The 57,671-nt window shown below is 71.4% G+C and carries 44 protein-coding genes and 1 pseudogene (2 of these 45 running past the window's edge); 25 read left to right on the top strand and 20 right to left on the bottom strand.

The window, feature by feature from the left end; all coding sequences use genetic code 11:
• On the top strand, positions 1-2,136 hold the 3' portion of the coding sequence (locus tag ABZ855_RS29200; protein ID WP_360811823.1) for an AAA family ATPase. It extends 852 nt beyond the left edge of the window; only the last 2,136 of its 2,988 coding nucleotides appear in the window; its start codon lies beyond the left edge, outside the window; its stop codon occupies positions 2,134-2,136.
• Here ABZ855_RS29200 and ABZ855_RS29195 read toward each other — a convergent pair.
• Positions 2,093-3,292, bottom strand: a complete 1,200-nt coding sequence (locus ABZ855_RS29195) for an ROK family transcriptional regulator (RefSeq protein ID WP_360811821.1) — start codon at positions 3,290-3,292, stop codon at positions 2,093-2,095. The two genes, ABZ855_RS29200 and ABZ855_RS29195, sit on opposite strands and share 44 nt — an antisense overlap.
• A gap of 176 nt (positions 3,293-3,468) precedes the next feature.
• Between ABZ855_RS29195 and ABZ855_RS29190 the strand changes: the two genes are divergently transcribed.
• Positions 3,469-5,598, top strand: a complete 2,130-nt coding sequence (locus ABZ855_RS29190) for an alpha-galactosidase (protein ID WP_360811819.1) — start codon at positions 3,469-3,471, stop codon at positions 5,596-5,598.
• Positions 5,599-5,711: 113 nt separating this feature from the next.
• Entirely contained in the window at positions 5,712-7,217 is a 1,506-nt protein-coding gene (locus ABZ855_RS29185; protein WP_360811817.1) for a CAP domain-containing protein, read from the top strand.
• 36 nt (positions 7,218-7,253) lie between these two features.
• On the opposite strand, the gene ABZ855_RS29180 is transcribed toward ABZ855_RS29185, so the two are convergent.
• A complete protein-coding gene (locus ABZ855_RS29180; protein WP_360811815.1) occupies positions 7,254-8,069 on the bottom strand; it encodes an SAM-dependent methyltransferase in 816 nt (271 codons plus the stop codon).
• 177 nt (positions 8,070-8,246) lie between these two features.
• Between ABZ855_RS29180 and ABZ855_RS29175 the strand changes: the two genes are divergently transcribed.
• The 4 genes from ABZ855_RS29175 to ABZ855_RS29160 all read left to right on the top strand — a co-directional run bounded on the left by ABZ855_RS29175 (position 8,247) and on the right by ABZ855_RS29160 (position 12,904).
• On the top strand, positions 8,247-8,921 hold the full coding sequence (locus ABZ855_RS29175) for an AIM24 family protein (protein WP_360811813.1): 675 nt from the start codon (positions 8,247-8,249) through the stop codon (positions 8,919-8,921).
• Positions 8,922-9,139: 218 nt separating this feature from the next.
• A complete protein-coding gene (locus ABZ855_RS29170) occupies positions 9,140-10,822 on the top strand; it encodes a serine/threonine-protein kinase (protein WP_360811846.1) in 1,683 nt (560 codons plus the stop codon).
• Positions 10,823-11,129: 307 nt separating this feature from the next.
• Positions 11,130-12,134 (top strand): hypothetical protein, encoded by a 1,005-nt coding sequence (locus ABZ855_RS29165; RefSeq protein ID WP_360811844.1) that lies wholly within the window; start codon positions 11,130-11,132, stop codon positions 12,132-12,134.
• 98 nt (positions 12,135-12,232) lie between these two features.
• Entirely contained in the window at positions 12,233-12,904 is a 672-nt protein-coding gene (locus tag ABZ855_RS29160) for a DUF2238 domain-containing protein (RefSeq protein ID WP_360811811.1), read from the top strand.
• Here the strand turns inward: ABZ855_RS29160 and ABZ855_RS29155 are convergent.
• Positions 12,889-13,389 (bottom strand): DUF6328 family protein, encoded by a 501-nt coding sequence (locus ABZ855_RS29155; protein WP_360811809.1) that lies wholly within the window; start codon positions 13,387-13,389, stop codon positions 12,889-12,891. The two genes, ABZ855_RS29160 and ABZ855_RS29155, sit on opposite strands and share 16 nt — an antisense overlap.
• A gap of 159 nt (positions 13,390-13,548) precedes the next feature.
• On the opposite strand from ABZ855_RS29155, the gene ABZ855_RS29150 reads away from it, so the two are divergent.
• Complete coding sequence (locus ABZ855_RS29150; RefSeq protein WP_360811807.1) at positions 13,549-13,896, top strand: hypothetical protein; 348 nt, start codon at positions 13,549-13,551, stop codon at positions 13,894-13,896.
• Positions 13,897-13,918: 22 nt separating this feature from the next.
• Here ABZ855_RS29150 and ABZ855_RS29145 read toward each other — a convergent pair whose 3' ends face one another.
• Positions 13,919-14,902, bottom strand: coding sequence for an aldo/keto reductase (locus tag ABZ855_RS29145; RefSeq protein WP_360811805.1), 984 nt, complete (start codon positions 14,900-14,902; stop codon positions 13,919-13,921).
• A gap of 115 nt (positions 14,903-15,017) precedes the next feature.
• On the opposite strand from ABZ855_RS29145, the gene ABZ855_RS29140 reads away from it, so the two are divergent.
• The gene (locus tag ABZ855_RS29140; protein WP_360811803.1) at positions 15,018-16,715 is read left to right on the top strand and encodes a cholesterol oxidase substrate-binding domain-containing protein; all 1,698 of its coding nucleotides are present in this window, start codon (positions 15,018-15,020) and stop codon (positions 16,713-16,715) included.
• Between the two features lie 7 nt (positions 16,716-16,722).
• On the opposite strand, the gene ABZ855_RS29135 is transcribed toward ABZ855_RS29140, so the two are convergent.
• From ABZ855_RS29135 to ABZ855_RS29115, 5 genes are all read right to left on the bottom strand, one after another.
• The gene (locus ABZ855_RS29135; RefSeq protein ID WP_360811801.1) at positions 16,723-17,355 is read right to left on the bottom strand and encodes a TetR family transcriptional regulator; all 633 of its coding nucleotides are present in this window, start codon (positions 17,353-17,355) and stop codon (positions 16,723-16,725) included.
• Positions 17,352-18,836 carry an MFS transporter gene (locus ABZ855_RS29130; protein ID WP_360811799.1) on the bottom strand — a complete coding sequence of 495 codons (1,485 nt, stop codon included), beginning with the start codon at positions 18,834-18,836 and terminating at the stop codon, positions 17,352-17,354. Before ABZ855_RS29130 ends, ABZ855_RS29135 begins: the two co-directional genes overlap by 4 nt.
• Before the next feature lie 106 nt (positions 18,837-18,942).
• A complete protein-coding gene (locus tag ABZ855_RS29125; protein ID WP_360811797.1) occupies positions 18,943-20,187 on the bottom strand; it encodes an FAD-dependent monooxygenase in 1,245 nt (414 codons plus the stop codon).
• A 255-nt stretch (positions 20,188-20,442) separates the two neighbouring features.
• Positions 20,443-21,144, bottom strand: a complete 702-nt coding sequence (locus ABZ855_RS29120) for a ribonuclease H (RefSeq protein WP_360811795.1) — start codon at positions 21,142-21,144, stop codon at positions 20,443-20,445.
• A 46-nt stretch (positions 21,145-21,190) separates the two neighbouring features.
• Positions 21,191-21,991, bottom strand: a complete 801-nt coding sequence (locus ABZ855_RS29115; RefSeq protein WP_360811793.1) for a VOC family protein — start codon at positions 21,989-21,991, stop codon at positions 21,191-21,193.
• A gap of 216 nt (positions 21,992-22,207) precedes the next feature.
• Between ABZ855_RS29115 and ABZ855_RS29110 the strand changes: the two genes are divergently transcribed.
• Positions 22,208-22,597 carry a hypothetical protein gene (locus ABZ855_RS29110; protein WP_360811791.1) on the top strand — a complete coding sequence of 130 codons (390 nt, stop codon included), beginning with the start codon at positions 22,208-22,210 and terminating at the stop codon, positions 22,595-22,597.
• 125 nt (positions 22,598-22,722) lie between these two features.
• Entirely contained in the window at positions 22,723-23,358 is a 636-nt protein-coding gene (locus ABZ855_RS29105; protein ID WP_360811789.1) for a DUF3105 domain-containing protein, read from the top strand.
• Positions 23,359-23,432: 74 nt separating this feature from the next.
• Here ABZ855_RS29105 and ABZ855_RS29100 read toward each other — a convergent pair whose 3' ends face one another.
• The 3 genes from ABZ855_RS29100 to ABZ855_RS29090 form a co-directional block, all read right to left on the bottom strand.
• A complete protein-coding gene (locus ABZ855_RS29100) occupies positions 23,433-23,915 on the bottom strand; it encodes a VOC family protein (protein ID WP_360811787.1) in 483 nt (160 codons plus the stop codon).
• A 160-nt stretch (positions 23,916-24,075) separates the two neighbouring features.
• The gene (locus ABZ855_RS29095; RefSeq protein ID WP_360811785.1) at positions 24,076-24,687 is read right to left on the bottom strand and encodes a DinB family protein; all 612 of its coding nucleotides are present in this window, start codon (positions 24,685-24,687) and stop codon (positions 24,076-24,078) included.
• A gap of 39 nt (positions 24,688-24,726) precedes the next feature.
• Positions 24,727-25,302, bottom strand: coding sequence for an SMI1/KNR4 family protein (locus tag ABZ855_RS29090; RefSeq protein ID WP_360811783.1), 576 nt, complete (start codon positions 25,300-25,302; stop codon positions 24,727-24,729).
• A 190-nt stretch (positions 25,303-25,492) separates the two neighbouring features.
• On the opposite strand from ABZ855_RS29090, the gene ABZ855_RS29085 reads away from it, so the two are divergent.
• Genes ABZ855_RS29085 through meaB form a run of 3 tightly spaced genes read left to right on the top strand, consistent with a single transcriptional unit; the run spans position 25,493 to position 30,449 of the window.
• Complete coding sequence (locus ABZ855_RS29085; protein WP_360811781.1) at positions 25,493-27,301, top strand: methylmalonyl-CoA mutase family protein; 1,809 nt, start codon at positions 25,493-25,495, stop codon at positions 27,299-27,301.
• Positions 27,301-29,475 carry a methylmalonyl-CoA mutase gene (scpA, locus tag ABZ855_RS29080; RefSeq protein WP_360811779.1) on the top strand — a complete coding sequence of 725 codons (2,175 nt, stop codon included), beginning with the start codon at positions 27,301-27,303 and terminating at the stop codon, positions 29,473-29,475. The genes ABZ855_RS29085 and scpA overlap by 1 nt, the downstream gene beginning before the upstream one ends.
• Positions 29,472-30,449, top strand: a complete 978-nt coding sequence (gene meaB, locus ABZ855_RS29075) for a methylmalonyl Co-A mutase-associated GTPase MeaB (RefSeq protein WP_360811777.1) — start codon at positions 29,472-29,474, stop codon at positions 30,447-30,449. Before scpA ends, meaB begins: the two co-directional genes overlap by 4 nt.
• Before the next feature lie 58 nt (positions 30,450-30,507).
• Here the strand turns inward: meaB and ABZ855_RS29070 are convergent.
• Positions 30,508-30,699: pseudogene (locus tag ABZ855_RS29070) on the bottom strand (hypothetical protein); the annotation flags it as partial.
• Between the two features lie 191 nt (positions 30,700-30,890).
• On the opposite strand from ABZ855_RS29070, the gene ABZ855_RS29065 reads away from it, so the two are divergent.
• Positions 30,891-31,547: a hypothetical protein gene (locus ABZ855_RS29065; RefSeq protein WP_360811775.1), complete on the top strand. Its 657-nt coding sequence runs from the start codon at positions 30,891-30,893 to the stop codon at positions 31,545-31,547.
• Positions 31,548-31,619: 72 nt separating this feature from the next.
• Positions 31,620-32,378, top strand: coding sequence for a DUF1775 domain-containing protein (locus tag ABZ855_RS29060; protein WP_360811773.1), 759 nt, complete (start codon positions 31,620-31,622; stop codon positions 32,376-32,378).
• A 68-nt stretch (positions 32,379-32,446) separates the two neighbouring features.
• On the opposite strand, the gene ABZ855_RS29055 is transcribed toward ABZ855_RS29060, so the two are convergent.
• Entirely contained in the window at positions 32,447-32,806 is a 360-nt protein-coding gene (locus ABZ855_RS29055) for a metalloregulator ArsR/SmtB family transcription factor (protein WP_319210451.1), read from the bottom strand.
• A gap of 147 nt (positions 32,807-32,953) precedes the next feature.
• Between ABZ855_RS29055 and ABZ855_RS29050 the strand changes: the two genes are divergently transcribed.
• The 4 genes from ABZ855_RS29050 to ABZ855_RS29035 all read left to right on the top strand — a co-directional run bounded on the left by ABZ855_RS29050 (position 32,954) and on the right by ABZ855_RS29035 (position 38,549).
• Positions 32,954-34,294, top strand: a complete 1,341-nt coding sequence (locus tag ABZ855_RS29050) for an MFS transporter (RefSeq protein WP_360811771.1) — start codon at positions 32,954-32,956, stop codon at positions 34,292-34,294.
• A 165-nt stretch (positions 34,295-34,459) separates the two neighbouring features.
• Positions 34,460-35,728: a MalY/PatB family protein gene (locus ABZ855_RS29045; RefSeq protein ID WP_360811769.1), complete on the top strand. Its 1,269-nt coding sequence runs from the start codon at positions 34,460-34,462 to the stop codon at positions 35,726-35,728.
• A gap of 119 nt (positions 35,729-35,847) precedes the next feature.
• Positions 35,848-38,055: a molybdopterin cofactor-binding domain-containing protein gene (locus ABZ855_RS29040; protein ID WP_360811767.1), complete on the top strand. Its 2,208-nt coding sequence runs from the start codon at positions 35,848-35,850 to the stop codon at positions 38,053-38,055.
• 35 nt (positions 38,056-38,090) lie between these two features.
• Positions 38,091-38,549 carry a (2Fe-2S)-binding protein gene (locus ABZ855_RS29035; RefSeq protein ID WP_360811765.1) on the top strand — a complete coding sequence of 153 codons (459 nt, stop codon included), beginning with the start codon at positions 38,091-38,093 and terminating at the stop codon, positions 38,547-38,549.
• Positions 38,550-38,567: 18 nt separating this feature from the next.
• Here ABZ855_RS29035 and ABZ855_RS29030 read toward each other — a convergent pair whose 3' ends face one another.
• On the bottom strand, positions 38,568-40,274 hold the full coding sequence (locus tag ABZ855_RS29030; RefSeq protein ID WP_360811763.1) for a hypothetical protein: 1,707 nt from the start codon (positions 40,272-40,274) through the stop codon (positions 38,568-38,570).
• Between the two features lie 201 nt (positions 40,275-40,475).
• On the opposite strand from ABZ855_RS29030, the gene ABZ855_RS29025 reads away from it, so the two are divergent.
• From ABZ855_RS29025 to tgmB, 4 genes are all read left to right on the top strand, one after another.
• On the top strand, positions 40,476-41,288 hold the full coding sequence (locus ABZ855_RS29025) for an SAM-dependent methyltransferase (protein WP_360811761.1): 813 nt from the start codon (positions 40,476-40,478) through the stop codon (positions 41,286-41,288).
• Positions 41,289-41,417: 129 nt separating this feature from the next.
• Positions 41,418-41,789, top strand: a complete 372-nt coding sequence (locus tag ABZ855_RS29020; RefSeq protein ID WP_319210444.1) for a DUF6479 family protein — start codon at positions 41,418-41,420, stop codon at positions 41,787-41,789.
• A gap of 209 nt (positions 41,790-41,998) precedes the next feature.
• Positions 41,999-42,190 (top strand): putative ATP-grasp-modified RiPP, encoded by a 192-nt coding sequence (gene tgmA, locus ABZ855_RS29015; RefSeq protein WP_319210443.1) that lies wholly within the window; start codon positions 41,999-42,001, stop codon positions 42,188-42,190.
• Positions 42,191-42,206: 16 nt separating this feature from the next.
• Positions 42,207-43,202, top strand: a complete 996-nt coding sequence (gene tgmB / locus ABZ855_RS29010) for an ATP-grasp ribosomal peptide maturase (RefSeq protein ID WP_360811759.1) — start codon at positions 42,207-42,209, stop codon at positions 43,200-43,202.
• A gap of 425 nt (positions 43,203-43,627) precedes the next feature.
• Here the strand turns inward: tgmB and ABZ855_RS29005 are convergent, their stop codons facing one another.
• The 5 genes from ABZ855_RS29005 to ABZ855_RS28985 all read right to left on the bottom strand — a co-directional run bounded on the left by ABZ855_RS29005 (position 43,628) and on the right by ABZ855_RS28985 (position 53,221).
• Positions 43,628-48,277: an FtsK/SpoIIIE domain-containing protein gene (locus ABZ855_RS29005; protein ID WP_360811757.1), complete on the bottom strand. Its 4,650-nt coding sequence runs from the start codon at positions 48,275-48,277 to the stop codon at positions 43,628-43,630.
• Between the two features lie 65 nt (positions 48,278-48,342).
• Positions 48,343-49,641, bottom strand: a complete 1,299-nt coding sequence (locus ABZ855_RS29000; RefSeq protein WP_360811755.1) for a hypothetical protein — start codon at positions 49,639-49,641, stop codon at positions 48,343-48,345.
• 11 nt (positions 49,642-49,652) lie between these two features.
• Positions 49,653-50,201: a sigma-70 family RNA polymerase sigma factor gene (locus ABZ855_RS28995; RefSeq protein ID WP_360811753.1), complete on the bottom strand. Its 549-nt coding sequence runs from the start codon at positions 50,199-50,201 to the stop codon at positions 49,653-49,655.
• 365 nt (positions 50,202-50,566) lie between these two features.
• Positions 50,567-50,866, bottom strand: coding sequence for a hypothetical protein (locus tag ABZ855_RS28990; protein ID WP_360811751.1), 300 nt, complete (start codon positions 50,864-50,866; stop codon positions 50,567-50,569).
• Between the two features lie 102 nt (positions 50,867-50,968).
• Positions 50,969-53,221: a hypothetical protein gene (locus ABZ855_RS28985; protein ID WP_360811749.1), complete on the bottom strand. Its 2,253-nt coding sequence runs from the start codon at positions 53,219-53,221 to the stop codon at positions 50,969-50,971.
• A gap of 224 nt (positions 53,222-53,445) precedes the next feature.
• On the opposite strand from ABZ855_RS28985, the gene ABZ855_RS28980 reads away from it, so the two are divergent.
• On the top strand, positions 53,446-57,671 hold the start of the coding sequence (locus ABZ855_RS28980) for an actin cross-linking domain-containing toxin (RefSeq protein WP_360811747.1). It continues 7,432 nt past the right edge of the window; the window shows 4,226 of its 11,658 coding nt (coding positions 1-4,226); its start codon is at positions 53,446-53,448; its stop codon lies off the right edge, out of view.

Below are 57,671 nucleotides of genomic sequence, written 5' to 3'. Positions count from 1 at the left end.
TCCGACACCGCACAGCAGGTGCTGCGTACGGCCGCCGTCGCCGGGCGGCGCGTCGAGCACGAACTGTTGAGCGACGCCGTCCGACTGCCGCAGGACGAGCTGGAGTCGGCGCTGCGCGAGGCGGTCGAACGCCAACTGCTCGTCCCGGGTGAGGGGAACACGTACTCCTTCAGGCACGCTCTCGCGCGTGAGGCCGTCTACGCCGACCTGCTGCCGGGCGAGCGGTCCCGGCTGCACGGGTCGTTCGCGCGGCTGCTGGCCGGGCGGGGCCGTCCTGCTGAGAGTGCGGCGGAGCGTGCGCACCACTACCGGGAGAGCCATGACCTGGCCGAGGCGCTCACGGCGTCCCTGGAGGCCGCCGACCACGCCGCTCGCGTCGGCGCTCCCGCGGAGGAGCTACGGCATCTGGAGGCCGCCCTCGACATGTGGCCGGCGGTGGAGGCCGGCGCCCGTCCCACGGGCGAGGGCCTGGACACGGTCACGCTGATGCTGCGGGCGTCCGCCGCGGCGGCGCACGCCGGGGAGGCCCATCGCGCGGTGTCGCTCACCCGGGCCGCGCTCGCCGGGGAGGGCCGGGACACGGACGCCGAACTCGCGGCCCGCGTCCGCTACACGCTCGCCGACAACCTGATGAGCATCGACCATCTCGCGGCGGCGTTCGCGTACAGCAGTGAGGCGCTCGCCCTGATCCCGGCCGAGCCCCCGTCACGGACGTGGGTGTGGGCGGCGGCCACCCATGTCATGGCGGCACGGCAGATGGGCGACAACGACACCGCCCTGAGGGTGGCCCGGCAGGCCCTCACCGTCGCCGAGGGGCTTCAGGCCCTCGACGCGCGGGCGGATCTCATGATCTCCGTGGCCGGTCTCGAGGCCGGCGGGCGTCGCACGCCCGAGGCCCGCGAGCGTGTCCTGGAAGCCCGGGAGCTGGCCCGGCGCGCGGGCTGCACCACGGTGGAGATGCGCGCGCTGTTCAACCTCGCGATCGGCAGCTTCGAGTCCGGCCTGCTGGAGGAGAGCCTGCCGTGGCTCTCCGAGGGCCTGGACCGCGCCCGCCGGGTTGGTCTCCTCTCCTCGCCGTACCCGCTGGAGATGCGCTATCTGCACTCCTTGGTGCTGTACACGCTGGGGCGTTGGGACGAGTGCGCCCGCGCGGCGGTGGCCGACACCGAGGTGCTGCCCACGGCTGCCGGTTACGTGGCGGGGCCTTCGCTGTACGTGGCGCTGGCACGCGGTGACCTGGGCGCCGTCGACCGCGCCCGGGCGCTGCTGGCCGGCCCGTTCGACTGGATGGCCACGCTGGTCGCGGGCATCGTGCTCACGGACGCCGCCGCTGCGGCGGGCGACGCCGAGGCAGCCGTGCAGCGCGTGCACGACACGGTGAAGGCGCTCACCGACGACACCGGGGCACGGCCGGAGGTCGCGGTCCGGCTCGTCGCCCTCGCGCTGTCCGCCGTCGCCGACAAGGCCGTCCGCCTTCGCCGGTCCGGCGACGAGGCGGGGGCACTGCGGTGGACGGACACGGCGGCCGAACTGCTGGAACTGGCCCGCACCCGGGGCGCGATCGGCCGCGACGGAAGCCCGCAGGGCCCGGAGGGACACGCGTGGCTGGCTCGTGCCGAGGCCGAGTGGGCACGGGTGACGGCCGGTCCGGAGGTCGACGCGTGGGAACGGGCGGTCACGGCGTTCGGCTTCGGCGATGTCTACGAACAGGCGCGGTGCAGACGGCGGTACGCGGAGGCCCTGCTGGCGGACGGCAACCGTGCGGAGGCCGCCGCCCAGGCCCGCGCGGCCCGCGAGACGGCGGTACGACTGGGCGCCACGCCCCTGCTCCGGGACCTGGACGCCCTGATCCGCCGGGGCCGGCTCACGGAACCCTCCCCGGTCGAGGATTCCGGCGCCGTCCCTACACCTCTCACCGCCCGCGAACAGGACGTCCTCGGGCTCCTCGCCCTCGGCCGCAGCAACCGCCAGATCGGCGAGGAGCTGTTCATCAGCGGCAAGACGGCCAGTGTCCACGTCTCCAACATCCTCGCCAAGCTGGGCGCGTCGAGCCGCGGTGAGGCGGTGGCGGTCGCCCATCGGGAAGGGCTGATCAAGTCACCGGCGCTGCCGCCTGCTGCTCCGGATCTGCCCTGACGAAGGCCCGGATCGCCGTCGCCGCCGCTCCACGCGCCCACTCCTCGAAGGGCAGCGGCCGGGTCAGCAGTTCACAGCGGGCGGCGGAGCCGAAGGCGGCTTCGGTGAACGCGTCGCGGATCTGCTCGGCGAACAGGTCGTACGCGGCGAGCCCCTCGCCGGAGATGATCACGCGCTGGGGGCCGAGCAGGTTGGCCACGGTGGCGATGCCCCGGCCGATCGCCGCACCCGCCCGCGCGTACACCTCCCGTACGCCGGGGTGACCCGCGTGGGCCAGGGCGACGGCCTCGGCGCTGTCGGTGATCGCGGTGCCCGTGATCTCCCGTACCCGGGCGACGATCTCCGCGTCCCCCGCGAACGCCTGCAGACAGCCACGCTTGCCGCAGTGGCAGGGCGGGCCCGCCGGATCGACGACCACATGCCCGATCTCTCCGGCCACCCCGTGCACTCCCGCGACCACGCGCCCGTGGACCACGAGCCCGCAGCCGACCCCCGCGCCGACGGTGACCAGGGCGAAGTCGGACAGCCCCACGCCGGCGCCGAACCACTGCTCGGCGACGGTGAGCGCCCGCACGTCGTTGTCGACCGTGACGGGCAGCCCCGTCGTCATGGCGGCGAGTTCCGCGAGCGGCACATCACGCCACCCCAGGAACGGCGAGTACCGTACGGCGCCCTCGGCGCGGTCGACCTCCCCGGCGACGGCGATGCCACAGCCCAGGACGGGCACCCCGAAGCCGTCCGCCTCGGTGAGCAGCTCCCGCACCAGCTCGGCGACCGAGACCAGCACCGCTTTCGGGGCCCGGGCCGGCAGCGGGAGGTCGCGGGCGACCCGGACGCGGCAGCAGAGGTCGGTGAGCACGCCGAAGATCCGGTCACCGGTGAGCTTGACGCCGATGAACAACGCCCGGCCGCCGTCGACCCGCACCAGGTTCGCCGGCCGCCCCAGCACCGGACGGGCCCCGCCGTCCGCGTCCTCGACCAGGTAGCCCGCCTCGATCAGCGGACGGACCGCCTTGGTCACGGCCGCCGCGGACAGCCCCGCGCGCCGGGCCGCGTCGGCACGGGTGAGCGGGCCGTGGGACAGGACCGTGGTGAAGATCTGCGAGGCGGCCGGCGTACGGACCGGAAACACCTCGGCACGAGGGGGCGCGGGCATGCCCGGAACCTAGATCGCTTATTTTCCCCTGTCAATGAAAGAAGCCGAGACGGGAGGAACCACCACCACAGACCCCTCTAGACTTGCGAAAGACCGTCACAGGCATCCCATTGACACATGATCCATGGTCGCGCTTGGGTTCGCCGAGAACACCAGTACCACGAACGTGAGGCACCATGCCGCTGATCTCCCACTCCCCGGACACCGGGGTCTGGCTGCTGACCACCCCGCGCACGTCGTACGCGCTGCGGATCGACGGAAGCGGCGCGCCGTGTCATCTCGCGTGGGGGCCGCGGCTGACCCTGGCGGAGGCGGGTGCGCTCGTTCCTCCGGCGCAGGACATGGCGAGCAGTTTCGAGGGGCGGCCCGCGGTGGGCGAGGAGCTGCCCGTCGACGGCGGCACCCGTTACGGCCCGCCCTCGCTCCAGGTCCGGTACGCGGACTCCTCCCGCGGCTTCGAATGGGTGCCGACCGGCCACCGGGTCCTCGAACCGGAGACCGGGACGGCCGAGCTGGTGCTGGACTTCCGGGACCGCCGCTACCCTCTCGAGGTCGCGCTGCACTACACGGTCCGCGCCGACTCGGACGTCATCGAGCGCCGGACCGCGGTGCGCAACGCCGGTGACGAACGTGTCGATCTGCTGCGCGTCGACTCCGCCGCCTGGACGCTGCCGCCGTCGCGCGACCACCGGCTCAGCCATGTCACCGGCCAGTGGTCCGCCGAGAGCCAACTGCGGCGCGACGCCCTGCCGTTCGGCGAGACGGTGCTGACCAGCCGGCGCGGAATCACCAGTCATCACGCCAACCCGTGGGTGATGCTCGACTCGGGCGAGGCGACCGAGGAGCACGGCCGGGTGTGGAGCGCGGCCCTCGCCTGGAGCGGGAGTTGGCGCATCACCGCCCAGCGCACCCCCGACGGGCTCGCCGGGTTCACCGGAGGCGTGGGCCACGAGGGTACGAGCGTTCCGCTGGCGCCGGGCGAGGAGTTCACCACGCCGGTGTTCGCCGGGCTGTGCACGGACGGCGGGTTCGGAGCGGCGAGCCGCGCCTGGCACACGTACACGACGACCCATGTGCTGCCCAGCGCGCGGGAGTTGGCGCAGGTGCTCTACAACTCGTGGGAGGCCACCGGCTTCGACGTCGACGAGGCGAGCCAGATGGCACTGGCCGAGCGGGCCGCCCTGCTCGGAGTGGAGCTGTATGTCGTCGACGACGGCTGGTTCGGGGCGCGGCGCAGCGACCGGGCGGGGCTGGGCGACTGGACGCCGACCCCGGAGCGCTTCCCCGAGGGGCTCAAGCCGCTGGCCGACCACGTGCACGGGCTGGGCATGCGGTTCGGGATCTGGGTCGAGCCGGAGATGGTCAATCCGGACAGCGACCTGTACCGCGAGCACCCCGACTGGGTGCTGCACGTACCCGGGCGGGCCCGTACCGAGATGCGCAACCAGCTCGTGCTGAACTTCGCACGCGACGAGGTCGCCGAGTGGGCGTACGGCTGGCTGACCCGGCTCGTCGGGGACCACCAGGTCGACTTCCTGAAGTGGGACATGAACCGCGCCTTCGGCGAGTCGGGCTGGCCGGGGCAGCCGGACGGCGACGACCGGCTGTGGACGCGGTACGTGGCGAATCTGTACGACGTCATCGACCGGCTGCGCGCCGACCACCCCGGGCTGCGGGTGGAGACGTGCAGTGGCGGCGGGGGCCGGGTCGACCTCGGCATTCTCTCCCGTACGGATCAGGCGTGGACGTCCGACAACACCGACGCCGTGGACCGGCTGGTGATCCAGCACGGTTTCGGCCAGGTGTATCCGGCGCGTGCGATGTCGGCGTGGGTGACCGATGTGCCCAACCAGCTCACGGGGCGTTCGGTGCCGCTGCGGTTCCGTTTCCACGCGGCGATGTGCGGGCTGCTCGGTATCGGCGGTGACCTCACGCGCTGGTCCGAGGAGGAACTCGCGGAGGGCGCGGCACTGGTCGCCGACTACAAGAAGGTGCGGCATCTGGTGCAGCACGGTGAGCTGTACCGGCTGTCGGGGCCGCTCGGGGAGGAACCGACGGTCGTGCAGTACGTCGGCGAGGACGCGGCCGAGGCTCTGGTGCTGGGCTTCCGGTACGGCCCTCGGCACGGTCTCCCGAGGATCCCGGTGCGTCTGCGGGGCCTGACGCCCGGCGCCAGGTACCGCGACACGTACACGGGTGCCGTCCATCACGCGAACGTGCTCGGCGAGTACGGGTTGCGGCTCGACCTCGCGCCCGGCGACTGGTCCAGCACGGCCGTGCACCTGGTGCGTGTGCGGGAGTCGTAGCCGGGCCTTTCCCCGGCCGGCTGGCGTCGGCCGGGGAACCGCGGCGCCCCGGCCGGGCGTTACAGGGGCAACGCCCCCGTGGGGGCACGAACCACGACCCCAGGGCAGGCGCGATGAGCGAGTTGGTCCCCGGGGGCAACACGCCCCTGCCGGGCGGCACCCTCACGCTCCGGGTGCCGGGCCCCTTCGACGTGAGCGCGCTCGTGACGGACGACGGCGGCAAGGTCGGCGGCGACGCCGACTTCGTGTTCTACAACCAGCCGACCGGCCCGGGAGTCCGGCTGCACGGCGACACCCTCACCGTCGACCCGGCGGCGCTGCGTCCCGGCGCCACCCGGGTCACGGTGGTGGTCAGCGCCGCCGACTCCGGCACGGCGCTGGGCACGCTGCCCGCGCCCACACTCCACGTCACCGGCCCCGGCGGCCGGGCGCCGGTCCGGTTCACACCGCCGCGCCCGCAGCGGGAGACGGTACTGCTGCTCGCGGAGCTGTACCGGCGGGGTGCGGGCTGGAAGCTGCGCGCGCTGGGCCAGGGGTACGCGGACGGGCTGGCGGGCCTCGCCCGGGACTTCGGGGTGGATGTCGTGGACGACGACGCCTCGTCGGCCTCGGCCTCGGGCACCCTGCGGACACCGTCCCTCTGGTCCGACGCGGCCTCCCGGCTGGCGGGCGCGGCTTCCCGGCTGGCGGGGGCGGCGACCGCACGCCGGTCCCGGCCGACAGGCGCCCCGCGACCCGTCGGGGCCGCCGGGTCCGCTCCCCCGGGCGCGTCGGCCGCCGGAGCGGTGCCGGGTGCGGTGTCTCCCGGTACCCCCTCCGGTACGCCGGGCTCGCCGGGCCCCGGCGCCGCCGAGTTCCTCGCGCTCGTCAACTCCGCCCGGGCCGCCGCCGGTTCACCGGCCGTCGCCCTCGACTCCCGGCTCTCCGCGGCCGCGCGGGCGCACGCCGCCGACATGGCCTCGGCAGGCCGGCTCGGCACCGAGAGCAGGGACGGCACCTCCGTCCACCAGCGCGTCACGGCCACCGGCTACACGTATCTGACCGTCGGCGAGCATCTGGTCTCCGGGCCGCGTACGCCGGAGGAGTTCGTCGACTACTGTCTGCGCACCGAGCAGGCCCGCCGCACCCTGCACGACCCGGCGTTCACACAGGTCGGCCTGGCGTCTGTCACCGGATCCCGCACGGATGACACGTACTGGACCGTCCTGTGGGCCCGGCCGCTCATGCCCGGGGATCTCGAGCGGACGGCGGCCGAGGTCATCGACCTCACCAACCGGGAGCGGGCCCGCGCCGGGCTGCCGCCGCTGGCCTCCGACGCGCCGCTGACCCGGGCCGCGCAGGCGCACAGCACGGACATGGTGGTCCGCGCGTTCTATTCGCACACCGGGCCCGACGGCAGCCAGCCGTGGGACCGGGCCGCCGCCGCGGGGTCCACGCGGCGGACGATCGGCGAGAACATCGCGTGCGGGCAGCGCTCCGCCGCCGAGGTCGTCGAGGGATGGATGAACAGCCCCGGACACCGGGCCAACATCCTCAAACGGGAGTTCACCCACATAGGCATCGGTTTCGCGGGCGGCGGCAAGGCGGGCACGTACTGGACCCAGCTCTTCGGCGCCTGAACACCCCCGGATGGTCGCTGCCCCTGCCCGGCCCGGCTATGGCTTGCGTGCGACGCCGCCCAGGGCGATCACCTCGCCGGTCGCGGTGGCCGTCCCGGGATCGGGGCGCCAGTCGGTGATGGGGACGACGCCGGGGGCCAGCAGCTCCAGGCCGTCGAAGAAGCCGGCGAGTTCCGCCGGGCTCCTCAGGTAGTAGGGGACGGCGCCGCTCTCGTTGTAGAGCCGGGTCGCGGCGGCGTTGGCCCGGTTGGTGTCCACGCTGTCGTTGAACGCGAAGTAGCTGCCCGACGGCAGGGCGTCCAGCAGCTCCCGGACGATGGCCCGCGCCTCGTCGTAGCCGGCGATGTGCCCGCTGACCTGCATCAGCGTCAGGGCGACCGGCCGGCTGAGGTCCAGGGTGCGGGCCGCTTCCCGCAGGACGGCTCCGGGATGGTGCAGATCGGCGTCGACATAGTCGGTCACGCCCTCGGGGGAGCTGGTGAGGAGGGCCTCCGCGTGGGTCAGGACCAGCGGATCGTTGTCCACGTAGACGATGCGGGCGCCGGGGGCCACGCGCTGGGCGATCTCGTGGGTGTTGTCCGCCGTGGGCAGGCCCGTGCCGATGTCGAGGAACTGCCGGATTCCGGCCTCGCCGGCGAGGTGGCGTACGGCCCGGCCGAGGAAGGCCCGGGAGTCGCGCGCCAGGTCGGTGATGCCGGGGAAGATCTCGCGGAAGGCGTCGCCCGCCTGGTGGTCGACCGGGTAGTTGTCCTTGCCTCCGAGCCAGTAGTTCCAGATCCTGGCCGAGTGCGGCACTGTCGTGTCGATCTTCTCCGGCGTCTGTGTGCCGGGGCCGGACGAGTCCTGCGTCACCGGGCAACCTCCTTGTGGGGACACGTAGTTGACCGTGCCGTTCAACTTAGCGTGACCGGTGTCGCCGACGCCGGAGGTCCGGACACAAGGGCGCCCTTTTCGGCCTCCTTCCGTCGGGGGCCTCGCCTTCCGCGCGCTCTCTTGGCGGAGCGGCACACTCCGGGACACGATGCCCGCATGAAGGGTGACCTCTTTTCCAGTGAGTACATGGTGCAGCCTGCCACGGCGCCCGGGATGACCGTCGAGAACGCCAAGTCCATCAAGTACGTGGTCAACGGCGAGATGTTCGCCCGGCAGGGCTCGATGATCGCCTTCCGCGGCAACCTCCAGTTCGAGCGCAAGGGGCAGGGCGTCGGCGGCATGCTGAAGCGTGCGGTCACGGGTGAGGGGCTGCCCCTGATGACGGTGCGCGGGCAGGGCGAGGCGTGGTTCGCGCACGAGGCGCAGAACTGTTTCGTCGTCGAGATCGACCCGGGTGACGTCTTCACGGTCAACGGCCGCAACGTGCTGTGCTTCGACGCGTCACTGGCGTACGAGATCAAGACCGTGAAGGGGGCCGGGGCGAGCGGCGCGGGCCTGTTCAACAGCGTCTTCACCGGGCAGGGGCGGCTGGGGCTGATGTGCGAGGGCAACCCGCTGGTGATCCCGGTCTCGCCGCAGTATCCGGTGTACGTCGACACGGACGCCGTCGTCGGCTGGACGGCGAGTCTCCAGACGTCGCTGCACCGTTCGCAGTCCTTCGGCTCGATGCTCCGCGGCGGCTCCGGCGAGGCCGTCCAGCTGATGCTGCAGGGCGAGGGGGTGGTCGTCGTGCGGCCGAGCGAGGCGACCGCGCAGAAGCCGCAGAGCTGACACCACCACGGTTCACGGCGGGGAGACCGTGTGCGGGCCGTCACAGCAGGGCCAGGGATTGCACCCATTTCTTCGCACACCTGCCCTGCGCAGATGAATAAAAGGAGAACCGGGCCCAGGAGTTGCGGAATATTTGAACAGACCCCCTCACACCCCTCGTACCTCTGGGAAAGGTGAGAGCCAAAAGGTGAGAGCCAGGGGTTCAGCGAGGGATGGCCATGGTCAAGGCGCACGTCTCCACACATGAGTTGGTGGCCGGAAGGTACCGACTCCTCGATGTCGTCCATCGCGAAACGAACCGGGTCTCCTGGGCCGGCGAGGACACCTCATCCGAGCGCCCGGTCGTCCTCACCCAGATCCAGCTCCCTCCCGACCCCCGGGAACAGACCGCGCGCCGCACCATCGCCCGGGTGATGCGCGCCTCCGAGATCCTCGGGCTGGTCCTGCCGGGCCGGGTGGGCGTCGTGATCGACGTCCTCGAGGAGTTCGGCACCCTGTGGACGGTCACCGAGTGGATCGACGGCACGCCGCTCAGCGAACTCCTCGAACGGCAGGGGACGTTCAACTACGTGCGGGCGGCGCGCATCGCGCTCGAGGTGCTCGACGTACTGGAGGGAGCACACCGCGAGGGCATCGTGCACGCCGAACTCAGTCCCGGCCAGGTGTTCGTGCGGGACCAGGGCCCGGTCGTGGTGACCGGCTTCGGCCTGGCGGGGGCCACGTCCGTGTCCCGGGTCGGCGCACCGTCGTACGCCTCGCCGGAACAGGCCCACGGGGCGCGCGCCGAGCCGTCGGACGACCTGTGGGCGCTGGGCGCGCTCCTGTACGCGATGGCCGAGGGGCGGCCCCCGTTCCGTGACCGGGGGCGGCCCGACGCCACGCTCCGGGCGGTGGACCGGCTGCCGCTGCGCAGCCCGGTGCGAGCCGGGCCGCTCACCCAGGTCATCCAGGGGCTGCTGCGCAAGAACGCCCGGGAACGGCTGACCGCTCCAGTGGCCCGGGACGCCCTGCTGCGTGTCATCAGGGACGAGCCGGACACCTCGGACGAGGCGGTGCCCACCGTCCGGCTGCGCGGCGCCGCCGCGGGAGAGGGCGCCGGGCGGCTCGTCGGCGGGGCCTGGAACCGGCGTGCCACCCGCAAGCTGGTGCTCGCCGGTACCGCTCTGGCCGTCGTCACCGTCGCCGTCCTCGCCACGACGGACAATCTGCCCGGCATCGACGCCTCGGCGTCTGGGGCGGACACCACCCCGTCGGCCGTCGTGCCCCCGCCCGCCCCGGCCCCTTCCCTCCCCTCCGCCGACCGGAACACCCCCGTCCCGGAGGAGACCGTCCGGCCCAGCGTCTCCCCCTCGGCGCCAGCCCCGCCGCCCCCCTCGGTGCCGCCGCCGGCCAAACCCACGCCCACTCCCCCGGCCGGTGGCGGCACCGCCGAGGCGCTGCCGGCCGGGTTCAGGGTCTACCGGGCCCCCGAGGGGTTCTCCGTCGCCCTTCCCCAGGGGTGGAAGCGGCTGAGCGAGGACGTCTCCCCCGGCAACGTCGCCTACCGCATCGTGTTCGGCGCCGCCGGCGACCCGCGGACCCTGACCGTCACCTACAGCCAGCGGCTTCGCTCGGACCCGGTGGCCGTGTGGCGCGACGACGTCGAGCCGGTCCTGAGCCGGGCGGGCATCGGCTTCCAGCGGATCGGCGCGATCCGGGCGACGACGTTTCGCGGCTACAGGGGGGCCGACATGGAGTGGCTGTCCGACCTCGACGGCACCCGGATACGTACGCTCGGCCGTGGCTTCCTCATCGGCGAGAACACGGGCTACTCGCTGCGCTGGACGACACCCGCCGCGGACTGGGAATCCACCGCCAACAAGCAGGCGCTGGACGCCTTCTTCCGCACCTTCAGAGAGTGATGCGCGTACAGCCATGGGCGGGTACACGTGTCGACCACCGGGCGTACGGGGGCGGTGACAGGCCGGGATCCGGGCAGGGCCCGGTCTGTCAAAGCGATGCCAATGCCCGCATATAGGCTGCCTGTCTGCACCTTCGCAGTCCGTCCAGCCACCCCTGGGAGAGTCACCTGTGACCGTAGCGATCGCCCTGTCCGAGGAATTCGACGGGTCCGAGTGGTCCGAGCCGTCCGCCGAGCCCGTCGACGAACTCGGCGACGCACCCGGCGCCGAATCCGGCACCGAATCCGGCGATGAACCCGGCGACGGGATCGCCGAGGTCTCCGCCGACGTGTCGCCGCTCGTGGCGCGTGACGCGCGGGAGTTCGGGGTCTACGCGCGGACGGGAGGCTGGACTTTCGGGCTGATGGTGGCGCGGAGCGTTCGGCCCGGCGGTCAGCCCGCCGGTGAGACGCCGAAGGTCTCCGCCAGGGAGTTCGCGGCGCTCGCCGACTGCTCGCCCGAGCGCGTCATGCGGTACTACAAGGCCTGGGACAAGGCCGCCGACGACGGTGTCGTCCCGCACTTCGAGGCGCTGGTCCCGGGCCAGGAGGTCGAACTCCCGGGCGCCGACCTGTGGCTCACCTACTACAGCTCCCGCTCCAGCGCCGGCTCGGAGCGCGGCGCCGCCATTTCGGAGGCCGCCGAGGCCGAGGGCATCCGCCCGACCAAGGCGCTGGAGGTCGCGGAGAACCCCACCGCCCTGCGGGCCGCGATCATGGCCGACCCCTCGACCGCCCGTGCCGCCCGGCACGCACTGCTCGACCGGATCAAGGAAGACCCGGATCTCCAGGCCGAGTTGGCGCGTGACATCGTCCGCACCGACGATCTGAAGAAGGCGGTCGCCACCGAGTCCCGGTCGGCCGACCGCGTCGGCTACGTCCGCCAGATCGCCGAGTCCGGCCAGGTCAAGACGCCTGCCGGGCAGACCATCGAGGCTCCCCTCGATCTGCGCCAGGAGGCCGAACGGCATCTGTCACTGCTCGACGAACTGGACGAGGACGAGGACACCGGCGAGTGGGCGAGCGAGGCCTACGACACCCTCAAGAACCTGGTCGTCGAGGCCGTCGAGGCCGACCCCGAACTGCGCGTCCAGGAACGGCGGACGAAGTTCTACAGCAGCCTGACCAAGGCGACGAAGGCGTTCGAGGAGCTGACCTTCGACGACGTCCAGGAGTTCGCCGAGGACGAGATGGTCCAGCAGCTGGAGGAGCTCCAGGAGGCCATCGCCTCCTGCATCACGGCGCTGCGCGGGGCACGCACCCCGTCCGCGTGACGGCTGAGCACACGGGCGCCCCGCGCTGAGTACACGTACTCATGCCCGGGCTCGGAACGCTCCGCCACGATGATGCTCCCACCACAAGGAGCGTTCCGATGCCCGCAGTCGACCACCTCACCAGCACCCTCCCGACGGCCACCGAGGCCCCGCGGCGGCACCTCCCCGTGCTGCTGGCCGGGCTGGTGGCCGTCGCGCTCGCGGTCTCGGCGTGGCAGCCGCACGATCTGATGACCTGGTTCCTGGAGACGGTCTGGATCCTGATCGGGCTGCCCGTGATCGTGCTGACCTGGCGCCGCTTCCCGCTCACGAACCTGCTGTGCTGTCTGCTCGCGCTGCACGCCCTGGTCCTGATGGTGGGCGGCCACTACACCTACGCGCAGGTCCCGCTGGGCGACTGGGCGCGCGACACGTTCGGCCTCGACCGCAATCCGTACGACCGGCTCGGCCACCTCATGCAGGGCTTCGTGCCGGCCCTGCTCGTACGGGAGCTGCTGAGCCGTACGTCACCGCTGCGCGGCAGCCGCTGGCTCGCCCCCCTGACGGTGTGCGCCTGTCTGGCCTTCAGCGCGGTGTTCGAGATGTTCGAGTGGGCGGCGGCCGTGATCGGCGGCTCGGCGGCCGACGACTTCCTGGCCACGCAGGGCGACGTGTGGGACACCCAGTGGGACATGTTCTGCGCGCTGATCGGGGCGAGCGTCTCCCTGCTTCTGCTGAGCCGCGTCCATGACCGGCAGCTCGCGGCGCTGCGCGCTCACTCCGTGGTGTAGCGGCGGCGCGTCCACAGCGGCAGGACGAACCAGCAGGCGAGATACCAGGCGACGACACCCGCGACCAGCCAGGGCACGTACGCGTCGTGGGTGGCCACCCTCAGGACCAGGAGCAGCGCGGCCGTCATCGTGGCGAGCAGCAGCACCAGACCGACGAAGGTCAGACGCGAGGCCCACCGCACCGCCTGCGGCTTCACCCGGCGGCCGGAGACGATCCGGTGCAGGGAGACCGGCCCGATCAGGGCGCCGGTCGCGGCGGCCCCCAGGACGACGGTGATGATGTAGATCGTGTGTTCCATCTCGTCGAGCTGCGGATACCTCGGGGTGAAGACCACGGTCAGCAGGAAGCCGAACAGGATCTGCACCCCCGTCTGGGCGACGCGCACCTCCTGGATGAGCTCGCCCCACATACGGTCGGCCCGCTCGTCCTCGGTCTCCGTGCGCCCGCGTTTGCGCGTGCCGGCCCCGCCGTCGGTGTCCACCATGTCTCCTCCCGGCCACTCACCCGCATGTCCTGGTCCGATACGGGTTCCCCGTCACGGCGAAACCGATCAGATCCCGACCGGACGGGTTTGTTTGAGTGATCGGACGGACGGCTACCCGGGAGCCACCACCGTGGCCACGGCGAACAGGGAGGTCCGGCCATGTCCGGCACACAGCTCACACTCACGGTCAGCGGCGGCAACGCCGCAGACGCGCAGACGGTCGTCCGGGCCCTGGAGTCGGTCTTCGGCCCCGCCGACGAGTTCCCCGGGGACGACGACGGACACTCGACCGTGCACACGGCCGCGTTCACGGTCGGTACGGAGACGCTCGCGCCCGGCCGGCCGACGAGGGAGCCGCTGTCCGCGCCCGTCATGGTGACCGTGCAGGGCACGCCGGCGGCCGTCCGCTGCGCCGACGCCACCCTCACCGGCACGTTCACCGCCCATGACCGGGGCAGTGCCTCCGGCGACCAGGAGCAGGAACACCAGCTGCTCCTGGAGCCGTGAGAGACGTACGTCCGTGCGCTGACTACCAGCGGGTTTCCACCTGTGCCTTGATCCGGCGGTCGTAGAGGTCCTGGATCGCGGTGAGCGTCTGCGCCGACAGTGGCGGCAGGGCGGCGGTCGCCGCGTTGGCGCGGGCCTGCTCGGCCGAGCGGGCGCCCGGGATCACCGTGGTCACGCCCGGCTGCTGGACGATCCAGCGCAGAGCCAGCTGGGCCGGCGTGTACCCCTCGGGGGCGAGCGCCGAGAACTCCGCCGCCGCCTCCACGCCGGTCGCGTAGTCGACGCCGGAGAAGGTCTCGCCCTGGTCGAAGGACTCTCCGTGGCGGTTGTAGGTGCGGTGGTCGTTCTCGGGGAACACCGTGTCCTTGGTGTACTTGCCCGACAGCAGACCCGAGGCGAGCGGGACGCGGGCGATGATGCCGACGCCCGCCTTCTCGGCGGCGGGGAGCACCTCGGCCAGGGGCTTCATGCGGAACGCGTTGAGGATGATCTGCACGCTGGTGACGCCCGGGCGGGCGATCGCGGTGAGCGCCTCCTCGCAGGTCTCGACGCTGACGCCGTAGCGCGCGATGCGCCCCTCGTCAACCAGGGTGTCCAGGGCGTCGTAGACCTCGTCGGAGGAGTAGACCGGGGTCGGCGGGCAGTGCAGCTGGACCAGGTCGATCCGGTCGACGCCGAGATTGCGCCGCGAACGGTCGTTCCAGGCGCGGAAGTTGTCGAGGACGTAGTTCTCCGGGAGCTGCTCGAGCCGGCGGCCCATCTTGGTCGCGACCAGGACGTCAAGCTCGGGCCTGCCGCGCAGGAAGGCGGCGATGGTCTGTTCGCTGCGCCCGTCGCCGTACACGTCGGCGGTGTCGAAGAAGGTCACTCCCGCTTCGACCGCCGCGTCCAGCACCGCGAGGGCGTCCTTGTCCTCCACGTCGCCCCAGTCGGCGCCCAACTGCCACGTTCCGAGGCCGATGACCGACGCCCGCTGACCCGACCTACCGATTACACGCTCGTCCATGGCGTCAGTCTTTCATCCGTCCGACCTGTCCGCAGACAGGGCCATGTGTCACCCGAACGAGTGAGTCGATGCAGACGTCAACCAATGCGCGCGATTCACCCTTTAGCGTGACTGGATGACTGATCATCTGGCGCGCCGCGGATTCCTGCTCGGCGCGGCCTCCCTCGCCCTCGTGGCGATCGCGGCCGACCCGGCCGTCGCCGCCGCCGAGCTTCCCGACTTCCCGGCCGACGTCACGCCCTACCGTTCCGGCTACCGCAACTGGGTCGGCGAGATCACCGCCGACGGTCTCTGGGCCTGCGCGCCGGCCGACTCCGGCCAGCTGGTCGAGGTCGTCAACTGGGCCTGGCGGCACGGCTGGACGGTTCGCGCCCGGGGTTCCGCGCACGGCTGGTCGCCGCTGACGATCACGGAGGGTACGGAGTCCGACGCGCCCGTGCTGATCGTCGACACCGCACCCCATCTCACCGGCCTCGCCCTGGAGTCCACCGGCCCCGCCGCTGTGCGCGCCGGTACCGGGGTCACCCTGGAGGCCCTGCTCACCTACCTGGAGCAGCACGGACTCGGGGTGACCAACGCGCCCGCGCCCGGTGACCTCACCCTGGGCGGCGCCCTGGCCGTCGACGCCCACGGCACGTCCGTACCGGCCGACGGGGAGACCCGGCTGCCCGGGCACACGTACGGCTCGCTGAGCAACCTCGTGCTGTCGCTGACGGCGGTCGTGTGGGACGAGGGCTCCGGCGCCTACGTACTGCGCACGTTCGACCGCGACGAGGCGGACTGCGCGGCGCTCCTCACCCACCTGGGCCGGTCCCTGGTCGTCGAGGTCGTCCTGCGGGTGGGGGCGAACACGAACCTGCGCTGCGTCAGCCGTACGGACATCTCGGCGGCCGAACTGTTCGCGGCGCCCGGCAGCGGGTCCGGCGGGCGCACCTTCGCGAGCTTTCTGGACGAGGCGGGGCGGGTCGAGACGATCTGGTTCGCCTTCACCGAGTTCCCCTGGCTGAAGGTGTGGAGCGTCGCGCCGGACAAGCCGCTGACCTCGCGGCGCGTTTCGTCGCCGTACAACTATCCGTTCTCCGACAACGTCCCGACCGTGGTGGCCGACCTCGTCGGGCGGATCCTGTCCGACGGGGCCTGGTATCTCGCGCCGGTGCTCGGCAACACGCAGCTGGACGTGGCCTCGCTCGGGCTCGTCACCACGCTGTCGGCGGACATCTGGGGGCCGTCGAAGAACACGCTGCTGTACGTCAGGCCGACGACTCTGCGGGTCACCGCGAACGGGTACGCGGTGCTGACCAGCCGGGCCCAGGTGCAGCGTGTCATCGCCGAGTTCACCGCGTTCTACCGGGAACGCCTCGCCGCGTACGCCGCGTTGGGCCGCTTCCCGGTCAACGGCACCGTCGAGATCCGCGCCACCGGCCTGGACCGCCCGGCGGACTCCGGCGCGGCAGGCGCCCGGGCCCCGCTGCTGTCCGCGCTGCGACCGGTCGAGGGGCACCCCGAGTGGGACACCGCCGTCTGGCTGGACGTACTGACACTGCCCGGGACGCCGTACGCGGAGGCCTTCTTCCGGGAGCTCGAGCAGTTCCTGCTCGGGACGTACGACGGCGGGCACGCGCTGACCCGGGTCGAGTGGTCCAAGGGGTGGGCGTACACGGAGGCGGCGGGGTGGAGCGACGCGGAGGTCATCGGTGCGGCGGTACCGGCTTCGTACGGTCCCGCCGTGTGGCAGGAAGCCGTCGGGACCCTCGACCGGCTCGACCCGCACGGTGTGTTCAAGAACGCGTTCCTCGACCGGCTGCTGCGCTGAGGCCCCGTCAGGGGGTGAGCAGGGCCTGCACGGTGGGGGCGTACCGGTCCACGATGTCGTCGATCGTCGCCTCCCGCAGACGCGTTCCGCGGGCGATGCCGTACATGACGCCGAGACCGAGCAGGGTGGCGACGGCCAGTTCGGCCCGCAGGCCCGGGTCGGGGCCGGTGAGGCGGGCGGTGAGGCGGTCGCTCACCTGGGTGCGGAAGTTGGCGCGCATGATGTCGCCCCGGTCGCCCTGGAAGGGGGCGAACACGATCCGCAGGACCGGGTCGGCGCCGCGCTCCGTCTGGCCGGTGAGGAGATGGCGGACCATGTGGCGGCCGAGGTCGTCCAGGGGGGCGTCGAGGAGACCGTCGGCGTCCTGGGCGAAGGACATCACACGGGCGAAGAGGGCGTCCTTGTTGCCGAAGTACTTGAGGATCAGCGGTGGGCTGACCCCGGCGCGTTCGGCGACCGTCTTGAGCGTGATGTCGGCCTGGGCGTGGCGGGCGAGCAGATGCCGGGCGGCACGCAGGATCGCGGCCTTCGTCTGCTCGGCGTCCCGGCGCGGGGCCGGGGCCTCCTGGCCAGGGGTCGGCCGGCGAGGAGTCGGCTGGGTGTCGGCGTCGGTCGGCGGTGGTGTGTGCACGGTGCTCATGCTCCCTCCATCACCCCGTCCCTGGTCCCCGGTGTGCGGCCACGGGTGCGCCGGGTGTCGCCGGCGACCGGATCGCGGGGGATGGTCAGGGCCGCCGTGCAGGCCAGCAGGGCGACGACGCCCGCCATCGCGAAGGCCAGCAGGTAGCCGTGCAGGGTGGGTACGGGGGCGCCGTCCACCGGACTGGTGTGGCGTACCAGCACGGCCACGACCGCCGCGCTGCACATCGCCTGGCCGATGGTGCGCATCAGGACGTTCACGCCGTTGGCCGATGCCGTCTGGCCGGGCGGTACGGCCCGCAGGATCAGCATGGGCAGCGCCGAGTAGGCGAGGGTGGTGCCCACGGAGACGACCGCGGCGCCCACGATGATCATCCACAGTTCGCGGCTGTCGGCGATGCGCACCACATAGCCGAGCGCGATGACCGACGTACCGACGACCAGGGTGACGCGTGGCCCGAACGCCGCCGACACGCGGGCGGAGACGGGCGAGAACAGCAGCATGGCGAGGCCGCCGGGCAGCAGGACGAGACCCGTCTCGGCGATGGACAGGCCGAGCCCGTAGCCGGTGGCCTCCGGCGCCTGCACCAGCTGGGCCGTCACCAGGGTGTTGGAGTAGAAGGCGAACCCGGTCAGCAGGGCGGCGACATGGGACAGGCCGACCCGGGGCCGGGCCACCAGCCGCAGATCGACCAGCGGCTGTCGGGTGCGCAACTGCTGCCACCACCACAGGCCGAGTACGGCGACCGCGCCGACGAACAGGCCCAGGACGCGCGCACCGCCCCATCCCCACTCGCCGCCCTCGACGATCCCTAGCAGCAGACACACCAGCCCGACGGCCAGCCCCAGCGCACCCACGAGGTCGAAGCGCCCCGGCTCCCGGACGGGCGACTCGCGCACCGCCCACCACACCGCCGCCACGCCTGCCGCGCCGAGGCCCGCGGTCACCCAGAACATGACGTGCCAGTCGTAGTACTGGACGACCAGCGCGGCGAGGGGCAGCCCGAGGGAGGCGCCGATCCCCACGGTGGCGCTCATCAGCGCGACCGCGCTTCCGGTGCGCTCCGGCGGCAGTTCGTCGCGCAGGATGCTGATGGACAGGGGTACGACGGCGGACGCGGCGCCCTGGAGCGCGCGGGCCGTGATGAGTACGCCGATGTCGGAGGACAGGGCGCACATGACCGAGCCGAGGACCATCACCCCGAGGGCCGCGATCAGCACCCTCCGTTTGCCGTACATGTCCCCGGCGCGGCCCAGCACGGGGGTGAGGACGGCGCCGGAGAGCAGGGTCGCGGTCACCATCCAGGAGACCGCGCCGGGCGAGGCGCCGGTCAGCCGGGGCAGGTCGGGCAGCAGCGGGACGACCACGGTCTGCATGACCGCCATGAGCATTCCGCCGAACGCGAGCGCCGGCACGGTCATACGGTCGCGCAGGGGCCGCGCGGCCGACGGGTGGTCGGACATCGGGACAGGCTGGTCCATCGGTACTCCAGCGGCGGCCGCTCAGCGCGACAAAAAATAAGAGTGAATGGCGATTCACCATAGCGGTGAATCGCCATTCACCCAATACCCCCGTGCCATGACCAGGCTATTTGCCGGGGACCTCGGCAGCCTCTTCCCGGGTACGGGAGGCCAGCACCCGCGTCTGCGCGGTGCGCGCGAGTTTCGGCCCGAGCCATCGCTTGAACCGGCGCAGTGCTTCGAGGCGCCCCGCCGCCCGGTCGATGCCGTAGTACAGCTGGGGCGGCACATAGGGCAGCAGCGGTGAATGGCGCTGGCCGAGCAGGGCGAACATCCGGGCCGGGGGCAGCCGGATGTAGCGCGGCAGGTTCTCGTACCACTGGGCGCTGTAGCGGGCCGCGCTCTGGATGGAGAGGAGTTCGGACTTGCGCCGCTCCTCGTAGGCGGTGAGCGCCTCGGGGAGTCCGGGGTGTGTGTGGAGCGCTTCGGCCAGGGCGATGGCGTCCTCGAGCGCGAGGGTGGTGCCGGCGCCGATGGAGTAGTGGGTGGTGTGGGCGGCGTCGCCGAGCAGGACGAGGTTGCCGTGGTGCCAGGTGCGGTTGGTGAGGGTGCGGAAGTTGAGCCACTGGGCGGCGCCGTCCGCGGAGGACCTGCCGATCAGGGGGTGGCCGTCCAGCAGGTCGCCGAAGATCTTCTCGAGGGCGGCCAGGCCGTCGGCCTCGTTCGCCCGGTCGAGGCCGAGCCCGCTCCAGGTCTCGGGGGCACACTCGACGACGCAGGTGCTGTGGTCCTGGCTGTAGCCGTAGCCGTAGCACCAGATCCAGCCGTGCTCCGTCTCCTTGAAGCCGAAGGTGAAGGCGTCGAAGACCTTGGTGGTGCCGAGCCAGATGTACCGGTTGCGTCCGGCGCGCAGGCCCGCGCCGAAGTGTTCGGTGTGCTGTTCGCGCAGCACACTGTTGACGCCGTCGGCGGCCACGACCAGGTCGGCGCCGTCCAGCTCCTCGGCCCCGGCGATCCCGTGCTCGAACTCCAGCCGTACGCCGAGTTGCCGGGCCCGGTCGGCCAGGATCTCGAGGAGCCTGTGCCGGCCGATGCCGAAGCCCTCGTCGCCGGGGTGCCGGGTCGCACTGTCACCCACGTGGGCGACGCCGTGGTCCCAGGACACCGAGGCGTCGGCGATGGCCCGCGCGGACTCGGGGTCGTACTCCTCGAGCTTGTCGAGCAGTCCGCGCCAGTAGGTGACACCCCAGCCGTAGGTCGAGCCCGCCGGGTCGCGCTCGTACACGGTGATGTCGTGGGACGGATCCCGCAGCTTCATCAGAATCGAGAGATACAGGCCGGCAGGCCCGCCTCCCACACAGGCGACCTTCACGCACACCCCTAGCGATTACAGAAGGTGGTCATTTCGCGTCGGAGAGTAGCAGGATGCGAGCACACCAAAACGCCGCCCCGCAGCCGGGCTCGCAGGGGCGCGGGGGCCTCTTTTAGGGGCGCGGGGAACTGCGCGCCGAGCCCCCACCGCCCCGCACCCGCCCAGACGCGGCCAACCACGACCTTTCAGGGGCGCGGGGAACTGCGCAAAACCCCCCACCGGCCCGCACCACAAAACGGCGCCGCCGGCAACGCGCTACGAGACGCTACGACACTCCGGGTGCCCCCACCCCTGCGCGTTCTTCGCAATGGTCTCCCCGACCGCATACGACCGCCCACACACGCACCGCCCGGCAAACTTCGCCTTCAACGTACGGTTGGAACTCCCACCCCGCGCCCGTCCCGCCTTCACGCCGGAGGCGGTCGCCGACGCGGACGCGGAACGCGGACTGTCCGGCGCAGCCGGAGGCTGCGGAGACCCCAGCTCACTGCCCGCAGGCTCCTGCACGATCGCCGCCTGACTGGCAGCCCGGTCGGCGAAGTCGTTCAGCTTGTCCCCGTCGACCTGATGAGCGGGCACATAACGGAACTCGACCGAGCGCCCGTCGAGGAGCTCGTCGATACGGACGACGAGCTCCTGGTTGGCGACCGGTTTACCCGCGGCCGTCTTCCAGCCCTTCCGCTTCCAGCCGGGCAGCCAGGTGGTGACGGCCTTCATCGCGTACTGGGAGTCCATCCGGATCTCCAGCGGCACGTCCTGCGCGACGGCCGTCAACAGCCGCTCCAACGCGGTGAGTTCGGCGACGTTGTTGGTGGCTCTGCCAAGCGGCCCGGCCTCCCAGCGGCTGGGGCTCTCCGAGCTGTCGGCGATCACCCAGGCCCAGCCCGCCGGTCCCGGATTTCCCTTCGACGCCCCGTCGCACGCGGCCACCACTCGTTCACGCATGCGCTCGATCATGCCATGCGCGGACCGGACGCCCGCCCGCCGTCGCCGGGGCCCGATCTCAGTCCACGTCCGCCGACTTGGGCATCTCGCCGGCCGTGGTCGTGATGTCGATGACGGAGAAGTTGGCGCCCTGTGGGTCGCTCAGCGCGGCGAACCGGCCGAACGGGCTGTCCATGGGCCCGAAGCGCAGTACGCCGCCGAGTTCGGTGGCCGTGGCGACGGCCTCGTCGCAGTTGACGACGCTGAAGTACACGTTGATGTACGGCGGCATCTCGGGCGGGAAGTCGTCCGTCATCCGCATCCGCCCGAGGACGGTGTTCTCACCCAGGTTGTACATCCGGAAGTCGATGGCGTCGTCCTGCATCTGCTTCGCCGAGTAGCCGAAGACGGCCGGAAAGAAGGTGTCCGACTTGTCGGCGTCACGGGTGAAGACCTCGGCCCAGCAGTAGGCGCCGGGCTGTTCCGGCCCCGCTTCGAAGCCTTCGTGGGTGCCGGCCTGCCAGACCCCGAAGACGGCACCGCTGGGGTCGCGTGCCAGGCACATGGTGCCGAAGTCGCCCACCTGCATGGGTTCCATGAGCAGTTCGCCGCCGTTGTCGCGGATCTTGGTGGCGGTGGCGGCGGCGTCCGGCGAGGCGAGGTACAAGCACCATGCCGACTGCCCCTCCTGGCCCGGCATGGGCGGGACGACGGCGGCGACCGCCTTGCCGTCGGCGTACGCCTGTGTGTAGTTGCCGTACTCCGACGACGACTCGCCGAAGGTCCAGCCCAGCACCTCGCCGTAGAAGCTCTTGGCTCCCTCGACGTCGCTGAACATCGCGTCGGCCCAACAGGGGGTTCCCTCAGGTTGCACGGCCATGGCTTCGGCCTCTCCGGTCTCGTCACGCTCGTCGGGTTGTCCGGATCCTCACGCTAGCCAGGCTTTGTCCGGGACGCGCGCCGAACGCCCACGCCGGTGCGACGCATGCCATCGAGGGCACGGCATCGAGGGCACGGCATTAGCACACCCCTGCGGTCTGATAATTTCATCGGCGCTCATCTCTCCTCGCCCTCTCCCCTACCCCCAGGTGTCCGGATGTCCGCTGCACGGGTGCGTCGCCTCGCGACGCGGCATGCCCGCGGCGGTCTCCCGCATCTGCTGAGCGTCCTGCTCCTGGTCCTCGCGACGTTCGTGTTCTCCTGCGCCGGCGCCCTGCCCTCCCCGGACACGGCACCCTCGGGCTCGGCCTCGGCGCACGCCGTGCACATCGCCGACCGGGACCCCTGCCAGGAGGGCCCGCACCACGGCTGTCACACCCCCGGGCACCACGGCGTCCTCAGCCACGCGCCCGTCATCGGCGCGGACCGGGCCGCCGCGGTGGACCAGCCGGGCACCGCGCCCGCGCGGCTGCCGCTCGGCCCGTCGCGGATCCCGGGCGCCACCCGCCCTCCCGATCTCCACGAACTGCAACTGCTCAGGGTCTAGACGCCGTCCGGGCCCACGCTCCACGGCCCGATCCGCCGGCCCGGCTCCGCCCGGCCACGACCCGACCGTCACCCCAGCTTGCAGTGCCGTGCCCCCGACGGGCACGGCCCGGAGAAGGACATCCCATGGGTACATCCAACGCCAAGGCGAAGACCGCGGCCCGCCGCGCCCACATGGAGGAACTGCGCAAGGTCGAGCAGGCCCGTGAGCGCCGGATGCGGCTGCTCACGCTCGGCGCGACCGCCGTCATACTCGTCGGCCTGGCCGGCGGCGGCTGGTGGCTCGTCGACTCCGCCCAGGAGAAGGAGGAGGCCAAGGCCGCGCCGATCGCCGGCGTGAAGACCTGGTCCAAGCTCACCCAGAACCACGTCACCACGCCCGTCAGCTACAAGATGAGCCCGCCCGTCGGCGGCGACCACAACCAGGTGTGGGTGAACTGCGACCGACAGGTCTACACCAAGGCGGTCCCCAACGAGAACGCGGTGCACGCCCTCGAGCACGGCGCCGTCTGGATCACGTACAACGACAAGGCGGCCAAGGCGGACGTCGAGGCGCTCTCCGAGAAGGTGACCAACACGGCGTACACCTTCATGAGCCCGTACGAGGACCAGTCGTCGCCGATCGTGCTGAGCGCCTGGGAGCACCAGCTCAAGGTGGACAAGGCGTCGGACCCGAAGGTCGCCAAGTTCCTCGACAAGTACGTCCAGGGCGAGCAGACGCCCGAGCCCGGTGCCCCGTGCACCAACGGCATGACGCCGTGAACCGAGCGCCGGCGGCGGGGCGTTCACACGGACGACCCCGCGCCGGCGCCTGCGTTCACCTGGCTGCCCGGGCCCTACTCCCCCGCGTACGCCTTCTTCAGGGCGGCGATGTCCAGCTTGCTCATCGCGTACATGGCCTTGGTGGTGCGGACGGCCTTCTCCTGGTCCGGGTCGCTGATCATCTCGATCAGGCCGTCCGGGATGACCTGCCAGGACAGTCCGTACTTGTCCTTGAGCCACCCGCAGGGGCCGCCCTCGCCGCCGCCCTCGGTGAGCTTGGCCCAGTAGTGGTCGACCTCCTCCTGGTCCGCGCAGTAGATCTGGAAGGAGACGGCCTCGCTGAACTTGAACTGCGGGCCGCCGTTCAGGGCGACGAACTTCTGGCCGTTGGCCACGAAGTCGACGGCCAGCACCTCGCCGGCGGGGGCGGGACCGGCCTCGTTGTAGTAGCCGATCCTGCCGAGCTTCGAGTTCTTGAAGACCGAGACGTAGAAGTGGGCGGCTTCCTCGGCCTGGCCGTCGAACCAGAGACACGTGGTGAATCCGTCGGTGGTCATGGAGTACCTCCTGGAGCGGGGAACGCTGTCGCCTCTTTCGACCGATCCTCGTGCGGAAACTCATCGGCGGCGCGACGAGATTTTTCCGCTGGTCCTCCAGGCGGCCGGTCCTCCAGGCGGCTGGTCCTCCAGGCGGCCCATCCCTCCGGTCAGGCGGCGGTCACTGGCCCACCCGGCCGTCGATGCACTCACGGAGGAGATCAGCGTGGCCGCAGTGCCGCGCGTACTCGTTGACGTGCGACGCCAGGACGTCGCGCAGCTGGATCTGTCCGCCGTGCTCCGCGCCGAAGTCGGAGAAACCGGCGTTCGTGGTGCCGAGGTCGGCGACGCTCGCGATGAACCGGTCGGTGCGTTCCGTCTCCTCCCGCCACTGCCGCCAGGCGTCCTCCACGACCTGGGGATCGGCGACCGCGCCGTTCCAGTCGCCGTCACGGTCGTCGTCGGTGCGGTACAGCTTGGGCGCGTCCTCGCCGGCCATGACCCGGCGGAAGTGCCGCTCGTCCTCGGTCAGGTGCCGCACCAGCCCGAGCAGGGACATCGTGGACGGTGGCACGGAACGCCGGGCCATCTGCTCGGCGTCCAGACCGGCGCACTTCATCTCCACGGTGAGGCGGTAGTGGCGCAGGCCTTCGAGCAGCGTGCCGCGTTCGTCGACGATCTCGGTGTCGGTCTCACGCGGGTCGTCGTCCGGGTCGACCCACATGTCTTCATAGACGGTCGCGACCGTCCATCGAGTCGCCGTTGTCCCGTTGTCGTGCGCACGCGAATCCATGGGGGCATCGTCGCGCGCGGCGACACCGGCCGCCACCGGTTATTCGACCGGTGCGGCGAGCCCCTTCTCTTTGCGCCAGTGCGTGAAGTGCGGGACGGACTCGAAATCGAGTCCGTAGGAGTCGAGTTCGTCCTCGAGGAGCCTGCGCAGGAACTCGGCCATGCCGCAGGGGACGACCTCGCACGTCTTGCCGCCATGGCGGGCGAAGAGCAGGACGGGCCACTTGTCGGGGTCCGGATCGCTGGTCTGCCAGCAGAAGATGTCCGCACTGTCGCTGCCGCCCCAGGCGAGGATGTGGTCCGGGTCGAGGTCGAGGTCGTCCTGGTCGGGTCCCTCCTCCTCCCAGGTCAGAGTGGCATTGCCCGTCTCGCTCTCGAAGTCGTCGGGGGAGAACTCGTAGGCCCCGGTGGGAAACGGCGCGAGGGTCCAAACCATGTCGGGGTCCTCCTCCGTGCCGATGCCGCCGACGCCGTACTCAGCCATGAAGGCCATGTAGTCCCGGGGAAACGCGGTACCCCACCGTGTTTCCGCCGCCTGCCAGTCGATCTTCTCGCCTGCTCCGGGAGGCGGCGGCAGTAGCTGCCGCAACGCCTCGATCCCCGTCAGATCCGCCATGTCGGTCCCGCCTTTCGATCAGGTCGGCAGAAGCCTAGGGGGCACCACTGACACCGGCCCCCGACCGGCCCCTCGCCAACCCCTGCCGGGGTCCTGAACCGCCGTGAGGCAGGGGTCACAGTTCGGCCGAGTTCAAGGTCACAGGCGGGGGCTCTGCTGTCGCTGGACCTTACTGGCCTAGCATCCGGGCATGACAGTCCTGCCCAACGACGGGCTCTCGCTGGCCGCCGAGTTCCCTTCCACGCCCCATGAGCAGTGGCAGCGCCTGGTGGAAGGCGTCCTGCGCAAATCGGGCAAGGAGGTCTCCGCGGCGACAGCGGAGGACGCGCTGTCCACCGCGTTGGAGGACGGGCTCACCACCCGCCCCCTCTACACGGCGCACGACGACGCTCCCGACCCCGGTTTCCCCGGCTTCGCCCCCTTCGTACGCGGTGGACGCCCCGAGGGGAACACCGTCGGAGGCTGGGACGTACGGCAGCGGCACGCGACCCTCGTCGGCGACGCGGTGCTCGCGGACCTGGAGAACGGCGTCACCTCGCTCTGGCTGACGGTCGGCCCGGAGGCGATCCCGGTGTCCTCGCTCGCCCGGGCCCTCGACGGCGTCTACCTCGACCTGGCCCCCGTCGTCCTGGACGCCGGCGCGGCAGTCGAGCCCGCCGCACGGGAGTTGCTGCGGCTGTACGAGGAGCGGGGCGTCGCCAAGGAGGCGGTGCGCGGCAACCTCGGCGGCGACCCGCTGGGCCACGAGGCCCGTACGGGTGCGGAGTTGGACTTCGCGCCGGTCGTCGCGCTCGCCCGGCTGTGCGCCGAGGAGTACCCGGGGCTGCGCGCGCTGACCGTGGACGCGCTGCCGTATCACGAGGCGGGCGGCTCGGCCGCGCAGGAGCTGGGGGCGTCCCTGGCGACGGGGGTCACCTACCTCCGGGAGCTGACCGCGGCCGGACTGTCAGTCGAACAGGCCTGTGCGCAGCTCGAGTTCCGGTACGCGGCCACCGCCGACCAGTTCCTCACGATCGCCAAGCTGCGCGCGGCCAGGCGGCTGTGGGCGCGGGTCGCCGAGGTGTCCGGAGCACCGGCGGCCGGGGCGCAGGTGCAGCACGCGGTGACCTCGCCGGTGATGATGTCGCGCCGCGACCCGTGGGTGAACATGCTGCGCACGACGATCGCCACGCTGGCCGCCGGGGTGGGCGGCGCCGACTCGGTCACCGTGCTCCCCTTCGACCACGCGCTGGGCCTGCCGGACGCGTTCGCCCGCCGGATCGCCCGCAACACCTCGACGATCCTGGTCGAGGAGTCGCATCTCGCGCGGGTGATCGACCCGGCGGGCGGTTCCTGGTACGTGGAGCGGCTCACCGACGAACTCGCCCACGCGGGCTGGGAGTTCTTCCAGTGGATCGAGGGTCTGGGCGGCCAGGCCGCCGCCCTTCGTTCCGGGAGCCTGGGCGAGGCGCTGGCCACCACCTGGGCTGCCCGCTCCGCCAAACTGGCCAAGCGGCGCGAACCCATCACCGGGGTCAGCGAGTTCCCGAACCTGGCCGAGCGGCTGCCGGACCGCGAGCCCTCGCCCGAGCCGCCGTCCGGAGGACTTCCCCGGGTGCGGCGCGACGAGGCATACGAGGCTCTGCGCGCCCGGTCCGACGCCCACCTCGCCGCCACCGGGACCCGGCCGCGCGTCTACCTCGCGGCCATCGGGCCGGCCTCCGCCCACAGCGCGCGCACGACCTTCGTCTCGAACCTCTTCCAGGCGGGCGGCATCGAGCCCGTCACGGAGGGCACCTTCGAGGAGAGCGGCGCCACCGAGGCCTGCCTCTGCTCGAGTGACACGCTGTACGAGGAACAGGCCGCGACCGTGGCGGCCCAACTGAAGGCCGCCGGCGCCTCGCATGTGTTCCTCGCCGGCCGTCCCGGGCAGTACACGGACGTCGACGCGTATGTCTTCGCGGGCTGCGACGCCGTCGCCGTGCTCTCCGCCACCCTCGACCGCATGGGAGCGTCCTGATGGGAATCCCCGACTTCTCCGGAATCGAACTGGGGACCCCGACCGCCAAGGCCGACAGCGGCGACTGGCGTACGGCCGTCAAGGCGGCCACCGGCTCGGACGAGACCTTCTGGGAGACCCCGGAGGGCATCGCGGTCAAGCCGCTCTACACCGGCCGTGACCTGGAAGGCCTGGACTTCCTGGAGACGTACCCGGGCGCGGCGCCCTATCTGCGCGGCCCGTACCCGACGATGTACGTCAACCAGCCCTGGACGATCCGCCAGTACGCCGGTTTCTCGACCGCCGAGGAATCGAACGCCTTCTACCGCCGCAACCTCGCGGCCGGCCAGAAGGGCCTGTCGGTCGCCTTCGACCTGCCCACCCACCGGGGTTACGACAGCGACCACCCGCGCGTGACCGGTGACGTCGGCATGGCGGGCGTGGCGATCGACTCGATCTACGACATGCGGCAGCTCTTCGACGGCATCCCGCTGGACCGGATGACGGTGTCGATGACGATGAACGGCGCGGTGCTGCCCGTTCTCGCGCTGTACATCGTGGCGGCGGAGGAACAGGGCGTGCCGCCCGAGAAGCTGGCCGGGACCATCCAGAACGACATCCTCAAGGAGTTCATGGTCCGCAACACCTACATCTATCCGCCGAAGCCGTCGATGCGGATCATCTCCGACATCTTCGCCTACACCTCGCAGCGGATGCCCCGCTACAACTCCATCTCGATCTCCGGCTATCACATCCAGGAGGCGGGTGCGACGGCCGACCTGGAGCTGGCGTACACGCTCGCGGACGGGGTCGAGTACATCCGGGCGGGCCGTGAAGCGGGCCTGGACGTCGACGCGTTCGCGCCCCGGCTGTCCTTCTTCTGGGCGATCGGCATGAACTTCTTCATGGAGGTCGCCAAGCTGCGCGCGGCACGCCTGCTGTGGGCGAAGCTGGTCAAGCAGTTCGACCCGCAGAACTCCAAGTCCCTCTCCCTGCGCACCCATTCGCAGACCTCGGGCTGGTCGCTGACCGCGCAGGACGTGTTCAACAACGTGACGCGTACGGCCGTCGAGGCGATGGCGGCGACGCAAGGCCACACGCAGTCACTGCACACCAACGCCCTCGACGAGGCGCTCGCGCTGCCCACCGACTTCTCGGCGCGCATCGCCCGCAACACCCAGCTGCTCATCCAGCAGGAGTCGGGCACGACCCGGGTCATCGACCCTTGGGGCGGCAGCGCGTACGTGGAGAAGCTGACGTACGACCTCGCGCGCCGCGCCTGGCAGCACATCGAGGAGGTCGAGGCGGCCGGCGGTATGGCCAAGGCCATCGACGCGGGGATCCCCAAGCTGCGCATCGAGGAGGCGGCGGCCCGCACCCAGGCCCGGATCGACTCGGGGCGCCAGCCGGTGATCGGGGTCAACAAGTACCGCGTGGAGACCGACGAGCAGATCGACGTCCTCAAGGTCGACAACTCCTCCGTACGGGCCCAGCAGATCGAGAAGCTGCGACGGCTGCGCGCGGAGCGCGACGAGCGGGCCTGCCAGGACGCGCTGGACGCGCTGACCCGGGCGGCGGGCGGTGAGGGCAACCTGCTGGAGCTGGCGGTGAACGCCGCCCGCGCGAAGGCGACGGTCGGGGAGATCTCGGACGCGCTGGAGAAGGTGTACGGGCGGCACGCGGGCCAGATCCGTACGATCTCCGGCGTGTACCGCAACGAGGCAGGGGAGTCCGAGAACGTGGACCGCACCCGCACCCTGGTGGACGCCTTCGAGGAGGCCGAGGGGCGCCGGCCGCGCATCCTGGTCGCCAAGATGGGCCAGGACGGCCACGACCGGGGCCAGAAGGTGATCGCCACCGCCTTCGCCGACCTCGGCTTCGATGTCGACGTCGGCCCGCTGTTCCAGACCCCGGGCGAGGTGGCCCGGCAGGCGGTGGAGGCGGACGTCCACATCGTCGGGGTGTCCTCGCTGGCCGCCGGGCACCTCACCCTCGTACCGGCGCTGCGCGAGGAGCTGGCGGCGGAGGGCCGGGAGGACATCATGATCGTCGTCGGCGGGGTGATCCCGCCGCAGGACGTGCCGACCCTGCTGGAGATGGGCGCGGCGGCCGTGTTCCCGCCGGGGACGGTGATCCCGGACGCGGCCTACGACCTCGTCCAGCGGCTCTCGGCCGACCTCGGGCACGACCTGTGATCGATCTCGACGCGTACGTCAAGGGCGTGCTCGGCGGGAAGCGGGCGATCGTGGCGCGGGCCATCACCCTCGTCGAGTCGACGCGGCCCCAGCACCGGGCGCTGGCACAGGAGTTGCTGACCGAGCTGCTCCCGCACAGCGGCCGGGCCCGGCGGATCGGGGTCAGCGGGGTGCCGGGCGTCGGGAAGTCGACGTTCATCGACGCGTTCGGCACGATGCTGACCGGGCTGGGGCACCGGGTGGCGGTGCTCGCCGTGGACCCGTCGTCCAGCCGTACGGGCGGTTCGATCCTGGGCGACAAGACCCGGATGGAACGCCTGGCGGTGGATCCGGCGGCCTTCATCCGGCCCTCCCCCACCGCGGGCACGCTGGGCGGGGTCGCGAAGGCGACGCGCGAGTCGATCGTCGTCATGGAGGCGGCGGGCTACGACGTGGTGCTGGTGGAGACGGTCGGCGTGGGCCAGTCCGAGACCGCCGTCGCCAACATGGTCGACTCGTTCCTGCTGCTGACGCTGGCCCGCACCGGCGACCAGTTGCAGGGCATCAAGAAGGGTGTCCTGGAGCTGGCGGACGTCCTCGCCGTCAACAAGGCGGACGGCCCGCACGAACGCGACGCCCAGGCAGCCGCACGGGAGTTGGCGGGCGCGCTGCGGCTGATGCACGGCAAGGACGTGGCCTGGACTCCGCCCGTGCTGACGTGCAGCGCCCGCGAGTCGACCGGTCTGGACGCCGTCTGGGACCGCCTCGAACAGCATCGCACCCTGCTCGACTCGACAGGCCGCCTGGCCGCCAAACGCCGTGACCAGCAGGTCGACTGGACATGGACGATGGTCCGCGACGAACTCCTCGGCCGACTGCACGCCGACGAGGCCGTGCGCGCCGTCGCCCCCGGCCTCGAACAGCAGGTCAGGGACGGCGAGTTGACGGCCACACTCGCCGCCGAGCGCATCCTGAAGGCGTTCGGCGGCGGCTGAGGACCGGGGCCTGCCTCAACGGGGTGCCGAGACACACCGTGCCGCAGTCTGTGAGGACTCAGGCCTCCCTCTCCGTATCTGTACCTGTGTCCGTACTTGCACCTGTGTCCGTCGTGGCCGTCGTGTCTGGCTCGTCCGTCCTCGGGCGGCCGAGGAGTTGGCGCAGCAGCCGCTCGTCGGCGGGGCCGAGCCCGCTGACGAAGCCGGCCAGGACCGCCTGCCGGTCGCTCTCGGCGTCCAGTACCCTGCGCTCGCCTCGCGCAGCGCCGACAGGACCAGCGCCTCCAGCTCTCTCTGCCCCCGTCGCCGGGGAGGCTGCCGGTGATCCGTCACGTCCTGGCTCCCCTCCGCCGCCGTCCCTTCGGCGGGCGGCCATCGTATGGACGGATTCCCGGGGCCCGGTCCCGCTCCGGCCGCCGCATGGTCGATGATGGGCGGGTCATGACCATGCTCCCCACGCCGACGACGCGCTCCGCGCCACTGCCCGTGTTCCGGGCGGCGGTCTTCGCCGTCGTCGGCACGGTGCTCGGGGTCAGCGCGCATCATCTGGTCGCCGAGGGGCCCGCTCCGTGGCGGTCGGGCGTGGCGGCGGCGGTGCTGCTGTTCGTCGTGGGGCTGGCCGGTGCCAGGCGCCCGCGTTCGCTCGCCGTGGTCGTGGTGACGAGCGCGGTGGCGCAGACCGGCCTGCATGTGTGGCTGTCGGCCGCGCACGCGCGCCAACTGGCGGACACAGGCATGGACATGGGCACGCACGCGCATCTCGCGATGCCCGCCCACGGGACCTGGCCCGCGCGGCTGCACGACTCGGCGGCGATGACGGCCCTCCATGCCCTGGCCGCCGTACTCGTCGCCGTGCTGCTGCACCGCGCCGACGCGGCCTGCTGGTCGCTGGCGCGCGGGCTGACCGGGGCCGTCGACACGGTACGGGCCCGGATCGCCACCGTACGGGCGCTGCTCGACGGTGTGCCGGTGCCCGCGAGGCGGCGCTCACGGGTGCGCCGCCCGCGACGGACGGAGCCGCCGCTCAGAGGGGTGCTCCTCGCGGACGTGGTGGTACGGCGGGGTCCTCCGTCGGCGTGGCCCGCTCTCGCCAACTGACCCTGCCGGAACAGCCCTTCACCGATCGGCCGTCCCGTGCCACCGCACACCCGGAAACACCCGGAGACACCCATGTTCACCGCACCCATGTCCGCTGCACCCTCCCAGCACGCCACCGCACGGCGGCTGACCCTCGCGGCCGTCGCCTCCGCCGCGCTTCTCCTGCTCACCGCCGGACCGGCCGCCGCCCATGTGGAGGTCGAGTCCGACAAGGCGCAGGCCCTCGCCGAGAACGTCGAGATCTCCTTCGACGCGGAGGCCGAGTCCGACACCGCCGGGATCGCCGAGGTCCGGGTGATCCTCCCGGCGGGCATCGCGCCCGGCGACGTGACCTACGGGGAGGGCCCCAAGGGCTGGAAGTTCACGACCGCCGACGACGGCTACACGATCAAGGGCCCGGCCCTGAAGGCCGGTGTGAACGCCGAGTACTCCGTCGTCGTACGACAGCTGCCCGATGTGAAGGAACTCGCCTTCAAGTCGTTGCAGACCTACAGCGACGGCAAGATCGACCGCTGGATCGAGCTGGACGAGAGCAGTGAGCAGCCGGCGCCGGTGCTCAAGCTGAAGGCCGCCGCGCCGGGCGCGAAGCCGGTGAGCCCGTCGCCGAGCGAGAAGGCCTCCGAGTCGCCGTCGCCGTCCGCCTCGCCGACCCCCACGGCCGACCCCACGCAGGCGTCGGCCACCCCGTCGGCCTCCGCGTCGGCCGAGGCGGCGAGCGACGACGACGGCGGGATGTCCGCCGGTGCCTGGATCGGCATCGGAGCGGCTGTCGTCGTGGTCGCGGGCGCGGCCGTGTATCTCGTACGCCGCCGGGCGGCCGGTTCGCAGTAGCCGACTCGCGGTTGCGCTCATCCGGTTCCGCTGCTCGCGGCGGAACCGGAGGGTGGCGCGCCCGCGCCTCAGTCGTGCGGGGCCTTGCCGCTGACCCTGTGGTCGGCGTGGCTCAGCGCCTCCATCACCAGACGGCGCAGATGCCCGTCACGCAGGCTGTAGTGCACGTAGCGGCCCTCGCGCCGGGTCTCCACCAGCCCGGCCAGCCGCAGTTTCGCCAGGTGCTGGCTGACGGCCGTTCGCGACGCCTCGCACCGCTCGGTCAGCGAACCGACGTCCGACTCGCCCTGCGCGAGCAGCCACAGCAGATGCAGCCGTGTGGCGTCGGAGAGCAGGGCGAACACCCCGGTCGCCTCCGCGAGACGCGCGCTGTCCGGGGCACGCAGATGCGTATCGGCCGCAGTTGGCAAAGTCTCGCGAGCAGGCATGCCCTCAGCGTAGAGGCAGGGCGGACGCGTCGACAGCGCCACCGCCGGTTGTGCGGGTCCGCCGCATCCACATGTGCGCAGATGCGCACTCATGGGTACAGTGGTGAACAGTCGCGCTCGCCTTCCCGACCGGTCGAGGACAGCCGTATGTTCGCCGTACTGCGCAACCGCGCCTACCGCCGTCTCTTCACCGCCCAGGTCGTCGCCCTGATCGGCACCGGCCTGGCGACGGTCGCCCTCGGACTGCTCGCGTACGACATCGCGGGCGCCGACGCCGGATCGGTGCTCGGCACCGCGCTCGCGGTCAAGATGGTGGCGTACGTGGCGATCGCCCCGGCCGTCGGCGCCGTCGCCGACCGTCTGCCCCGGCGCGCGCTGATGGTCGGCGCGGACCTCACCCGGGCGGCGGTCGCGCTGCTGCTGCCGTTCGTGGACCAGGTGTGGCAGGTGTACGTCCTGATCTTCCTGCTCCAGGCCGCCTCGGCCACGTTCACGCCCACCTTCCAGGCGGTCATACCTGACGTACTGCCCGCCGAACGCGACTACACCCGGGCCCTGTCGCTGTCCCGGCTCGCGTATGACCTGGAGAGCCTGTTCAGTCCGGCCCTGGCCGCCGCGCTGCTGTCGCTCATCACCTACAACTGGCTGTTCCTGGGCACGGTGTTCGGCTTCGTCGCGTCGGCGGCCCTGGTCGTCTCCGCCGTACTGCCGACAGCCGTCGTCGCCGCCACCCCACGAACCGGGGGTGTGTACGCCCGGACGGGCACGGGCGCCCGCCTGTTCCTGTCCGTCCCCGAGTTGCGCGCCCTGCTCGCCCTCGATCTGGCGGTGGCCGCCGCCGGCGCCATGGTCACCGTCAACAGCGTGGTGTACGTCCGCGACCAGTTCGGCCGGAGCGCCGCCGACGTGTCTCTGGCGCTCGGCGCGTACGGCGCGGGCTCGATGGTCGTCGCGCTGCTCCTGCCCCGGGTGCTCGACCGGGTCCCGGACCGTACGGTGATGCTGCGCGGGGCGCTGCTGCTCACCGGGGTCTTCGTCGCGCTCGGCGTCGTCACCGGTGCCGGCGGCGGCAGTTGGCGCTGGCCGGCGCTGCTCGTCTGCTGGGCCGCGTTCGGCGCCGCCTGCTCGATGGTGCTCACCCCGACGGGACGGCTGATCCGCCGCGCGGCGCCGCCACAGCGGCGTACGTCCGTGTTCGCCGCCCAGTTCTCCCTCTCGCACGGCTGCTGGCTGCTCACGTACCCGCTGGCCGGTTGGCTCGGCGCGGCAGCCGGGCTCAGGTCCGCGGTGTTGGCCCTGGGGGCGTTGGCCCTGGCCGCCGGGCTGCTCGCCGTACGCCTGTGGCCGGCGCCGTCGGCCCCGCCTGTCGAGCACGAGCACGCCGACCTCCCCGCCGGGCACCCGCATCTGTCCGACGCGACCCGGGTCCGGGGCGGCTGGCGGCACAGCCATCACCCGCTCCTCGACGGACTGCATGTCCCAGGCTGACGTCCGGTACGGCCGTGCGTTCCCGGGACAGGAGGTTCTGGGGCCGGCACCGGGCATTGATGTGACTGCGGGCGGCGTTCGGCGGCCCGTCGGCGCCGCCGGGGTATCGGCCGGAGCCGTGGCCACCCCCTACCGGCCCGGTCCGCCCGGGAGTTGGAGCGCGCGATGACGGACGAAACGAAGAGCGTAGCCATCGATGCCGTCGGAGCCGGCGAGGTCGCCGACGCCGACCGGACGGATCCTCTCGTCCAGCTGTCCCTGGAGCAGCTGCGGCAGCGCACCAGCATGAAGTGGCGTACGCACCCGGCGGACGTGCTGCCGCTCTGGGTGGCGGAGATGGACGTACCGATGGCCCCGCCCATCGCCGAGGCGCTGCACAGGGCGATCGACCTCGGTGACACCGGGTATCCGCACGGGACCGCCTACGCGGAGGCGCTCGCCGCGTTCGCCGGCGAGCGGTGGCGGTGGGACGGGCTGCGCGTCGAGCACACGGCGATCGTGCCCGATGTGATGCTGGGCGTCGTCGAGATGATCCGGCTGGTGACCGGCCCGGGGGACGCGGTCGTCGTGTGTTCCCCGGTGTATCCGCCCTTCTACGCGTTCGTCTCCCACGACGCCCGGGAGATCGTCGAGGCACGTCTCGGTCCCGATCTGCGGGTCGACCTGGCCGCCCTGGAGGACGCCTTCGTACGGGCCCGATGTCATGGCCGCCGTGCCATTTTCCTGATGAGCAACCCGCACAATCCCACCGGAGTCGTCCACACCCGCCCGGAACTGGAAGCCGTCGCGGCCCTCGCCCGTGAGCACGGTGTGCGTGTGGTGTCCGACGAGATCCACGCCCCTCTGGTGCTGCCGGGGGCCGCTTTCACCCCGTTTCTCACCGTGCCGGGCGCCGAAAACGCGTTCGCCCTGGTTTCCGCGTCCAAGGCGTGGAACCTCGCCGGGCTGAAGGCCGCTCTCGCTGTCGCGGGCCCCGAAGCCGCCGACGAACTCCGGCTCCTGCCGGAGGAGGTCGGCCACGGCCCCAGCCACCTCGGGATCATCGCCCACACCGCGGCGTTCCGCGAGGGCGGGAGCTGGCTCGACGACCTGCTGACCGGACTCGACGCCAACCGGCGCCTGTTGGGGCGGCTGCTCGAGGAGCACCTTCCCGGCGTGGGGTACCGGCAGCCCGAGGCCACCTATCTGGCCTGGCTGGACTTCACCTGGCTGGGGCTGCACAAGGCCCAGGACACCGCGGGCCCGGGAGTGGTGAGCGACCTGGCCGGACCCGCGAAGCTCTTCCTCGACGAAGCCAGGGTCGCGCTCAGTTCCGGCCATGTGTTCGGCTCCGGCGGCGAGGGACACGTACGCCTCAACTTCGCCACGACACCGGCCGTTCTGCGTGAGGCGGTGGCCAGAATGGGACGCGCGGTCCGCGATTTTCGGCCCTGAGCGCCGTCCCGGGGCATGCCCGGACGAAACGCCCAGCGACTTGAACCCGTGCCTACCAGTCGGTAATGATCTGGGGCGCGGCCCGGCGATGTCGGCGGGCCCGCTTGAACGGAGCGTCGATGAAACGACTCGGCAGGCGCAGGTTTCTCACCTATCTCGTCGCCGCCCCCACCCTGTCCGTGGCGACGACCGTCGGCGTCGAAGCCGTCGCCCCGGGCGAGGCCAGGGCCGCGATACCCACCCTGCCCGCGCCGGCCGACCTGGTCGACCTCGGCGATGTGCTGATCCTCGCGAGCGCGCCCACCGCGAACATGCTGGTGCTGGAGGTCCGCGAGGACGGCACGGTGGACTTCCGGCTGCCGAGAGAGGAGGTCGGGCAGGGCCTCACGACGGCGGTGGCGATGCTCGTGGCCGAGGAACTCGACGTCCCGCTCGACCGGGTCCGCATCCGGTTGGAAGACGCCCGGCCCGAGCTGCTCTTCAACCAGCTGACCGGCAGCTCCAACTCGATCCGGTCGCTCTACGACCCCGTACGGCACACAGCGGCGGCGGCCCGGGCCCGTCTGGTCGCCGCGGCGGCCCGCCAATGGGGTCTGAAGGCCGGTGTCCTGACGGTCCGGCAGGGGATGGTGACGGCACCTGACGGGCGTACCGCCTCCTACGGCTCGCTGTCGGCCGCGGCGGCCTCCGCCGATCTGGGCGCGCTCACCGCCACCCCCAAGCCCGAGTCCCAGCACACTCTGGTCGGCACGCCCACCTCCCGGATCGACGCCCGGGCGATCATCACCGGCCGGCAGGAGTACACCCTCGATCTGGAGGTGCCCGGCGCCAAGCCCTGCATGGTGCGCCGGCCGCCCACCATCAACGGCACTGTGAAGTCGGTTCACAACGAGCCCGCCGTACGGGCCATGCCGGGTGTGCTGGACATCGTGACCGTCCCGACGGGCGTCGCTGTGGTCGCCGAGACCTTCGGGCAGGCGCTCGACGCCAAGAACGCCCTGGACGTCACCTGGGGCCCCGGGAGCGTCGACGCGTTCTCCGACGACGAGATCTCCGCGAAGCTGAAGGCGGCGACCGCCCCGCTGGTCGTGCCCGGGCTGCTCGTCAAGCGCGTGGACGCCGAGTTCGACTTCGCGTTCGCCAGCCATGCCCCGTTGGAGACCAACTCGGCGGTGGCGGACGTCCGTTCCGACCGGGCCGAGATCTGGTCGGGGCTGAAGTCCCCGATCGTGGCCCGGCAGACCATCGCGAGGGAACTCGGGCTGCCGCTGGAAAAGGTCACCGTCCATGTGGTGCAGGCGGGCGGCTCCTTCGGGCGCCGGCTGTTCTTCGACGCGGCGCTGGAGGCCGCGCTCGTGTCGCAGAAGAGCGGGCGCCCGGTCCGGCTCCAGTGGTCGCGGATCGACGACATGCGGCACGGCCGGATGCGGCCCGCAACCCACCACAAGATCCGTGCCACCTACGCGCTCGGGCAGGTCCTCTCGTTCGAGCACCGGGTGGCGGCCGTGGAGACCGACTTCCGGCACGGGCTCGGCGAGATCCTGACCGCCAGTGCCGCGAGTCTCCCCTCCGGGGTGGGCAACGCGGGCTTCGCACAGACGCTCTTTCTGACCACCGTGAAGTCCCCGTACAACTTCGGCCTCACCACCCAGGTGCTCACCGAGGTGCCGCTGAAGATGCACACCGGTTCCTGGCGTTCGGTCTACTCGGGCAACACCCGGGGCGCGGAGGAGATCGTCGTCGACGAACTGGCCGCCCAGCTGGGCAAGGACCCGGTGGCCTTCCGGCGATCGTTCCTCAAGAACGACCGGCAGCGGGCCGTGCTCGACAAGGTGGCGGCGGAGGGCGGCTGGGGCCGCGACCTGCCGCCGGGGTGGGCGCAGGGCGTCGGCTTCCACGAGGAGTACAAGTCCTGCACGGCCTGTCTGGTCGAGATCGACGCCACCGACCCGAAGAAGCCACGGGTGACGAAGGCCGTCATCGCCGCCGACGTGGGCCGGCCGGTCAATCCGCGCGGGCTCGAGGCGCAGTTGCTCGGCGGGCTGACGGACGCCATCTCCACCACCCTGCGGGCCGGGCTGCACATCGACAAGGGGCTGCCGCTGGAAGGCAGTTACTCGCAGTTCCACTACGCGCGGCAGAAGGACAGCCCCAAGGACGTGAAGATCTTCATCATGCCGGCGAACGGCGCGCCGGGCGGGGCGGGCGAACTGGGCGTCCCGGCGGCCGTCGGGGCGATCGCCAACGCCTACGCCCGGGCCACCGGGACCAGACCGCGCCGATTCCCCGTCAACTTCGACGTCGACTTCACCCCCTTTCCTCGCTGATTCCTCGCTGATTCCTCGCTGAGCGGAGCCCGTACGTGCCCTCCCACACCTTCACCGTCAACGGGAAGTCCGTGACCGTCGACGCCCCCGACGACCTGCCCCTGCTGTGGGTGCTGCGCGATCTGCTGGGCGTGCGCGGCCCCAAGTACGGCTGCGGGATAGATGTCTGCAAGGCCTGCACCAGCCATCTCGACGGGGAGGCCGTCAATCCCTGTGTCGTGCCCGTCGCCGAGGCGGCGGGGCGGGAGGTCACCACCATCGAGGGTCTGGCGGACGGTGAGCGGCTGCACCCCGTGCAGGAGGCCTGGCTGGAGCAGGACGTGGCCCAGTGCGGCTTCTGCCAGCCCGGCCAGATCATGGCGGCGGTCGCCCTGCTGAAGCGTACGAAGAACCCGACGGACGCCGACATCGACGCGATCGCGAACGTCTGCCGCTGCGGGACCTACTTCCGTATCCGCGAGGCGATCAAGAGCGCCGCCGCCAAGCTGGCGTGACTGTCCGGGTCGGCGGCCTCAGCAGCACCCCGAGGCCGTGCCGCCCGCGCCGCCCGCGTCGCCCGTACCGACGTCGAGACGGCAGAAGCAGGACGCCTCGACCGGGACGTCCGCCACGGCGAGCGCGAGCTTGAGCTGCTGGGCGACGATCCGGGCCTCCCCCGCCCTGCCCAGGCGGACCAGGCACTCGTGATACCCGTGCAGGGCCCAGACGTTGCCGGGATGCTGCACGGCACGCGGAAGGGTGTCGTCGAGGCCGAGGTCGGCCCGGTAGACGGCTTCCGCCTCGGCGACGCGCCCCTGTTCGAGGAGCAGGGCGCCGTAGGCGTGCCGGGTGGGCTGCATCCATCCCCAGGGCTCGTCGTAGGGGAGGTTGTCGGACAGCTCGGTCGAACGCTCCAGCGCGGCGAACGCGGCCTCGAACTCGCCCTTGCGGTACTCGAGTTCGCCGTCGAGCATCGCCGACGCGATGTCGAGGACGTCGGAGCAGGTGTTGTTGAACAGCATCCGGGTCTCCGGGACCCGGGTGAGGGCTGTGCGGAACAGTTCGCGTTCGGCCTCGGCCTCGGGGATCCGGCCGGTGGCGGAGAGGGCGACCCCGCGGGCGTACCGGAGCATGGCCGTCGTCACGCAGTACAGCGACGGATCGGCGGGCAGCGGCAGTTCGAGGATGTCCCGCCAGCGGCCGAAGCGGATCAGCACATGGACCCGCATGGCGAGGAAGCCCTCCAGCCAGTCGGCCATGGGCGGGCTCTGCACCCGCAGAAGCTCCTCCGGGACGGCGGCCTCCAGTTGCGCGACGGCCTCGAGCGCCGTCCTGGACTGTCCGAGGAACATCGCGCCGTAGATTTTGAAGTGGTGGTTGTGCGCCCGGTAGAGGGTGTAGAAGTTCATCGCGCCGGAGCGCTCGCGGAACTTCTCGTCGGCGGCGATCGCCGCGCTGTTGTCCGCCACCACGCGCCGGTAGTCGCCGCAGAGCACGTCCAGGTGTGTGGGCATGTGCTGGAGGTGCCCGGCGTCCGGGACCAGGCCGCGCAGCCGGTCGGCGGCCGGCAGGGCGGTCTCCGGGGTGGAGGACATCTCCATCAGGTGGATGAAGAGGTGCAGGAGACCCGGGTGGCGTTCCCCCTCCCGGGTCGCGAGCGCCCGTTCCAGGACGGCCTTCGCGGTGAGTGTGCGGGCGCCCTCGGCCGGTTCGCCCGTGCGCACGTCCCACAGCTGCCAGGGCGTCAGGTTCATCAGCGCGTCGGCGTACAGCGCGGCCACGTCGAGGTCGTCCGGGGCCAGTTCGTACACCGTCCGCATGCTGTCGGCGTAGGACTCGTTCCACACCGAGCAGTCCTCGGCGGCCTCCGCCTGCGGATAGCGGGCGCGCAGAGCGGCGATCAGGGCCTGTTCGACGGGCGTTGCGCCGGCCGCCGCCTTACGGTGGGCGAGTTCGACGGCGGCGTGAGTGCGGGCGACGGTTCGTACGAGCTCGTCGCCGTCGAAGAACTCCCAGGGTTTGTTGTAGTTCGGGCCGAGGGCGTACGCGATGCCCCAGTGGGCCATCGCGCAGTCGGGGTCCGCCGCCGCGGCGGCCTCGAAGCAGGCGACGGCCTCCTCGTGATGGAAGCCGTACGTCCACGCCAGGCCCCGGTCGAACCACCGCTGGGCCTCGGCGGACGACGTCGTCACGGGCCGCCCATGGGTGCCGAGGTCGTAGTCGTAGCCGTCGTGATCCATGCGTCTCTCCCGCTCGCCTGGGGCCTGTGCGCCGAGACTAGAGGCCGCTGCCGGCGGACGGCAGCACCCGTCGGCGGCGCCTCCGGCCTCGCCCCACGGAGCCCGGTCATAAGATCACCCTCGTAGGCGCGAACGATGTTGACGGCCCTCAGCGGGCGTCAACGTCCGTGCGGGGCGCGGGAAGTGACGAGAGGAAGCGGCGTGAGCGAGCAGGGCGGCACGTCAGAGGGACGCGGTCGGCTGGACACCTCGGTGGCCCACAACGCGCGAGTGTGGAACTACTGGATCGGCGGCAAGGACAACTACGTCGTCGACCAGCAGGTCGGCGACCACATCGACGCCATGTTCCCGCTGATCCGCAGCGTGGCCCGCGCGGACCGCGCCTTCCTCGGGCGGGCCGTGCGCTTCCTGGTCACCGAGCGGGGAGTACGTCAGTTCCTGGACATCGGGACGGGGCTGCCGACGGTCGACAACACCCATGAGATCGCCCAGCGCATCGCGCCCGAGTCCCGGATCGTCTACGTCGACAACGATCCGATCGTGCTCGCGCACGCCCGCACGCTGCTGACCGGCACGCGGGAGGGGGCCACGGACTACATCGACGCGGACGTCCACCGCCCCGAGACCATCGTCGCCCGCGCCTCCCAGACCCTCGACTTCGAGCAGCCGGTCGCCGTCATGATGCTCGGCATCCTGAATTTCGTGCTCGACACGGCCCATGCGCAGGACATCGTGCGCCAGGTCATGGCGTCGGTGCCGTCGGGAAGCCATCTGGTCCTGACCCATCCGACGACCGACGCGGACCTCGACGGCCAGGGGAACATCGAGGCGATGAAGTTCTGGAACGAGAACGCCACCCCGCCGATCACCGCCCGCCCCCGCGCCGAGGTGGCCGCCTTCTTCGACGGTCTGGACCTGCTCGAGCCGGGGCTCGTCTCCTGTGCGCGGTGGCGCCCGGAGGAGGACGCGGCCGTCACCCTGCCGCAATTCGGTGCCGTCGCCGTCAAGCCCTGACCGTCAAACCCCGACCGTAAAACGCCGACCGGACGCTCCGGCCCGAAGCCCCGGTCGGCGGTAATGGCACAGTGATTCCACAGGCTGTTTTCGGACGCGCATTGATATGTAGTCGGCGATAATCGCCATATGAGTACGACAACGTCTGAACTACTGGCCGCGTCGAGCGATCTACTCAACGTAACGGCCGCATTTGTCGCAGGCCTGTTCATCGCTGGTGCACTGATCTGGGCCTTCTGGTTCGGCATGCGGGTACGGGACCGGGAATCCGCCCGGCCCCGCCCCGACGAACACCCCACCCTCCCGCCTTCCGGTCCTGTGCACGAGATCCGTGAGATGCGAGAGCCCGACGAAATGCCGCTGGCGGGCGAGGAGCGGGAGCGGCTCATGCCGCACGATCTCCATCGCGCGTCGACGAAACGGCGGGCGGACCAGCAGCGCGGACGCTGGGATCCCGGTTCCAGCGGCTCCTTCGGCAGTGGCGGCCTGGGGCGCCACTGACGCGCCCGCGACCGCGGCCGGGCGGCCCGCGGAACATGGGCCGCGACCCTCGCGGGCCCGCCCGGCCGCGGTTGCCCACAACATGAGGCAACCATTCACGCGTTCGATTCGTATAACTCCTTGGAGGCGGGGCACCGGGGACGGGACAGTTGTAATACCGGACCTCCACCGTCCACTTGACCGACGTTGTCGCCGATCGAGGAGAAGCGATGCAGCTGTTCGTTTTGAACTACGCGCGCCCAGCAGAGCAGTTGGAGGTGAGCACTCCGTACAGTTACGACTGCGGACTGCAGTTGAATGTGTTGCCGGGCGGGCGAATTGCCGCTCATGACCATGCTGTGATGCGTGAATTCGGGGCCACCACGTCAACCGCCGGTTCCAAGACGCACTTCGACGACTGAGCGTGGACCTGACACGATGACGGTCCTTGTTCTGACGTCCGAACACGATGTGACGGCGGATCTCGTGGTGGCCCGGCTGAACGGCACGGGTGTTCCCGTGGTCCGGCTCGATCCCGGCGATCTGCCCGGCCCCGTCGCTCTGTCCGGCGAGTACGTACATGGCGCTTTTCGCGGGCATCTGTCCGTCGGGGGCAGGCTGGTGAGCATGGGCGGGCTGCGGTCCGTGTGGGTGCGCAGGCCGGGGGTGCCGGGTGCGCGGGCCGCCGAGCCGTCCGACTGGCTCACCGAGGAGGCCTCGCAGGCCTTCTACGGCATGCTCCGGGGCACGGGCGCGCGCTGGATGAATCATCCCGACGCCGCCACCAGGGCCCGCCACAAGCCCTGGCAGCTCCATCTCGCACAGCGCAGCCGGCTTCCCGTGCCGGCCACACTGATCACCACGTTTCCGCAGGCGGCCCGGGATTTCGCGCAGCGGTTTCCCGACCTGGTCGTCAAGCCCGTCTCCGGGTCGCATCCGCAGGAACCGCCCAGGGTGGTGCCGACGAGCCGGGTGGCGCCCGACGTCGACTTCGCCGCCGTCGCCTTCGGGCCCACGCTGCTGCAGCGCCGGGTCGACAAGCGGGCCGACATCCGCCTGACGGCGGTCGGCGACCGCATCCTCGCCGCCCGCAAGGCCGTCGCACCCGACGCGCACCCCGACGACATCGATGTCCGGTTCGCGCCGTCGGACGAGTCATGGCGGCCGGTCGATGTGCCGGCCCGGCTCGCCGAGGCCGTGCACCGGTATCTGCGGGAAGCCGAACTCGCCTATGGGGCCTTCGACTTCGCGGAGGATCTCGACGGCGTGTGGTGGTTCCTGGAGTGCAATCAGTCGGGCCAGTTCGGCTTCGTCGAGATGGACACCGGACAGCCGATCGCCCAGACCGTCGCCGACTGGCTGGCCGGGACAGGACGGGAAGCACAGCCGTACCCCCTTGGCGGCTCCCAGGACTCCCTGCCCACCACCACCTGAACCGCCGTGCCCCGCAACACGGCACCGCCTACGGTGAGTTCATGGCCATCGGCGTTGCCGCCGCGGGACGTGAGGACGGCAGGCCGGTCGACGAGCCGGTGCGGGTCGAGCAGGCAACCGGGCGATCGCCCCGACGGCCGCCGATTCCCCCGGCGTCCGCGCTCGCGCACAGCGCGGAGGCGGTACGGGGGCTGCCGCAGGGGTTCCGGGCGAGGAGATGGTGCCCGGGAGTGTCTCCCGGCGGCGCCACCGGCCGCCCGGGGCCCGCTCACCGTGGTGGCGTTCGGTGCCGGGCGATCTCCGTGGCGGCCCACACGCCGGCCCCATGCTTCTGGATGTCGTACGGCTGCAGACCGCGCTGCCCGCAGCGGCACGCCATGACCCTGGCCGGTGCGAGCATCTTCCGGTGTTTCCGGGCGCAGATGTCAGGCGGCCCCGTCCGTTCCGTCCAGCACGGTTTCCGGGATCTGTACGTTGATCAGTTCCCCGGAGCGCGGGTCGACGGTGAGGCCACGGCCGGGTTTGCGGCCGCGCAGATGGGCGTGGCCCAGGCGGGCTCCGACGAAGTCGCCCTCCAGGATGCTCTGCGGGCCGAGGAGGACGCCCTTGCGGTGCCGCTTCAGGGCGCTGAGCCAGCCCATCGCACCGGTCATGGTCTCCGCGGTGGCCGCGCTGACGATGCCGATGCCGTGGTCCCTGCCGGACTGGGCCAGGGAGCGGAGGTTCTGGTCGATGTCCGGCAGGACGAAGAGGTCGGCGTCGTCCACCATCACCACCCGGGGTCCGCCACCGGCCTCCAGGGCGTCGGTGAACTCCTCGACCGTGGGATCCGTCGCGGTGACCAGTCGTACTCCCGGATGGTTCCCGAGGGCGCGCAGCGGCGACTCCCGGGGGGCGAGGATCACCAGGCGGGTGCCGGAGGCGAGCAGCGAGACGGCCAGTGCGGCCAGGGTGGTGCTGCGGCCGGAGCCGGGTGGGCCGGTGACGGAGAACGCCGGCGACGTGTCCGCGAAGTCGACGCCCACGGGCGACACGTCGTCGCCGCCGAGGCCCAACAGGCCCCACATGGGACGGCGCATTTCCTCCGCCATTTTCTCGTACGCGTCGGTGAAGGTCACCTTCACCGGCAGTGTGCCGATGCCCGCGGGTCGGCGGTCCGCGGGGAGCCCGGCGTCGCGGCGGGTCGCCTCGGCGCCGATCCCGCGCAGCGCCTCGGCCTGTTCCTGCCCGGTGGCGCCGGACGCGAGCAGGGCGACCTGGATCTCGGTGCCCGCGTCGGAGGTCCAGCCGCGGCCGGGCCGGATGAGGTCGGGGATGTCACGTGAGCGCTTGCCGACAGCGTGGTAGTCGGTGTGGTCGTTCAGCCGCAGCAGCAGCTTGTTGTCGTTGAGGGCGGTGGCCCGTCCGGACAGCAGGGCACGTTCGGAGGTGGCGACGACATGGATTCCCGCCGCGGCTCCCTCTCTCAGCAGCCGGTTGAGCTGCTCCACGAGCCGGCCGCCGTGGTGGTCGGCGACGGCCTCCAGCAGTGCGTCCCAGCCGTCGATGAACAGCATGACGTGGGCCGGGCGGGCCCCGGCGGCGACCAGTTCGCGCAGTTCGGTGAGGTTGCCGGCGTGCTGCCGGGTGAGGAGTTCCTGGCGTCGTTCCAGTTCCGCGTCGAGCCTGGCGAAGAGACGTTCGAGGCGTTCGATGTCGCCGCGTGGCACCACGGCGCCGCAGTGCGGGAGCACGCCGAGCGCCGTGAGGGCGCCGCCGGCGAAGTCGATGCCGTAGAGGTGGACGTCGGCGCTGGAGTGGGCCCGGGCCAGTGCTCCGGCCATGGTGCGCAGCACCTGGGAGCGGCCGGAGCGCGGGATGCCGATGACGTACAGGTGTCCGAACTCGGCGAAATCCAGCCGGACGGGGAGCTGGGCCTGGGCCTCGGGCAGGTCGGAGAGGGCCCAGGAGACCGGAGCGAGTCGGGCGCCGCCGGGCTCGTCGGGCTGGGGCAGGTCGTCGATCAGGATGCGCCCGTCGAGCGCGGGCAGCCAGGGGCTTGGCTGTGGGGCGCAGCCGGTGAGCTGTGCGGCCTCGGACAGCGCCTCGACCAGGGCGTTGAGGTCGGTGGGGACGTCGTCGGCCGCGGTCTCCGTGGCCATGTCCGTGTCCTGCTCGCTCTCGGGGGTGCCGGGCCGGCCCACGGCGCGGCCGAGGCGCTGCCACTGCAGGGTGGTCCCCCAGATCCTGTCCTCCTCGGCGGAGTGCCGTTCCTGGCGGGCCCTCGCCTCGGCGGACTGCCTCGCGCCGCTCAGGGGGGTGCCGGCGTAGGCGGTCTGGAAGGGAACGACCGTGCCGTGGCCGAGGCGGGCCAGGGCGCGGCCGGGGGTGGCCGGGGAGATGCTGACGGCGTCCTTGGTGTCGATGACGTCCTGGCTCTCCGAGGCGTCCGTGACGCGCAGCGCGATCCGCAGGTTGGTGTTGGCCCGGATGTCGGAGTTGACCACTCCGGCGGGGCGCTGGGTGGCCAGGATCAGATGGATCCCGAGGGAGCGGCCGCGCTGGGCGATGCTCACCAGGCCGGGGATGAAGTCGGGGATCTCCCGGTAGAGGGTGGCGAACTCGTCGATGACGATCACCAGCCGGGGCATGGGCGCCATGTCGGGGTTCCTTCGGCGCATGCCCAGATACTCGGGCAGGTCCTTGGCGCCGGCCTCGGCCAGGATGTGCTCGCGGCGGGTCAGTTCGGCCGCCAGTGAGGTGAGCGCCCGCTGGACCAGATGGCTGTCCAGGTCGGTGACCATGCCGAGGGTGTGCGGCAGGTCGACACAGTCCTTGAAGGCGCTGCCGCCCTTGTAGTCGACGAGGACGAAGGTGAGTTCGTCCGGCCGGTTGACGGCGGCGAGGGCGGCCACGAAGGTCTGCAGCAGTTCGGACTTGCCGGATCCGGTGGTGCCGGCGACGAGTCCGTGGGGGCCGTCCTTGACCAGGTCGAAGGCGACCGGGCCGTCGTATCCGGCGCCCAGCAGGACGCCGGTGGAGGCCGGGCGCCGCCCCCAGCGGGCGGCGATCGACTCGGCGTCCGGCTGCGGCAGCCCGAGCAGTTCCAGCAGTCCCACCTTGGTGGGCAGGCCCTCGGCGGCGTCCGGGGTCACGTCGCGGATCGGGGCGATGCCCCGGGCCACGCGCTCGCACCAGCCGGGCTCGACCAGGTCCGGGCGGATGCCGGTGATGTCGGGCTGTCCGGTGCGGCGGAGGGTGAGCCGGTGGTCCTCGTGGCGGACCACGGCGGTGCACTCCTCCGGCAGGAGTCGTTCGTCCTGGTCCAGACAGAGCGGGAAGATCCGGACCGCGGGGCCCTCCTTGAGGATCGACACCACACCGGGTACGTCCCGCAGGCGACGGGCGCCGTCCATCACGACCAGGACGTCGGGTTCGCTCAGCAGCGCCTTGCTCATGGTGGACTCGGCGGCCCGCTGCCGGGTGCGGAGAGCGGCGACGAGTTCGGCCACGCGGTTGGCGACCGTCTCGGGGTCGTTGCCGATCAGAGTGACGGCGCCGCCCCTGGTGCCGGGCAGGCCGTCGCGGGAGTGCGGCAGCCAGCGCGCCCAGTGCCAGGAATCCTCCGCACCCTTGTCGGTGAGAATGACGATCCGCAGGTCGCGTGGGGTGTGCAGGATCGCGGCCTGGGCGGTCATCCACCGGGCCAGCGCCTGCACCGGGCCGGGCGCGCCGGCCAGCCCGACCACGCCGCTCCCGACCAGGTCGATGCTGACCGGGGCGTCCGGGATCGTCCAGTGCACGGCAGTGTGGTTGTCCTCGCGGGCGGTGTCGTCGACGCCGAGCAGGGACAGCTGGGGGGCGGTGCCGATCCGCAGGGCCAGATGGTCCGGGTCGCCGCGGCGCCGCTCCCACAGGCGGCGCCCCGGGCCGACCGCCCACAGTCCGGCGACCGCCGGGTCGGGCGCGCTCTCGTTGCGCAACCGCCGCTCGGTGGCGACCTTCTGCCGGACGTCCTCCTCCAGCGAGGCGCGGCGCTGCCGGTAGACGCGGGACTTCTCCTCGTAGTCCCTGCGTGTCTGCCGGCGTCCGCTGATGTAGTTCGCCGCGATCAGCACCGGCGACATGAACGTGAAGATCAGATAGAAGTACGAGTTCAGGAACAGCATCATGGAGACGCCGAAGACCATCGGGGCGAGGCTCACCAGCAGCGGGATCGGCCTGCGGCCCGGCGGGTCGGGCGGGCCGGGCAGCCGGAACCGTTCGGGTGCCAGATGGGGCAGGATGCGCGGCGGCCGGTTGTAGTCCAGGCCGCCGCCTCCCTCGGACGGCACCACGGCGGCGTCCCGGACTGTCGGTGCGGCCAGCCGCAGCAGATACGCGCCGACGGACAGCTCCGCGCCGATGGCCCAGATCTGCCAGCCGTCCGGGAGTTCCGCGCCGCCGACGACCTCCTGGGGCGCCGCGTCCACGGCGTCCTCCTCATCCTGTTCCGCGAGGGGCAGCAGCGGGGAGTCGGTCCTGCCCCGGTGTTTCGGCGGTTCGGGTACGGACAGCCTGGCCGGGCCGTCCTCGCTCAGTTCCACGATGGCCGATCCGTCCGGGCGTACGGTCACTCGGATGCCGTCGCCCGGCATGCCCCGGCCCTCGAGGAGTACCGCCGAGTCCTCCAGCGGGCCGATGCCGTGGGTGCCGAGACCGAGCGGGTACACGCGTCCGGCGTCCGGGCCGCCCACCACCTGGAGTTCGACCAGCGGTGCGTGGTCCGCCCGGTGCGGCTGCGGCATGGCCTCGCGCTCGGGGCCGTAGGCGGTGGCGGCCGGTGGCGAGGGGGCGCCGAGGGCGACGACGCTGCCGTCCATGAGGGGAGTGGCCGCCAGCGGGGTGCCCGGGGCGAGGGGTTCGTCGCCCAGGTAGCAGGACGGGGCGGCCGTCGGCGCGGAGAGCGGGCCGTCGGCCTCGTCGGCGTCCCCGGCGCGCAGTCGGGCCAGGTGGGCGGCGATTTCCTCGACGGGGGTGCCGCCGGACGCGGTGAGCAGGACGTCCTGACGACCGGCAGGGTCGCCGCCGGCGACGGTGGTGATGAGGAGTTTCACGTCTCCCCTTGCGGGTGGTTCGAGGGCGGGTGGTTCTTGCGTACTGGGGCCGGTGCGCTCGCCGGTTACTCCTCCCGCGTGCCGGAGGAGGCCGCGGTGGTGCGTTCACGGGCGGCGGTCGGCTCGGCGAGGAGGTCCGATCCGGTGGCGGTCCGGGTGGGAACCGCGCCCTCCGGGGTGGCCTCCGCCGGCTCCCCTCGGGGAATCTCCGCTTCCTCCAGGAGCCGGGTCTCGTGAAGGCCTTCCTCCTGTTCTGGCAGCGGACGTTCCTTTTCGCGGAGTCGTCCCGGTACGGACGCGCCCCGGCGCAGTCGGCGGCGGTCGGCCCGGACGGCGGCGACGACGGCCCGGCCCAGTGGAGCCGAGTCCGCGTCGAGGCCGAGCTCCGGCGCGACCACCCGGCCGCGTCCGTCGATCCGGAGGGCCCAGGCGTGCCCGGCCGTCCGGCCGTCGACCAGGCAGACGACGGCACCGGAGGCGGCGAGCGCGCCCAGCCGCCGTGCCTGCTCCGGGCTGGGGGCGGCGCAGACGACCACGGTCATGTCGGGGCGGCCGGATTCCCCGATCTCACCGGAATCCCGGTCACCGTCCGCGGCCGCGGCCGCTGCCTCCAGTTCCCGCAGCGCCGTGTCGAGTCGCCGGCCCCGGTGCTGCGGATGGAGCCCGGCCGTGACAATGACACTGGCGCCGCTGCCGGGCCGGTCCAGCTGGGCCGCCATGGCCTGGAGCAGCCGGGACCGGGCGGCGGTGTCGCCCTCCACGGTGACCAGTCGTGGCCCGGCGGCAAGATCGAGGTGCACACAGGCGTCGTCCGCCATGCCGACGGCGACCGGCAGCGGCCGGACGTCCGCACCGGCAAGGGGCCCGGCCGTCGGCAGCGCGTGCTGCTCGTCCAGGGGCAGTTCCCAGCGCTGCGGGCCGCGTTCGGCGGCGGCCTCCCACGGGGCGGGTGGCTCGGGCAGTGAGCGTCCGGCGATCTGCACGGCGGCCCAGCCGGGTTCGAGCCGCACGGCATACGGCACGGCCCCGGGCGCGTCGGCCAGGGCCGCTCCCGCCGCGTCCAGCAGCCGTCGTACGAGCAGACCGCCCCGGGGGTCGGACAGCTGGCGGGTCAGGGCGCGCACACCACGGCGGTGGCGGCGGTAGGCGCGCAGGGGTTCACCGAACGCCCGCCGGGTGAGGGCCAGTTCACGGCCCAGGCGGCGCCGGAACCGCCGCCAGCCGCCTCGCTTGCGGATCATGTGCCGCAGCAGCAGCACGAGCAGCAGCAGCACGACGACGGCCACGATGAGGGCCGTGAGCAGCGAATCGCCGGGTTTTCCGAGCGCGATGACGACACCGTGCGTCGGATCGGGGCCTGTCACGGCCGACCCGGTCATGCCGCCGCCGGCGCGTACTCGGGGAGCCGGCGGCGCAGCTCCCGCATCGCGTGATGGGTCCGGGATTTCACGGTTCCCGCGGGTATGCCCAGGGCGTCGGCGGCATCGGGGCCGGTGCAGCCGAGGACGTAGACGTAGAAGAGGACCTCGCGGTGGGCGTGCGAGAGCCGGGAGAGGGCGTGGACCATCAAGCGGCGCTGGACGGCCTGGCTCATCGGATCCACGGGTTCCATGTGCTGGTCCAGGGTGTGTTCGTGCTGGATCTCGGTGTGCACTCGCTCGCGCCTCGACCAGTCGATCACCAGATTGTGCGCCACCCTCATCAGCCAGGCCCGGGACGGCGACCAGCCGGGCGGCTGGCTGCCGGTGTTCAACCAGGCTCGTACCAGGGTTTCCTGGACGAAGTCCTCGGCCCGCTGCCGGTCGCCCCGGATGAGGCTCGACACATAGCGCAGCAGGGGGCCGTGGTGCTCTTCGTAGAGCCTGCGGATCGATCCGTCGCCGGAGGGCGAGGCGCCGCCGGTGTCGGGATCGCTCCCGGTCACGGCGGTACTGGGCGTGGGCGTTCTCATAGTTCCCCCAGGACCGGCAGGGGACTTCGGGGCCGGTCCGATCGGGCGCCGCGGCGGCGGCGTGAGCTGGGCAGGGCTAAGCACGGGTACCCGGGGTGGACTCACGTTCATGAGTGGAATGTGAGGTTCCGCAGGGAGTCTATGAGCGGTTGCGAATGTTTCAAGACTTCCCAAGAAGACAATTTCCCTGGTAGGGAGTTCGGGGAGGCGACAGCCGCGCATTCCAGCGAAGGTCCGAAAACGCCGACAGGGGCGCCGGTCCGATGAGGACCGACACCCCTGGCCGAAGGGATGCCGACGGAGGGGGAGTTGGAGGTCGACATCCCTCGGGGGCGGGATCAGGTGGGGATGCCGCCGGCGATCTGCGAGTCGAGGTTGTTCACCGCTTTGCAGACGTCACGGAACTGCTTGGAGAACTGAGTGATATTGTTCACGGCCTCCGTCAACGACTTGTTGAAGTTGGCGTAGGAGGCCTGCATCTTCGGGCTGGTGGCTGTCAGCACCAGGCCGTCGTGGAGCAGGTTGTCGACCGCGGACTGCAGCGAGGTCAGCTGGGGGACGATGGTGTCGCTGACCGCGGACTCGAGCTTCTTCGAGGTGGCTTCGACATCCTCGTCGCTGATGATGTTCTTGGGCATGGTGGACCTCGTTCTCTTGTGTTCGGTGTGCGAGGGACCCGACGACGCCGCGCGGGCGCGCGCCGGGAACTTGGGGGTGGGGCGCCGGGCGCCCCACAGGACTCAGCGCCAGTTCTCTCCGAGGGTTCCGAGGGGCGGTTCGGCGCTGCCGCGTTCGTGCTGGGTGACGGACTCCCTGAGGTACCAGCCGCCGTTCTCGTCGCGCTGCCAGATCTCCTGGATCTCGTTGCTCGCGTCGGCGACGTAGCGGGTGCCGGAGTTCTCGTCGGTGACGACCTTGGTGACCGATCCGTCGGAGCCCGGGTAGTCGGTCCGGGTGACGCCCTCCTGCACCGTGGTCGTCCGCCCCGGAGCGGTGGAGCCGGCCGGGCGGCCGTCCGGGTCGACCACCGGCTTCTCCACGGTGAGGTAGGCCGGGGGCCGGTCCAGCCGCTGCTGGTCGTCCTCCTTGCCCGCCTCGGAGCTGAAGTACTGCTCCTTGTCCATGGTCAGCTCCCAGTCGCCGTCCGGGCGCTTGGTCCAGATCTGGAGGGTGTCCGTGCCCGTCTCGTCGGTGACGTAGCGCTTCATCCAGCCGTCGGGCGAGCCTTCCGGGTCGGAGTCCATGTAGACCTTGGTGACCGAGCCGTCGGAGCTTCGGATCGTCGTCACGGAGTCGCCGTCGCGGGACAGGGGGTGGTACGTCTCCGAGTACGACAGCCCGGTGTTCTTGTTGGTGACGGTGGTGGTCGTCTCGAGGGGGTCGCCGTTCTTGTCGACCTTGATCTCACCGTTCTCGTCGAGCTGGAACGACACCGTGGTGGTGCTGTTCTCGTCCTCCATGGTGTAGCCCGTGGGCACGTAGGCCTCGTCGGGCAGATCGTCCAGCTCACCGCGCATTCCCCTGAGCTGGCCGAGGTCCTCGTCCTTGTCGAAGTCCCGGTCGCGGATGCTGTCCTGCTCCTCGCCGAAGCGCTCCTGGAGGTCCTGCTGCTGTTGCTGAAGGGGGGTCTCCTCCTCGGTCAGCTCGTGCTGCGCGCCCTCGGTCTTCGCCTGGTCGTCCCACAGTTCCTTCTGGCGGTCCTGCAGGTCCCGCGACTCCTGGTCCAGGGGGTCGAGCCGGGTCTGAAGGTCGGCCCGGTCGGCGTCGAGGCCGTCCTGCTTCCCCTTCACGGCGTCCTCGACCTCCTTCTGGGTGGACTTCTCCAGGGCCCAGAGGTCCTTCTGCCTCGCCTGCAGTTCGTCCTGCCGCTCGGAGAGGGGCGCCTGGTCGCGGCTCAGCCTCTCGCGTGCGTCGTCGATGGCCCTCTGCCGCTCGTTCAGCGGGGCGAACGCCTTCTCCCCGTCCCGCTGTTCCTGCTCCAGGGCTTCCCACCGCGCCGAGAGCCCCTTGCCCTCGTTCTCCCACAGGGCGTCCCGTTCCCTGTCCAGGGCGTCCTGCTCGCGCTGCCAGGCGTCGAGCTCCGCCTGGGTGGCGTTGCCCCTGCGCAGCAGAGTTTCCCGCTCCCTCTGTAGGGCTTGCTGCTTCTCGTCAAGGGCATCCTGCTTGGCGTCGTAGGCCTTCTGCTCCTGCTCCAGGGCGTCGGCCTTCTTCTCGATCGCCGCGTTCTGCTCGGCGCGCAGGGCCTTCTCGTCCGCCCAGAGCCGCTGCTGCTCGCGCGTGAGTTCCTCCTGCCGCTCGGTCAGGGGCTCCTGCTTCAAGCGGAGGGCCTCGTACTCCTTGGCCAGTTCGTCCCGCTTCGCCTGGAGCTGTTCCTCGCGCCGGGCGAGGAGTTCCTTCTCCTCCTGCCAGAGCTGCCGTTGTCTGGCCTCGAGTTCGTCCTGCCGCTTCAGGAGGGGCTCGCGTTTCCTGGCCAGCTCCTCCTGCTTCCTGTTCAGCTCTTCCTGCTGCTTCTGCTGGGCCGCAGTGCGTTCGTCGAGCTTCTTGCGCTTCTCGGCCAGCGCGTCCTGGTCCTTCTTCAGACGGGCCTGCTGGATCTTGTAGCCGGCCTCCGACCTTCTGGCCAGCGCCTGGCGGCGCTTGCCGTCCAGCGTCTGCTTGCGAACCTCGTTGTGCCGGATGGCCTCGCTCCGGACCTGGGCGGTGACCTGCTGGGCGGCGCCGGCGGCCTGGGCGGCGTCCTGGTCGTAGAAGGCCTTGCCCGCCCTGTCGAGGAGATCCCCGAGGTCGGTCATGACCTGCCAGCCCTCCTTGAACGACTTCTTCCAGGCGCCGTAGAACTCCTCCAGCGCCTCGGCGGTCTCCCGGCGCGGGCCGATGTCCCCCGGGGCGAAGGTCTTGTCCGACTGGGAGGTGACGTCCAGTTCGTCGCGGAGGTGCCACAGATGACGTGCGAGGACGGTCATCAGGTCGTAGTCGTAGGAGACGCGCGCCATGTCCGCCGTCCCTCCCTCGAAGCGGTCGCTGCCGGGCGTGGGTGCCGAGCCGCTCTGTAGACGAGGACTCGGGCCCGGATGGTTCAAAGAGATTTCGTCCGCACCTCGCTGACCGGCGGAAACTGTGGCGTGCGCCACTTTCTTGAACTCTCGGAGCGCCGGGATACGTCTGCACTCGGTACCCCAAGTCCCGGTACCGCGTCCCGGACCGCCTGGAGGATTCGTTGGCCACCTCCGACGAGTGGAGCAGAGTCGGATTCACCGGCAATCCGGTGACGGGGAATCCGGGCGTCGTCGAGAACGTCACCAAGGAGCTGCGCGACCTCAGCGATCTTGCCGGACGGGTCAGCGGCGGCCTCGACACCCTGTTGGCCAAGGCGGAGGACGGCGGCTTCGAGGGCCGGACCGCGGACGCCCTGCGTACGTACGTCAAGAACGAGCTCAAGGTGTTCATGGCGAACATCAACCGCTCGTTCGACATGGCCGCCAACGCCACGGCTCGGTACGCCCGCGCCCTCGGGGACTCCCAGGACCGGGCAGAGAACGCCGCGGACACCGTGGCCGCGCTGGAGCGGGTCGGCGGTCAGCCGCTGCCCGAGAACGATCCGGAGCTGACCCGCGCCCGGGGCGAGGTGGACGCCGAGACGGACGTGATCCAGGCCGAGGGGAAGATCCTGGAGGACGCCCTGCACGAGGCGGCCCGGCTGGTGTCGCGGCCCGTGAAGAAGCCGAAGAAGAGCGCCTGGAAGCGCTTCGTGTCGACGTTCTTCAAGGTCCTGGAGATCGTCGCCCTGGTCATCACCCTCGTCGCGGCCATCATCGGCGGCCCGCTGGGCCTCCTCGCCTTCGGGCTGGGTCTGGTGCTCTTCGCCAAGGCCCTCGTCGACTACGCCTCGGGCAACGGCAACGCCCTCAGCCTCGGCCTCGCCTTCCTCGGCATTCTGTTCCCGTCGACGAAGGGCATCACCACCCTGGGCGGGCTGCTCCGGCTGGGCCTGTCGGGAGGGAAGGGCCTGGCAAGCGGCCTCTCCGCGGGCGGGCGCCTGTTGTTCCGGGGCGGCAGGGCACTGCTCAACTCCCCCGGCCGGCTCCTGTCGGGGGCCGGAATGGGCCTGGTCAAGTTCGGCGGGGGGCTCGCCGGCCGGGTGAGCGGCGGGTTCAGGGCGCTGCCCCGGGTGCTGCCCAAGGTGCCCGCGATGCTGGGATCGACCCTGAGGTTCATGGGCGGATTCGCCCGGGGCGTCTTCCGGCAGGGCAGGTCCGCGCTGACTCGCGACTTCGTCGAGTCCACCGCGTTCGTCGGCGGCAACACCGCCGCCCGGCTGGGCGTCTACACGATCATGAGCATGGGCAGGCTCGTCACCACGGCACTGCTGCCGATGAGGTACTCGGAGATCGCGCGGTTCGGCTACCGGGGCGCCTTCCGCATGGGCTTCATCGACCGGGGCATGCGCTTGGCTCCGCGGACGCTGCGCCCACTCGGCAGAACGGGTTCGTCGGCCGCGGATCTCGGGAACCTGACGGGCCGCGACCTCGACCGGGGCGGCACCCTGCGCCCGACCGGCACGAACACCGGCAGACTCGCCGTGCCCGGCACCCCGGAGTTCAACGAGATGCTCGACGAGCTGGCCGAGATCTCGGTGCATCCGGTGACGGCACCCCGTACGCCGGGGTTCAGCTCCCTGTCCGGCCCGGGCACCCCCCGGATGCCGGGCAGCCTGGACGACATGGGTGGCCGGCTCGACGACCTGCACATCCTCGACACGGTGGGCCTGCCGGTCGGCACGGCCCCCGGCGGGCAGCGGCTCGGCTTCCTCCCCCCGGTGAACCAACGCGTCGGGCTTCTCGACCTCACGAGCGGCCGCCTCGGTGGTGACCTGCCGCCCCCGCGCACCGCGCTCGACGAGCTGCGGGACCTCGACACGCTGACCGGCGTGGAGCGCACCCCGACCGGGCTGCTCACGCCGCTCCACAACCTGGCGGAGCTGAGCCTCGACGGCAGGCTCGGCGGGCTGAGCGAGTTCCAGGTGCGGCAGATCCTGGACGGCGAGATCGACCTGGTGAACGTCACCCCGGACGGGGTCGTCCTGCGGGTCGGGAAGACCGACCCGGTGGACGTCCGGGTGCGGTTGAAGGACGGCGTGAAGATCGAGGTCATCGGCCCGGCCGACCTCCGCGTCCCCACCTTGCGGTCGGTCGCCGGTACCGACCGCCTGGACGAGCTCGGCATCAAGCTCGACGACCTCACCCGGCTGCTCCCCGACACCGGCGACGGCTCCCGCACGGCACGCGAACTCCTGGGCCTGGGGCCGGTCGGGACGGACCTCGCCGCCCCGGTCACCAAGAGCCCCGCCCTCACCCCGCTCACCCTGCGGGACATCGTCACCGGCGGCGCCACCGGCAAGCTCGCCACGGACCGCTTCCAGGCCTGGATCCGCACCCAGTCCGCCCAGCTCCAACTGGACACCGCGGGGCGCAGGCTCAGCGACCTCACCGGGCAGGTCGACATTCCGCCACTGCGCCGCGCCCAGGCCGACCTGGATCTGAGCGCCGCGCAGGTCGGCTTCAACCGGTCGAGGATGGCGTTCGACCGGCTCGGCATGAACCTGGACACCGTCCGCCGCGACATCACGGTGATGATGACCCGCGTCGACGGCCCGGCCGCCGGCCTGCCCACCGGTGAACTGCGGCTGCTGGACGACCTGGGGCGGCCCACGGGTCAGTGGATCACCATGGAGCCCGGGCCGACTGTCAACTGGGTCCTCAAGCGGGACTCCGGGATCGTCCCCGACGTCAAAGTGACCGTGACCGACGGCGTCTTCACCCTCGCCCCGGCCGACGGCCTCGTCACCAGGATCGGTCTGGACGGCAGACCCCTGCTCTCGCCGTCCGTGCCGCAGGTCCACTGGCTGGTGCGGCAGGACGCGGACTTCTCGGCGACGGTGGGCAAGTCCGGTATGAAGACACGGCTGACCGAGGACGGTCTCGTACCGGTCAAGGTCGACGGCACCATCACACCGCTCCAGGCGGTGTCCACCGCCAATGCCAAGCTGTTCAAGGAGAACAGTCAGTTCACCGCGTTCTCCGTGCCCGGCGGTACCGGAAAGCCCTTCGGGGACAAAGAGATCGGGCTCGATCTCGTCTCCCTCACCAATGACATCACAGCCGGTGCGGACACCCTCAAAGGCGTGCGGATCCTGTCAAACTCCGAACTGCAGCAGGAGATCCTCAAGGAGATCCGGTTCGCCGTCGGGGACTCGACTCTGGAGATCCCGTCGAAGTTCACCCACCTGACGAAGAACGACGACATCAAGAAATTCCTCGCCGAGTACAACGTGCCGAAGAAGTTGGGCGCATCGGTCACGACGGACATCAAGACGCTGCTGCAGGTGCGCCGGGACAACACCTGGCTCGTGCAGGGGACCATTCCGAAGAAGTATCTGACGGACACCTATCCGACCGTCGAATCGCCGCAGCGCGTACCGGCCGCCCCGACCACCACCGCACCGGTCACCGCGCCCACGGACCTGCTGGAGTCCGCAGGCCGGACCTCCGGTTTCGGGCTCCCTCCTGTGGAGAGTCCCCAGTTGGTCGTCAGGACGGACGACTTCTTCATGTCGAACGTCGACCTGGAGCAGTTGCACGGCGTGAAGCTCATCCGGCAGGACGACTTCCACGCGGTGGAGGTCGACGCCAAGGGCCTGCGCAAGTCGCACTTCGATCCCGACCTCGGAATGGTCCCGGCCAATCCGGACGGCAGGACCACCGCCTTCCAGCATGTGGCGGGTGCCGAGATCGCGGAGCGGAAGAGCAACAGTCCCTTCACCTCGTTCGCCGTGGCCGGCGGCGAGAAGGTGTACGGCGACACGGAGTTCGCCCTCGACGTCTACAAGCTGGGGCTGGACATCAAGGCCGGGAAGCTGGAGAACGTGGGAATTCTCCCGGCCCGGGATCTCCAGCAACTGATCGGCGACCAGATCGAGCGGACCATCGGGAAGCGGCTCGATTTCTCGGGCCTCACCGGGAACAGTTCCCGCAACGACGTCATCGATTTCCTCAAGAAGAACGACGTCAATGTCGTGGGCCGGGGCGGCAAGGACGCGATCGGCAAGGTCGCCGGAGACGTCCGCGTTCTGCTGAACACCACCCGTGACCAGGAATGGCTGATCAAGGGCACCATTCCCCGCAGTTATCTGGAGGGTCCGTACGCCCGGGTCCGGCCCGAAGCCGCCGGCGACCTCCGGTTGTCGGACACGTTCAAGGCGGACTTCGAGGTGAAGGCCGTCTCCGTCGAGTGGCGTCATCCGGCCGGCATGAACTCCGGTCGGCTGCTGGAGCCGCGCGTCGGTGAGCTGGGGCTGCTGGACGACCTGGGGCGGCCCACCGGTCGGTGGGTCACCATGGAGCCCGGAGAGACCGTCGACTGGGTCCTCAGGACGGACTCCGGGAT

Source organism: Streptomyces sp. NPDC047042 (assembly GCF_040644035.1).
In the GTDB taxonomy this organism is placed as follows: Bacteria; Actinomycetota; Actinomycetes; order Streptomycetales; family Streptomycetaceae; genus Streptomyces.
This window is presented reverse-complemented; position numbering and strand designations above follow the sequence as displayed.

Bases quoted from the DNA above. Each gene is read 5' to 3' on its own strand.
- ABZ855_RS29195 (WP_360811821.1), bottom strand. From the start codon at position 3,292: ATGCCCGCGCCCCCTCGTGCCGAGGTGTTTCCGGTCCGTACGCCGGCC.
- ABZ855_RS29190 (WP_360811819.1), top strand. From the start codon at position 3,469: ATGCCGCTGATCTCCCACTCCCCGGACACCGGGGTCTGGCTGCTGACC.
- ABZ855_RS29185 (WP_360811817.1), top strand. From the start codon at position 5,712: ATGAGCGAGTTGGTCCCCGGGGGCAACACGCCCCTGCCGGGCGGCACC.
- ABZ855_RS29175 (WP_360811813.1), top strand. From the start codon at position 8,247: ATGAAGGGTGACCTCTTTTCCAGTGAGTACATGGTGCAGCCTGCCACG.
- ABZ855_RS29170 (WP_360811846.1), top strand. From the start codon at position 9,140: ATGGTCAAGGCGCACGTCTCCACACATGAGTTGGTGGCCGGAAGGTAC.
- ABZ855_RS29160 (WP_360811811.1), top strand. From the start codon at position 12,233: ATGCCCGCAGTCGACCACCTCACCAGCACCCTCCCGACGGCCACCGAG.
- ABZ855_RS29155 (WP_360811809.1), bottom strand. From the start codon at position 13,389: ATGGTGGACACCGACGGCGGGGCCGGCACGCGCAAACGCGGGCGCACG.
- ABZ855_RS29150 (WP_360811807.1), top strand. From the start codon at position 13,549: ATGTCCGGCACACAGCTCACACTCACGGTCAGCGGCGGCAACGCCGCA.
- ABZ855_RS29145 (WP_360811805.1), bottom strand. From the start codon at position 14,902: ATGGACGAGCGTGTAATCGGTAGGTCGGGTCAGCGGGCGTCGGTCATC.
- ABZ855_RS29140 (WP_360811803.1), top strand. From the start codon at position 15,018: ATGACTGATCATCTGGCGCGCCGCGGATTCCTGCTCGGCGCGGCCTCC.
- ABZ855_RS29135 (WP_360811801.1), bottom strand. From the start codon at position 17,355: ATGAGCACCGTGCACACACCACCGCCGACCGACGCCGACACCCAGCCG.
- ABZ855_RS29130 (WP_360811799.1), bottom strand. From the start codon at position 18,836: ATGGACCAGCCTGTCCCGATGTCCGACCACCCGTCGGCCGCGCGGCCC.
- ABZ855_RS29120 (WP_360811795.1), bottom strand. From the start codon at position 21,144: ATGATCGAGCGCATGCGTGAACGAGTGGTGGCCGCGTGCGACGGGGCG.
- ABZ855_RS29115 (WP_360811793.1), bottom strand. From the start codon at position 21,991: ATGGCCGTGCAACCTGAGGGAACCCCCTGTTGGGCCGACGCGATGTTC.
- ABZ855_RS29110 (WP_360811791.1), top strand. From the start codon at position 22,208: ATGTCCGCTGCACGGGTGCGTCGCCTCGCGACGCGGCATGCCCGCGGC.
- ABZ855_RS29105 (WP_360811789.1), top strand. From the start codon at position 22,723: ATGGGTACATCCAACGCCAAGGCGAAGACCGCGGCCCGCCGCGCCCAC.
- ABZ855_RS29100 (WP_360811787.1), bottom strand. From the start codon at position 23,915: ATGACCACCGACGGATTCACCACGTGTCTCTGGTTCGACGGCCAGGCC.
- ABZ855_RS29095 (WP_360811785.1), bottom strand. From the start codon at position 24,687: ATGGATTCGCGTGCGCACGACAACGGGACAACGGCGACTCGATGGACG.
- ABZ855_RS29090 (WP_360811783.1), bottom strand. From the start codon at position 25,302: ATGGCGGATCTGACGGGGATCGAGGCGTTGCGGCAGCTACTGCCGCCG.
- ABZ855_RS29085 (WP_360811781.1), top strand. From the start codon at position 25,493: ATGACAGTCCTGCCCAACGACGGGCTCTCGCTGGCCGCCGAGTTCCCT.
- scpA (WP_360811779.1), top strand. From the start codon at position 27,301: ATGGGAATCCCCGACTTCTCCGGAATCGAACTGGGGACCCCGACCGCC.
- ABZ855_RS29065 (WP_360811775.1), top strand. From the start codon at position 30,891: ATGACCATGCTCCCCACGCCGACGACGCGCTCCGCGCCACTGCCCGTG.
- ABZ855_RS29060 (WP_360811773.1), top strand. From the start codon at position 31,620: ATGTTCACCGCACCCATGTCCGCTGCACCCTCCCAGCACGCCACCGCA.
- ABZ855_RS29055 (WP_319210451.1), bottom strand. From the start codon at position 32,806: ATGCCTGCTCGCGAGACTTTGCCAACTGCGGCCGATACGCATCTGCGT.
- ABZ855_RS29050 (WP_360811771.1), top strand. From the start codon at position 32,954: ATGTTCGCCGTACTGCGCAACCGCGCCTACCGCCGTCTCTTCACCGCC.
- ABZ855_RS29045 (WP_360811769.1), top strand. From the start codon at position 34,460: ATGACGGACGAAACGAAGAGCGTAGCCATCGATGCCGTCGGAGCCGGC.
- ABZ855_RS29040 (WP_360811767.1), top strand. From the start codon at position 35,848: ATGAAACGACTCGGCAGGCGCAGGTTTCTCACCTATCTCGTCGCCGCC.
- ABZ855_RS29030 (WP_360811763.1), bottom strand. From the start codon at position 40,274: ATGGATCACGACGGCTACGACTACGACCTCGGCACCCATGGGCGGCCC.
- ABZ855_RS29020 (WP_319210444.1), top strand. From the start codon at position 41,418: ATGAGTACGACAACGTCTGAACTACTGGCCGCGTCGAGCGATCTACTC.
- tgmA (WP_319210443.1), top strand. From the start codon at position 41,999: ATGCAGCTGTTCGTTTTGAACTACGCGCGCCCAGCAGAGCAGTTGGAG.
- tgmB (WP_360811759.1), top strand. From the start codon at position 42,207: ATGACGGTCCTTGTTCTGACGTCCGAACACGATGTGACGGCGGATCTC.
- ABZ855_RS28990 (WP_360811751.1), bottom strand. From the start codon at position 50,866: ATGCCCAAGAACATCATCAGCGACGAGGATGTCGAAGCCACCTCGAAG.
- ABZ855_RS28985 (WP_360811749.1), bottom strand. From the start codon at position 53,221: ATGGCGCGCGTCTCCTACGACTACGACCTGATGACCGTCCTCGCACGT.